The organism is Methylobacterium soli (assembly GCF_008806385.1).
Classification (GTDB): domain Bacteria; phylum Pseudomonadota; class Alphaproteobacteria; order Rhizobiales; family Beijerinckiaceae; genus Methylobacterium; species Methylobacterium soli.
Genome location: NZ_VZZK01000028.1, coordinates 1 through 55,942, shown reverse-complemented (window position 1 = coordinate 55,942; position 55,942 = coordinate 1). Strand labels below are relative to the sequence as shown.

Genomic DNA, 55,942 nt, shown 5'->3' with positions numbered 1-55,942 from the left:
TTGCCGAGCCTCACCCGAAAGCCGTCATTCCGGGGCGCCGCCGGTGAGCCCGGAACCCGGACCCGCAGGCCGGGATCCAGCCGATGCCGTCCATGCGTCGGGGGTCCAGGCTCCGCCGCGCAAGCCCCGGAACGATCCCCATCACACGCCGAGGATAGCACCATGGCCGACACCTACGACGTCCTCATCATCGGCGCCGGGCCCGGCGGCTACGTCACGGCGATCCGGGCGGCGCAGCTCGGGTTCAGGACCGCGGTGATCGATCGCGAGCATCTCGGCGGCATCTGCCTGAACTGGGGCTGCATCCCCACCAAGGCCCTGCTGCGCTCGGCCGAGATCTACCACTACATGCAGCACGCCTCCGATTACGGGCTCTCGGTCGAGAAGGTCGGGTTCGACACGGCCGCCATCGTCAAGCGCTCGCGGGGCGTCTCGGGCCGGCTCAACGGCGGCGTCGGCATGCTGCTCAAGAAGAACAAGGTCGACGTGATCTGGGGCGAGGCCGCGATCGATTCCGCCGCCAAGGGCAACCAGCCGGGCCAGGTCACCGTCAAGGAGACGAAGCGCGCCGAGGCCCCGAAGGGCGCCAAGGGGGCGGGCACCTACAGCGCCCGGCACATCATCGTGGCGACCGGGGCGCGCCCCCGGGCGATCCCCGGCATCGAGCCGGACAAGCGCCAGATCTGGACCTATTACGAGGCCATGGTGCCGGAGGCGATGCCCAAGAGCCTCCTGGTGATGGGCTCGGGCGCGATCGGCATCGAGTTCGCCTCGTTCTACCGCACCATGGGCGCCGAGGTGACGGTGGTGGAGCTGCTGCCCCAGATCCTGCCGGTGGAGGATGCCGAGATCGCCGCCCTCGCCCGCAAGCGCTTCGAGAAGCAGGGGATCAAGATCCTCACCGGCGCCAAGGTGACCAAGGTCGAGAAGGCCGCCGACAGCGTCACCGCCACGATCGAGGGCTCGGACGGAAAATCCCAGCAGATCACGGCGGAGAAGCTGATCTCGGCGGTCGGCGTCGTCGGCAACATCGAGAATCTCGGGCTCGAGGCGCTCGGGGTGACGATCGACCGGGGCGTCGTCGTCACCGACGGGCTCGGGCGCACCAACGTGCCGGGCCTCTACGCCATCGGGGACGTCGCCGGCCCGCCCATGCTCGCCCACAAGGCCGAGCATGAGGGGGTGATCTGCGTCGAGACCATCAAGGGCCTGCACACGCACCCGATGGACAAGGGCAAGATCCCGGGCTGCACCTATTGCCAGCCCCAGATCGCCAGCGTCGGCCTCACCGAGGCCAAGGCCAAGGAGCAGGGCTTCTCCGTGAAGGTCGGCCGCTTCCCCTTCGCGGGCAACGGCAAGGCCATCGCGCTCGGCGAGCCGGACGGGCTGATCAAGACGGTGTTCGACGCCAAGACCGGCCAGCTGCTGGGCGCCCACATGGTCGGGGCCGAGGTGACCGAGCTGATCCAGGGCTACGTCGTCGCCATGACGCTGGAGACCACCGAGGAGGAGCTGATGCACACGGTCTTCCCGCACCCGACGCTCTCCGAGATGATGCACGAGAGCGTGCTCGACGCGTATGGCAAGGTGATCCACTCCTGATCACGCGGCACGGGCGCCGGAGCCTTTCCGGGCGCCCGGCCTTCGCATCGGGAAGCGAGGCCGCGTTCCCGCCACACTGGGATGCGTCACTCCCCGGGTTCCCTCCAGGAGCCCTTCATGAGCGTTCTGACCGCCGTTGCGCTGTCCGTGATCATCGTATCGATCCTTCTCGCGCAAGGCCGACCGGGGCATGTCCTGGGCTTCTTCTGCCTCGTGGGGCTGGCCGGCATGGTCGCCGTGTCCGGCCTGGTCGGCCTTCTGCGGCCGAGCCGCCGGCCGGCCTCGATCCGCAACCGCTAGGACGCGCGACCCGGATCGGCGCCGTCGCGGGCCTTCAAGCCCGCGGGATGCCGCGGCGCTCAGGCGGCGCGGCGCGGGCCCGTATTGTGGCTCCGAACGGCGCGGGGCGGGCTCTCGCTGGTCCGTCGCTTCGCCGCGCCGTCCCGGTGCTGGACGGGCGCGGCCGCCCCGGACGGCAGGATGAGGCTGGAGCCGCCGACCAGCGTTCCCCCTCGGTCGAAGAGGAGCGTCGGGCAAGGCAGGAAGGGCACACGCGTCCCGTCAGGCCGCTGAAGCACCGCCTGGACGCCCGGAACGGCTCTGCGCTCCCGCAAGGCGATCGCCATGGGGCATCGGTCGTGGGGCAGGGGGGCGCCGCCCGGCTCGTACAGGCGCCACGATCCGCACCACCGGGCCTGGCCCAGGACAGGCCGGTAACCCCAGAATTCAGCGGCGGCTTCGTTGTAATAGGTCAGCCAGCCGTCCGTATCGGTGGTGTAGAGGGGCGATCTGAGCATGCAAAACAGCTCTTCGCGCGAAGGCTCATCATTCCAGCCCGTGTCCGGAGGGTCGGACACGTATGCAAATCGGTCCAAATCCACGGCGTTCATCCAGCAGAACGTGATTTGACGGTTATCTACAGTCTTCGCTGCGCCGGGTCGTTAACATCCGATGTACGAAGCGCGCATTCGGCCTTGAGCCAGCCATCGCGCTGGCCCCCGATCTCTGGTTCCGAGCCGGCGTTACCCGTCGGGCCCGAGCGTGGCCGCGACAGCACAGCGGGGCGCCGTCGCGCCCGCGTCCTCGCGGCGTCGGAGATCGCGGCGCGGGGGGCAGGATCGCGGGTTTGGCAGCTAAACGCTTGAGAGGGCAGGCGATTTCGACTCGGGCCGAAGTCTCGCGAGGGGCGGCGCAAGCGTTTGCCGATACTGTGTCGTACCTTAACGTACCGAGTGGAACATTGATTTGGCACAGGCCGTTCCGCATAACATAAGTTGAGTATACGATTCGCTGAGCGCAGCCGCTCGATCCCCTCGCAGAACAAGCCGAGACTGGAAGGTCATCTGCATGGCCCGCTACTTCTTTGATTTCCACGATGCCCAGTTCTCGACCCGTGACCATGACGGCACGGAATGTGCCGACCGGGAAGCGGTCTCGTCGGAAGCATTGCGGGCCCTGTGCGAGATCGCGGCCGATCACCCTGAGCGTTACGCGGGAACGAAGCTGCGCGTCGCCGTGCGCGATGCCACCGACCGCCCCGTCCTGACCGCGTCGATCAACCTGATGACGGCGTGGCATGTCGACGAGGCGCGAATCGGCGAGGCGCGGTCGGAGGCCGCCTAGATCGAGGGCGCGGGGATCCGGCGCGTCGCCTCCGTCACGGGTTTTGGGGTGATCCGGGGTCGGGAGAACGGGTCTCCTCTCAATGAAATTCGGTGCTGCGTCGCGGAATGAGGCTTTGCCGAGATGCCTCGCTGCGCGTCCAGCATTGAGTTCGACGACCCCATTCCGCGCCCGTTCCGTACGGCGCGGCGCGGCTCGCCGCGACATCGCCCGCCGGGTCGCATCGCGGAGATTTTTTCGGCAAACAGGCGGTTGCGCTCCGGCTGTTTTACCGGCTGATGTCGGGCTCCCGTGCGGATGAGGAGCGGCGCACCATCATGAGGCTCACCACCCTGAACGTGGTCGTGGCCCTGCTCCTCGGATCGTCGGGGGCCGTGGCGGCGGAGGGCGAGCGGACGTTTCTGCTCTGCGCCGGGGTCTCGCAGAGCGATCGCGCCGATGCCTTCTCCTTCACGGTGACGCTCGACGTCCCGAACGCGATGGTGCTCAGCATCGGCTCCGGCGAGGGAGCCGTCACCGAGGCGTTCACCGACGCCGAGATCGTCGGCAGGCAGGATGTCGGCGGCGGCGTCACCAACCGGCTGACGATCGACCGGGCCGCCCGCACCTTCCGTCTCGTGATCCACCGCAGCCAGGCGCCGACCGAGGCGGACGATGCGTTCGAGGGGACCTGCTCGCCGACGAGCCGCGCGTTCTGAGGGGCTCAGAACAGGCCCAGCAACAGGCCGCCGAGGGCGAGCAGGGTCACCCCGCTGGTGATGATCGCGCCCTGAGCGTCGTTGACGATCGGCTCGTGGATCAGCGTCTTCAGGCTCATGGCGGCCTCCTGTCGGGAGAGCGAGTCTGCTCCGTCCGGCGCGCCGCCTCTCCATCAAAAGCCAATCGACCCTGCCGTCCCGCGGGCCCGAGAGGCGGTTCGCGCCGCGCCATCGACCTCGCGGGCAGATCGTGCGAGCCTCAGCCGTCGTAGAGGCCGTCGCGAGCCATGATCGTGTTGCCCGAGGACACCACCCTCGAGGTCGTGGACGACCTCATCGCCGAGGCCGAGGAGCGCCGGACCGAGCAGGTCGCGCTGATCGAGCACCTGACCCGGCAGGGCCAGGCCACCGCCGAATCCGAGCGCGTGCTCGCCGAGATCGAGCGCGTCCTCGCGGCCCTGCAATGCCGGCGGTCTTACCTCCGCGCCATGCAGGTGAGGCCCTGAGCCGGGGCCGGCACTGTACGGCAGGCGACATTGCGGTGATTGGGGCGGGACTCCGGCGTAGGCTGCCACGGAGCCGTTCATGTCGCGGGTGCATCCCTGGCTGACGAGGTAGGCGCGGGCCATGACCCCGATCATTCCTTCGACGCGCAAGCCCCCAGCCCCGCCAAACGATCACGCCGATTGCGAGCGCGAGCCGATCCACCTGCCCGGCTCGATCCAGCCGCACGGGGCGCTCCTGGTCCTCGATCCGGCGCGGTTGACCGTGCTCGGCGCCGCGGGCGACGCGCCGGGCCTTCTCGGATACCCGGCGGCGTCGCTCCTCGGCCACTCGCTGACCGCCCTGTTCGGGCCGAGGCGCGTGAAGGTCCTGAAGGCGCTGCGCGACCAGGGCGATCTCGCCACGCCCGTGCACGCGCTCGATCCCGATCTCCGCCTCGGCCCGGTGCCGGCGGATGCCAGCCTCCATCGCGCGCGCATCCTCGGCGCTCCGTCCGGCCGGTCCCGGTCCGGGCGGGACGGGCTGGTGCTCGAGTTCGAGGCCGCCGACCCGCCGGGGGCCGCCGCGCGCGACCCGCTCGCCACCGTCCAGGAGATGCTGGCGGCGGTGCAGGCGGCCCCGGATCTCACCGCCTTCTGTCAGGCCGGCGCCGAGGCCCTTCGCCGCCTGTCCGGCTACGACCGGGTGATGATCTACCGCTTCCTGCCCGACGGCGCCGGCCGGGTCCTGGCCGAGAGCCACCGCGCGCGCCTGGAGCCCTATCTCGGCCTCCACTATCCGGCCTCCGACATTCCGCAGCAGGCTCGCGCGCTCTACCTGCGGAACTGGCTGCGCGTCATCGCGGACGTGGATGACGCGCCGGCCCCCCTCCTCGCCGGAGCGGGGCGGGGCAGGCCGCCCGGAACGCTGGACATGAGCCAGTGCATCCTGCGGGCGGTGGCCCCCATCCACCTCCAGTACCTGCGCAACATGGGGGTCGCCGCCACGATGACGATCTCCATCATCGTCGGCGGCCAGCTCTGGGGCCTGATCGCCTGCCATCACACGACGCCCAAGCGCATTCCCCGGCCCCTGCGCGCCATCTGCGAGCTGTTCGGGCACATGTTCTCGTTCCAGGTCGATGCGCGCGAGCAGGCGGCCGCCTACGAGCACCGCCACATGCTGCGCCGCGCGCGCGAGACGCTGGTGCCGCGCCTCTCGGCGGAGGGGGACCTGTCGGAGGGGCTGGTTCGCCAATGGAGCGACCTGCTGGGCTATGTCGATGCCGAGGGCGCGGCCCTGCTCGTCGAGGACGAGTTCTCCGCAATCGGCCGCACGCCGGGCGAGGATCAGGTGCGCGCCATCGTCGCCTGGCTCGCGCGCACCGGCGCGGACGAAGCGGTGTTCGCGACGGCCTCCCTGTCGGCGCAATGGGAGCCGGCGCGCGCCTTCGGCGGCCATGCCAGCGGCGTGCTGGTCCTGACCCTCTCCCGCGATCCGAGCACCCACATCCTCTGGTTCCGGCCGGAATTGGTGGAGACCCTCCGCTGGGCCGGCAATCCCGCTCAAGCCCTCGAGCGGCGTCCCGACGGCGGCCTCTCGCCGCGCGCCTCCTTCCAGACCTACACCGAATCCGTGCGGCTCCACGCCAAGCCCTGGACCGAGGTGGAGATCGAGGCCGTGCGGCTGCTGCGGCTCTCGCTGCTGGAGGTCGCTCACGCGCGCTCGGGTCAGGTCGCCCGCGAGCGCGCCGCGGCGGCGAGCCGCCACGAGATGATGCTGGCCGAGCTGAACCACCGCGTGAAGAACACGCTGGCGACCGTGCAGGCGCTGGCGCGGCATTCCCGGAGCAGCGCGGTCACCCTCGATTCCTACGTGCACAGCTTCGAGCAGCGCATCCAGGCGATGGCGGCCTCGCACAACCTGCTCAGCGATGCCGCCTGGCGCGCGATCGACCTACACACCCTGATCATCGAGCAGCTGCTGCCCTATGCCAAGGTCGGCGACAACCTCCGGCTCGACGGCGATCGCATGACGGTCCTGCCCCGGATGGGCACGTCCTTCGGCATGGTGTTCCACGAACTGGCGACGAACGCGGCCAAGTACGGGGCGCTCTCCCTGCCGGGCGGGCATGTGGGGATCGCCTGGACGATCACCGGCGCCGCGCCCGCGCGCCTCCTGAGGCTGGTCTGGCGCGAGGAGGGCGGGCCCCAGGTCAGGCCGCCGGCACGGCGGGGCTTCGGCTCCTTCGTGACGCAGCGGGTCATCGCCTACGAGATGCACGGGCGCAGCGAGGTCACCTACGATCCGGCCGGGCTGCGCTTCTTCATGGAGGTGCCCGAGACCGCCCTGGTCCTCGGTCCGGGCCCCGCCGGCGCCGCGGGGACCTCGGGCGCGCCGCTCGCGGCCAGCCCGGACGTGCCCCGCATTCTCCTCGTGGAGGACGACGCGCTCATCGCCCACGTTCTGGAGCAGGCCGTGCGCGCCCTGGGCTGGACGCCGGTCGGGCCGGTGGGGCGGGTCGAGGCCGCCATGGTGCTGGCGCAGATCGAGGCGGGCCAGCTCCAGGGGGCGGTGCTCGACATCAACATCGACGAGGCGAAGGTCTGGCCCGTCGCGGAGCTGTTGCAGAACCAGGGCGTGCCGTTCCTTTTCGCGACCGCCTACGAGCGGAGCCGGAAGGTGCTGCCGGAGCGGTTTGCCGGCGTCTCGGTCCTGAGCAAGCCCTTCGTCGAGCAGCAATTGATGGACACGCTCCTGTGGCTGGTGGCCGGGCGGCGCACCGAGCGCAACGGGCACACGGCCTCCGAGGCCTAGAGCCCGCGCGTCACCCGCGCCGCGTCGGGCTCCACCGGAGGGAGGCGGCCAGGAGGGCTGCGGCCGCGCCGAAGCCGCAGCCGCCCATCTTCACCAGGAAATCGGCCGCCCGGCCGTGGCGCGTCGGCTGCAGCATCTGCAGGGCTTCGAGGCTGCCCGCCGCCGCCACCGTCAGGATGGCGACCTGCCAGCGCCGGTGCGGGTAGCCGACGGCGAACAGGAAGCCCAGGAGCGCGAAGGCGCCGAACCGCTCCAGCGAGACCGGCGCGCCGCTCACCGGGCGCAGGCCGATCGGACAGACCGTCACGACCAGGAGGGCGGCCAGCAACAGCCAGCCGAGGAGACGCGACGCTTTCGACAAGGCGGCCATGGGGACGATCTGTGGGAGACAAGCGGGAAGGGGACGCACAACCGCGCCGGCAGGACGCCACGCAACGGCCGGGCCACGCCCGGGATCCCGAAGTGGGACGGATCCCGACCGATACCGGGCCGGGCGCCTTCCAGCTAGCCGTCGTTAGGAGCCCCTGCGGCCTCCGGATCAGCCCGCCATCGCCCGGCAGCTTTCCGCGCAGGCCCGGCAGGCGGGCTTGTGCTCGGGCACGCCGATCAGCATCACGTGCGCGCAACTGCGGCAGATCTCCGGTCCTGGAGAGCAATTGCACCAAAATGTCATCTCAGATGCATGCATATGTATCGCAAACGGTGGCATTCGAAAATGGTCGGTTATAGTACAATGTGTGTTTGTTCTACATATGTTCGCATGCTAGAAAAAGCACGGCTCCCGGACTGCATCAGTTTTGCCACAGGGCTGCGGTCACGCATTCTGTACGGCCAAGTTATGGATGGACAACTTAACCGAGATTTGCACTTTTCGCTAACGCAGGCGGGGGAGTGCAAATGGCCCAGGTCGAGGACGTGCCGATGAGCCGGCAGGAGTTCTCGGTGGCCTATGATGGCCCGACCCGTGCTGACGACCACTCAATAGACGTTCGTAACCTCGCGCCGGCTCTAATGGCCTTCGGCAAGCTTCTGCGCGAGGCCAACACCGAGTTCAATGGCAAGAAATCAACGACAAAAGTCTTGGTTGTTTCAGATTTTGAGCATAAATGCTTCAATATTAACTTCAAACTTGTTGTAGGATTATACGAACAAGCCAAGCTTCTGCTTGGAATCGATCAGGTAAAGACCGCAAAGGAGGTCTTGGAATGTATTGGGCTTCTGAAAGGGCCGCTTGCAGGAGGCGGTGTAGTCGCGGCGGGTGGGATTAGTTTTATCAAGTACCTCCAGTGGAGAAAAGGCCGAGATGTCATTGAAGAAAAGACCGATACGTCTCGCAGTGGAACTGTAAAAGTTACAATCAAAGGTGATGGAAACAGCGTTTATTTAACGCCGGAGATTTATAATCTATCAAAAAACGCAAGAGCCCTGCGCGCAACTCAAGACGCCTTCTTGCCGCTTGGCCAAGATGGCTTCGACACCATGCGAGTCAGCAACGAGGCTGGTGCGATAGCAGAAGAGTTTACGCCCAAGGAAGTGACGGATATCGCAGCCTCATGCGCAAAAGGAATAGAGGAAAGCAAAGAGGTCAATGAGCCTGAGATTGAAGAAATTCCAGCTTGGCTAAGCGTGTAATCGCCTGTTTATGACCCCAAAGCGAACAGTTGGCGGTTTCGACTTGGTAAAGACAGGGCATATGTTGACATAACCGAAACTAGCATAGCTCAAGACGCCTTAGACCGCGGCGGCGCTTTGTCGGAGGATGCCTATCAGGTCGTCTTAGAGGTCACTACAACGTTTGATGCCCAGAACAAGCCTAAAGAGCCGACATATAAAATCAAAAAGGTTATTAGGTTTGTGCCGGCCCCAACCACGCGCCAGACAGATCTATTCAATCCTGATGGTATTTGATCCAATTGCAGTTAAAATCTGTATCATAAAAACCGCAGTGAATTTACCCCGCGCAAGCTTGTTGCGGATATTTGGCTCGGTCTCCTTCACGCCAAAAGCAGCGAGCTTATCGACCAACTGTGCATAGGTAATGCCTTTCCGCTTCAGCTCGGCTTTGAGAATGCCCTTTACTCGGGCATCCCAAGCCTCATCAATGCCGTCACTCATCCGCATCCTGTCCTTTTTCAGGATTGGTGGCGTCTAGAGACTCTTCCAAGTTCCGCCGATCTCCCTCAATCACCTCACTGGCAAGTTTGGTGTGTCATTTGCCGCCGAACTACGCGTTTAGGCCGGCAAGGATTTCCTGAACACTCGATCCGCATGCCATGAAAGGCTTCTTCTATAGCTTCCGCCATAATAAGCGATGGCATACGCCTTGGTCTAGCGTGCATTCTGGCGCATTTGCTCCATAAGGCTGCACATCTTCGCGCAGGCCATCATCAGCCGAAAATGCTCCGGCGCGACATGCGGGCCGCCGGCCGGCAGGCCATGCTGCGAGGCCATGCGGAGACAGGTCCGATAACAGCGCAGGCATTCTTGGATGCAGGCCTGCATCGCGTCCGACGTCGCATCCATGGGGGCTCCGGTCTCGTGACGGCGCCTGCGGACAACCGGCCGCGGGCGCCCCGGGTTCAGCCCCGTCCCGTCAGAGCGCGAGGCCGAGCTGCTGCGGCGCGTCCGCCGGGCCGTGGTGCAGGGCCGAGAGCGAGACGCCGATGAGCCGCACGCTTCGGCGCAGCGGGAAGACGTCGCGCAGGATCGCGAGGCTGATCCGCTCCAGGGCGTCGCGGTCGGCGACCGGTTCGGGCAGGGAGCGGGCCCGGGTGATCTGCTCGAAATTCGAGAACTTGACCTTGAGGGTCACGGTGCGCCCGCGCATCTCCTTGGCGAGGCAGGCCGCCCAGACCTTGTCGAGGATCGGGCCGAGGCGCTCGGCCAGGGTCTCGTAGGCCGTGGCGTCGTCCGCGAAGGTGTTTTCCGCCCCGATCGACTTGCGGATGCGGTGGGCCCGCACCGGGCGCTCGTCGATGCCCCGCGCCACCGCGTGGTAATAGGCCCCGGCGCTGCCGAACTGCGCGACGAGGGCCTCGCGGGAGCGGGCCTTGAGATCGCGGCCGGTGAGGATGCCGAGGCCCTTCATCTTCGCCTCCGTCACGGGCCCGACCCCGTGGAAGCGCCCGATCTCCAGCGCCTCCACGAAGGCCGGGCCCATGGCGGGGGTGATCACGAACAGGGCGTCGGGCTTGCGGTAATCGGAGGCGACCTTGGCCAGGAACTTGTTGTAGGAGACCCCCGCCGAGGCCACGAGCCCGGTCCGCTCCCGGATCGTCGCCCGGATCGCCCGCGCCACCGCGGTCGCGGTCGGCAGGCCCTGCCGGTTCTCGGTCACGTCGAGATAGGCCTCGTCGAGGGCCACCGGCTCGATCAGTGCGGTGTGCTCGGCAAACACCGCCCGGATCTCCTCCGAGATCGCCCGGTAGACGTCGAAGCGGGGCTTCACGAAGACGAGGTCGGGGCAGAGCCGGCGCGCCGTCACCGCCGGCATGGCCGAGCGCACCCCGAAGGCCCGCGCCTCGTAGCTCGCCGCCGCCACCACGCCCCGCTCGCGCGCGCCGCCGACCGCGAGCGGCCGGCCGCGCAACCCTTGGTCGTCGCGCTGCTCGACAGAGGCGTAGAACGCGTCCATGTCGATATGGATCACCTTCCGGAGGCGGTCGGCGGGGGGCGGATCCGGCGGATCACCCGGATTCATGCGGGGCTCGCGGCTGGCACTCGGGATTTCGGACGGATCGTTCATGAATTGTTCCGACCATGCGCCTTGCCGGGCGCGGGTCAAGGCCGCCGGACCGATCGTCCACCGCCGTCGCGCTTTCCCGCGCGCCGGGACTCGCGCGGCCCGCCGGCCTCCCCCATAAGCCCCTGATGCGCCAGCGCTCCAAGGACGGGATTCCCACGTGAACGTCACCCAGCTCACCCATCACGACCTCGACGGCTACGGCGCCTCGACCATCGTCGGCACCGCCCTCGACGTCGCCCGGATCGTCCACATCCCCCGCTATTCCGACGTCGGCCCCATCGTCGAAGCCGAACTCAAGCGCCTCGACAAGGCGTCCGAGCCCGAACTCCTGATCATGACCGATCTCGGTCTCGAGGCGGTCGCGGTGAAGTTCATCCGGAGCTTCGCCGCCCTGAACCGCCGCCGGCCGGAGGGCGCCCGCCACCGCCTCATCGTCCTCGACCACCACGCCTCCTCGATCGACCAGCTGCGCGATCAGGGCCTGGAGCCGATCCCCGATGCCGAGATCCCGACCCTGAAGCGCTTCGATCTCGGGGATCCGGATCTCGCGGTCCTGATCGACGAGGGGCGCTGCGCCACCCGCATGGCCTACGAGCACCGGGCGCTCTACGCCACCCGCGCGATCCCGGCGGATCTGGAGCGGGAGCTGCAGACCCTCGTCGAGGCCGTCGATGCCCTCGACCTCTGGAAGAAGGAGCGGCCCAGTTTCGCAGGCGGCCTCGCCCTCGACGAGGTCTTCTGGGACAATGTCGGCACCCTCGTTCCGGTGGGCCATCCCTGGCACGACCGCTTCATCGCGGCGCTGCTGCGGGGCGTCGCGGCGCTCCTTCGCGAAGGGGCGACGCCGGCCGGCGTCGAGGCTCAGGTCGGCGCCATCCGGCTCCGGATCGTCGACGCGTTCATGGCGGATGATCCCGCGGACGATCCGGCCCTGACGACCCGCATGCGGATCGCCCGGGCACTCGCCCGCTCGGACGAGCTGTTCCACAGGCTCTCGGACGGAACGCTCCTGTCCTTCGGTCTCGATTCCGGCACCTTCCAGCGGGTGTCGGACCTGATCATGCTGGGCGGGCGGGCGCGCCGCGTCGTCAACGTCCAGCGCGTCGGCACACTCTCCTTCCGGTCGAACGACGAGACGGCGCTTGAGGGCGCCCGCCGGTTCCGCGGCGGCGGCCACAAGGATGCGGCGGGCGGAAAGCTGCCAGGCGGAGCCGCCTTCTCGTTGGCCGATGCCGTCGCGCAGGTGGAGGCGATCCTGAACCCGCCGCCGCCGGATCCCGCCGCCAGCCCCTTTGGAGCTCTGAAGAACTGGAAGGGCTGATCCGCCCGGATCGCGAGGGCCGCCGGGCCCTGCGCCGCGTCTTGACGCGCGCTCGGCCGTTCTTCAGCACGAGCGTATTCCGGGAACGGGCACCCGGATGATCCGCCTTGGGATCATCCGCAGGCCGAGGAGACAACGCGTCATGAAGGTCACGGTCGAGATCGATTGTACGCCGGTGGAGGCGCGGCAGTTCTTCGGGCTGCCGGATGTCCAGCCGATGCAGGGCGCCGTGATGGCGGAGGTCGAGCGGCGGATGCTCGCCGAGATGGACCGGTTCTCGCCGGAGACCCTGATGAAGAGCTGGCTGTCGTTCACGCCTCAGAGCGCGGAGCAGGCATCGGAACTCTTCATGAACTTGTTCAACCGGAGTTTCGGCGGCGGCAAGCCGCAGACGAAGTGACGGGTCGAACCCTCCGCATGGCACGCCGAGCAGCAGGCGGTCGCCTGATCAGAACGAGGCTCCGGGACCATCGCCGCCGCGCGCTCCGCGTCGCGAAACCCGCCTCGGTCCTCAACTCGGCTGCTTGTTTTTCGCAGCCTCCCTGTGACAGGCCGCGCGTTGAGGCTTAGATCGTCCAGGTCCGCTCCTCATTTGCCGGAAGACCGAAGCGTGGCCGAGCCCGTTCCGAACGATTGGGCCTCCGTATTCCTGAGGCTCGTGGTCTCGCTGTTCCTGGGCCTGCCCCTTGGGGGCGTGTTGTTTGCCATGACGGGCCTCGGGCTTGCCCTCTCTGCGGGGGATCCCATCCTACAACAGCCGATGGCCCTCGCCCTGCGCACCGGCTTGGCGATGCTCGCCTTCACGGTGCTCGGCGGTTTCGCTTGGGCGCCGGAGACCGGGTATCACAGCCTGCACGGCTGGTACGCGGCCGGGGTGCTGCTCGCCTTCGTGTTCCTGAGCAAGCCCTGGCGCAGCCGCCTCACCGGGCCGCAGGCCGGCTGAGGCACGGACCGCACCCCCGTCGCGCGAGGCCTCATCCGGTGATCTTGGCCAGGATCGCCTCGCGTTCCCGGCGGCTCCCTGCGAGCTGCGCGCGGGCCGCCTCCAGCACCGCGGCGGAGGCCTGATCCGGCCGGCCGGAGCCGAAGGGGGGAGCCGGGGCGTATTCGAGGGTCAGTTCCACCGTCTCGGCCGCGATCGGCCCGACGAGTTCCGCCGCGAGGACGAGGGCGAAATCGATCCCCGCCGTCACCCCGCCGCCGGTGACGAGGTTGCCGTCCCGGACCACCCGCGCATCCACGGGAATCGCCCCGAAGGCGGCCAGGAGATCGTGGGCCGCCCAGTGCGTGGTCGCGCGGCGCCCCCGCAAAAGCCCCGCCGCCCCGAGAACCAGGGCCCCGGTGCAGACGGAGGTGACGAAGCGCGCGCTCGAGGCTTGCTCACGCAGGAAGGCGAGGGCGCCCGGATCGGTCAGGAGAGCATTCACCCCGATCCCGCCGGGCACGCAGATCACGTCGAGGGCCGGGCATTGCTCGTAGGTGACCGTCGGCGCCAGCATGAGCCCGGTCGAGGCGCGCACGGGAGCGAGGTGCTCGGCCACGAGGTGCAGGCGCGTGCCGGGCAGCGAGGCGAAGACTTCGTAAGGGCCCGTGAGATCGAGCTGTTGGACATTCGGGAAGAGGAGGAAGCCGATCTCGAGCGTCATGGGTGCCGCCTTCCGTGGATGGACCGATGACTTCTAACGGCGCGCCATTCGGCCGAAAATGTCATAAACCCCTCACTTTCCGCCACAAGCGCTCACAGGATCGAGATCCAGGCCTCTCCGGGCAGCCCGCGGCCTGCATTGGCTCGGCGTGATGGGGGCTCTCCGCGGCATGCCCTCGCTGAGGATTGAGCGTGCCCTTGCAACGGCTCCTGTCCGCAACACATGGTCCGGCAGAGTTCAGGGGAGACGGCCATGACGCGGGGGCACGAGAGGCCCGGAAGCCGGACCCGCCGGACGGGGGCACGGGTGCTGGCTTTCGCGGCCCTCGCATTGGCGCTTGCCGCGCCGGGGGCCGGGTCGGCGCGGGCCGAGGAAATGGCGTTCGACCCGGCGCAATGGCCGTTCACGGCCATCGGCAAGCTCAACGTGGTCACGGGGCCGGGGAGCCGCCAATTCTGCACCGCGACCCTGATCGGGCCGCGGCTCGCGCTCACGGCCGCCCATTGCCTCTGGGACAAGGCCCGTGGGCGCTGGGTCGAGCCGGGCTCGGTCCATTTCGTGGCGGGCTACGCGCAGGGGGCGTATCTCGCCCACGCGATCGGCAATGCCGTGCACAAGCCGGCGGATTACGCCTACGCCTACGGCACGAGCCGTCCGAACATGTCGGGCGACTGGGCCCTGATCGAGCTCGCGAGCCCGATTCCGATCAAGCCCCTCGAACTGGAGCATCTTGCCGCCCCGGACGACCCGCGCAAGCTGCGGCTCGATATCCGTCGGGCCGGCTATCGCCGAACCATGTCCCAGACCATGAGCGCGCAGGACAAGTGCGCCGCCCGCCTCGCGCCAGATCCAGCCCCGCTCCTGATCCACGATTGCCGCGCCATTCCGGGTGAATCCGGATCGGCCCTGCTGCAGGTCGAGGACGGTAGCCCGAAGGTCATCGGCGTCCTCGTCGCCGGTCCGCGTCCCGGTGCGCCGCCTGGGCCGTCCTTCGCCGTCCCGACGCGTGCCTTCCTGGCCGCCGCCGAGGAGATCCTGAAGCGGCAAGGCGCGCGAGACGACGCGGGGCGCGAGGCCGGCAAGGCCGGGGATCCGCAGACGGCACTGCCCTGAGGCCGGCCCTCACTCGCTCGCGAGCGAGGCGGGGGCCGCGCGCGCAGTCGGCCTGGGCCGGGTGCAGATCAGCACGAAGGAGAGCACGAAGTCGACGCCCCTTGTGGTCACCGTGCGCAGCATGACGCCGGTGCGGCGATTGAGGCGCAGGCTCTCGTCGGGGCGGGTGCAGGCGACGACGCCCGCGCGCCGTCCCTCGCGCTGGCAGGTGAAGCGGGCGACCGCGCTGTTCGCGTCGTTGATCAGGACGAGGCTCGTGCCCTCCGCGTCGAGGGTGATCGAGACGCCCTTGCCCTCCACCGCATCCACCGCCTCCGGACCTCCATCCTTCAGCACCGTGGTCGCCCCCTTGGTGATGCAGCGGAACATCTCCGCCCCGGCCCGGGCGGGGGCCAATCCGAGGAGCGGCGCTGCCGGCAGGAGGGCCGCGATCAGAATGGCCCTGTGACGCACGCGACCCCATCGCGATTCGTGAAACCCGCGGGCGCGGGCGAAGACCGGGCGGGTAGACACCATCACCGCGAGGCTCACAAGAACAGGACGGCAACACCTCGCCGCCGACCCCGCGCCTCCGATCCGGAGAAGGGCCGCGGCGTCAACCGGTTAGGGCGGCCGAAGCATCTCTCCTCGTGACACCGCCACCGGCGCCGTTCCAGTCTTGTCCCTCGATGTCAGGCTATAGCGAATTTGCCATCAAGCTTGGCTTGAGGCATCAAGGGCATCAACGACGCGAAGCGCGGGATTGAGAGGGGCTGCATGCGGGGCTTTAAGGGCACCAACACGATCGCTGTTCTGGGCCTGATCATGGCCCTGCCGAGCCTTGGCGCCTGTGGCCTTCCTCCGAATACTGATCTGACCACCGGATCGATTGGCCGCCACAAGCCGCTCGCGGCCGCCACGACCGCCGATCGGGAATGCCTCGCCCGCGCCATGTACTTCGAATCGAAGCGCGCGGACCAGGACGGCCTGCTCGCCGTCGGCACCGTGGTGATGAATCGCCTCGAAGCGGCGGCCTATCCGGACCGGATCTGCGACGTCGTCGGCCAGCCTCGCCAATTCGCCACCGGCGTCCTGACGAAGCCCATGCGGACGCAGGACCTGCCCCGGATCGAGCAGGTGGCCGATGCGGTCATCTCCGGCGAGCGTCACCCGAAGGTCGGCGGCGCGATGTTCTTCCACACCGCCGGCCGCCGCTACCCCTACGGCAACATGCATTACGTGGCGCTCGCGGGCGGCAATGCCTTCTACGAGAAGCGCGGGCGCGGGGCGGTTCCGCTGCCGGCATCGGAGCCGACTCCCTCCGCCATGAGCGTCGCGGCCGCACCCGAAGTCACGGCCGCGCAGACGATCCTCAACGAGCCCGCTCGCAACATCTGCCAGGTCGCGTCCCTGACGTCGTCCCATCGCGGCTGAGATCCCGGCGCACGGCATCGCCCGACGGCAGCCGTTCCGATCGAGCGATTGCGCGCATCACCCAATCTCAAGGCCGTCCCGATGACCGGGGCGGCCTTGCCGCGCCTGGCGGCTCATTCGCCGGCGGAGCCGCTCCGCTCGGGATCGACCGCGTGACGCTGGCTGTAGCGCCGGGCCGCCTGAGCCATGCCGATCAACTCACGCGCCGTGAGGCCACGACACGGCACCGGATTCGCGTCTGGATGGTCGGCGACCGGCGCGCGGGCGCAGCCGCTCACGGCAATGCGCAGATCCCGCCCCCGCATCACCTGCCGCAGCCGAACCGCCTTCCGCAAAGCCGTGACCATCTTCGCTCCCGTGCCGCATCACATCGCAAATCGCTCGGCGTCAGGGTTAACCAAGCTTGGCCGTGATGAACATTCTTGAAGAGGATGCGCGCTGCCCTAGCGGCCCCCGGGCCTGGTCGGCGAAAGCCTCGCCCGGGAGCGGATGCACCCGCGATGGGCGCCCCAGGTTGTCGGCGCAGGCACGAGAAGGCCCGTGCGTGCCGGTGGGGCGCGCACGGGCCTCGTCGGGCAGGGCGGGCGCCGCGAGGGGCGCCCGACAGATCAGGACTTCTTCTTCGAGTACTCGAAGGCCGGCGCGTTCTTGAGCTCGTCCTTTGAGGTGTTCACCAGCGCGCGCAGCTTGTCGTCCTTCTTGGAGAGCGTGATGCTCGCGGGGCTCACGGCGACGTAGCGCTCGCCGATGCCCAGGAAGCCGCCGACGCCGATGATCACGGCGTGGATGGTCTTGCCGTCGAGAATCACGAAATCCTCGATCTCGCCCACCGACTCGTTGTTGTTGTTCGAGACGTTGAGACCGATCAGCTTCGAGGTCAGCGTGTCGGCGGGCTGGGTCGTGATGAACTGAACCTTGGTGGTGGCCGAATCGGCCATCTTCATGCCGCTCTCGCTGACCGTGGCGGCCGACGAGGAGTTCGGGGTCGGGGACGCGGTCGCGGAGGGCGCGGCGGGAGGGGTTCCGGCGGGCTTGGCGCCGTCCTGCGCCAAGGCGAGGCTCGGGATGCCGGCGACGAGCGCGACGGCGAGAAGCGAACGAAGGGTCACGGGCTGTCTCTCTGAGATGTTGGGAAGCGCCGGACATCCGGCGCCCGATTGCCGCTTGTAACGGCAGCGGACTGCGCAGAGTTCCGTCTTGGCTGCCTATGCCTTAGGCAGAACCGGAGCGATCCGAGGCACGGCAGAAGACAGGGGGAGGGGGCTCGGATTGTCAGGACCCGAGATGCCCGAGCCTGGACTCGCGACGGGGCTTCCGGCCATCCTTCCGAAGCGGCCCGCGATGCGGCCGCGCCAGAAGGAGCAGGGCATGGACGGTCAGGTCTACGGTGCGCTCGGACAGCCCGGGGTCGGCCTGCTCATGGCGATCGTCATCGGGGCGCTCGCGGGTTGGCTCGCGGAGAAGTTCACTTCCTCCGACATGGGGCTTTTCTCCAACATCGTCATGGGCATTCTCGGCGGCCTGCTCGGCAATTTCCTGGCCGCCAAGCTCGACATCCCGGTCTTCGGCTTCTGGCGCAACCTCGTCTCGGCCACGGTCGGGGCCGTCATCATCATCACGGTCTACCGGGCGATCCGGGGCCGCAGCATGCGGTACTGAACGGGGCCTGCGCACGGCCGAGACCGGGGCTCCCGGTGACTGAAGGCCGGCACTGTGTCGCGACGCGCCGTCACGCCGGTTTGCGGCGGGCGGGCGGAGGGCTTAAGTCAGGCTCCTGATGTGGTCCGCCCCGCGCGGGCGCTTTCCCGCGGTGTGGCATGGCCGTCGTCCTCGACATCCTGAAGAACGATCCCCGGCCGGCCTTTCCGGCCCGCCAGCGCCATCCCGAGAAGGCGCATCGGCCCGATCAGCCGGTCCAGGCGAAGAAGCCTGATTGGATCCGCGTGAAGGCGCCGGGCTCGCCGGCCTGGGCCGAGACCCGGGCGATCGTGCGCGAGCATGGCCTGGTCACGGTCTGCGAGGAGGCGGGCTGCCCCAATATCGGCGAGTGCTGGGAGAAGCGGCACGCCACCTTCATGATCATGGGCGACACCTGCACGCGGGCCTGCGCCTTCTGCAACGTGCGCACCGGCCTGCCGCTGGCCCTCGATGCGGATGAGCCCGAGAAGATCGCCGATTCGGTGGCCAAGCTCGGCCTGCACCACGTTGTCATCACCTCCGTCGACCGTGACGACCTCGCGGATGGAGGCGCGCAGCATTTTGCCCGCACCATCGCGGCGATCCGCCGGGCGAGCCCCGGCACCACCATCGAGATCCTGACCCCGGATTTCCTGCGCAAGGACGGCGCCCTCGAGGTCGTGGTCGCGGCCAAGCCCGACGTCTTCAACCACAACCTCGAGACGGTGCCGGGCAACTACCTCACGGTGCGGCCGGGCGCCCGCTACTTCCACTCGGTCCGCCTGCTCCAGCGGGTGAAGGAACTCGACCCGACGATCTTCACCAAGTCCGGCATCATGGTGGGGCTCGGTGAGGAGCGGAACGAGGTCGTGCAGCTCATGGACGACCTGCGCTCGGCCGATGTCGATTTCCTCACCATCGGCCAGTACTTGCAGCCGACGAAGAAGCACCACGAGGTGGTGCGCTTCATCCCGCCCGACGAGTTCAAGGGCTACGAGACCACCGCCTACGCGAAGGGCTTCCTGCTCGTCTCGGCGACGCCGCTGACCCGCTCCTCGCACCATGCGGGCGAGGATTTCGCCCGGCTGAAGGCCGCGCGCCTCGCCCGCCTCAACCCCGCCCACGCCTGAGACCGAAGCGCCGATGCCCTCATTCCGGATCACCCGCGCGGTGCGTCACAGCCCCGAGCAGATGTACGACCTCGTGGCCGATGTGGAGCGCTACCCCGAGTTCCTGCCGCTCTGCGAATCCCTGCGCGTGCTGCGCCGCCAGGACGGCCCGGGGGAGGGCACGCAGGTGCTCGTCGCCGAGATGGGCGTCGGCTACAAGGCGATCCGCGAGCGTTTCACGACGCGCGTCAGCCTCGACCGGCCGGGTTTGCGGATCACGGCGGAATACATCGACGGACCCTTCCGCCATCTCGAGAACCGCTGGGCCTTCAAGCCCGGCCCGAACGGCGGCTGCCACGTCGAGTTCTTCATCACCTACGAGTTCAAGAGCTTCGCCCTCGGGCTCCTGATGGGGAAGATGTTCGACCGGGCCTTCCGCAAGTTCACGGACGCGTTCGAGAGCCGCGCCGACCGGGTCTACGGCGCCGCCGCCTGAGGGGCTTCGGCCACCCGGACGTGCTCGGGCCGGACGCCGAGGCCGACGAGCCGCGCCGGCAGGCGCTGAAGATAGGGGAAGCGGTCGAGGAGGCGCAGGGCGACGGGCGGCTTCAGAGGCGCCGTCGTGCCGGAATCGAGCACGCGGGCGATGACCCGATTCTGCAGCAGGCGCTGCAGCGCCTGCGTCCGGCGTGTCGGCGGCATGCGGCGGGCCTGAAGCCGAGCCAGGTCGGCCTCCACGAGCCGGCCCTCCCGCAGGGGCGCCGCCAGGAGGTTCGCGGCCGCCACCGCATCCTGGATCGCCAGATTGATGCCAACGCCCCCGAGGGGCGACATCGCGTGGGCCGCATCGCCGATGCAGAGCAGGCCCGGGGCGTGCCAGCGCTTCAACCGGTCGACCCGGACGGTCAGGAGTTTCACCCGCTCCCAATCGTCGATCTCCGCGACCCGCTCGCGCAGGAAAGGCGCGAGCTCCGCCACAGCCTCACGGAAGGCCGGCAGGCCGCGGGCGCGGAGCGCCGCATCGCCACCCTTCGGCACCACGAAGGCGCATTGCCAGTAATCGCCCCGGTCGAGGGTGACGAGGATGTGGCCGCGCCCGAAGCGGCCGCCGGTGGCGTCGACGTCGCCCGGATGCCGGGACAGGCGGAACCAGAGCACGTCCATCGGAGCCCCGTAGCTCTCGCGCTCGAAGCCGGCGCGCTCGCGCACCACGGACTGGCGCCCATCCGCCCCGATCACGAGATCGGCGCTGACTTCGAGGAGGCCGCCCGGCGTGCGCGCGCGGACTCCCGTGACCTGCGGCCCGGCCTCGATCAGCTCCGTCGCCTCGGTCTCCATGAGGAGGCGGAAGCCCGGATAGCGCCGCCCCTGCGCCGCCAGGAAATCGAGGAAGTCCCATTGCGGCATCAGCGCGATGAAGCGGTTCTGCGTCCGCAGGTGCCGGAAATCCGCGATCCGGAATCCGCGCGAGCCCACGAACGCGGTCAGGGTCGCGACCTTCCGGTGGGGCAGGGCGAGGAAGGCCCGGCGCAGGCCGAGTTCGTCCATCACGTCGAGAGTCGAGGGATGGATCGTGTCGCCGCGGAAGTCGCGCAGGAAATCCGCGTGCTTTTCCAGGACTGCCACCGTCAGGCCGGCGCGGGCGAGGAGGAATCCCGTCATCATCCCGGCCGGTCCGCCGCCGACGATGCAGGCCTGCACGGAGAGCCTATCCATGGTCCGCCCTCCCGGGTTCGGAGCGACATCCTACACCCGCATGGCGCTGCTTGGGCAGCCTTCGGCGACCGCGTACGAAGCGGACCATCGCGCGCAGTCCCGAGCATGGCGCGAGCGCGCGCTACGCGTTCGGAAGTGCGCCTTCGAGGAGGCCGAGCGCGTCCGCAACCGCCCGGGTGCGGATCTCGGCCCGCCCGAGGTCGCCATAGCGGCGCTCCAGGTGCCGGACCGGCGCGCCGATCACTGCAAGGCCGAAATGCACGAGGCCGACGGGTTTCTGGCCGCTTCCCCCGCCTGGGCCCGCGATGCCCGTGATGGCGACCGCGACGTCGCAGCGCGAGGCCAGCAGCGCACCCTGCGCCATGGCGCGGGCGACGGGCTCGCTGACGGCGCCCTGCGCCACGATGAGCTCCGCCGGGACCCCGATCGCCTCGCTCTTGGCCTCGTTCGAGTAGGTGACGAAGCCCCGTTCCAGGACGGATGACGAGCCCGGCACCGCGGTGATCAGGCCGGCCACGAGGCCGCCGGTGCAGGATTCGGCGGTGGCGATCCGGAGCCCCGCCGCCGCATAGGCCGCCACCAGAGCCTCGGCGCGGGCAAGGAGGGCCGGATCGGCGATCATGGCTACGGGTCAGCCCTGACGCATGGCCGTCTCGGCCTGCGCATCGAGGAGCGTGGCGCTCTCCTCCTCGGGCAGCCGCACGGTGGCGGCGGCCTGGGCGGCAAGCCCCTCGGCCCGCCCGACGAAGCCGAGCTTCTCGGTGGTCGTCGCTTTGATGGAAACGGACGAGAGCGGCACCCCGGCGATCTCGGCGATGCGCGCCCGGATCGCCTCGCGGTGGGCGCCGATCCGCGGAGCCTCGGCCAGCACCGTGATGTCGAGATGGTCGATGCGGCCGCCGCGCGCGCGCACCAGCGAGACCGCATGGGCCAGGAACTGGTCCGAGGCGGCCCCACGCCATTTCTCGTCGCTTGGCGGGAAGTGGGTGCCGATATCGCCGTCCGCGATGGCCCCGAGGAGCGCGTCCGTGAGGGCGTGCAGCGCCACGTCGCCATCCGAATGCGCCAGCACGCCGCGATCGGCCGGGATTCGAATGCCGCCGAGCCAGACATGATCGCCTTCCGTGAAGGCGTGCACGTCGAAGCCGGTGCCGAGGCGGGTCACGTACTGGGTCATGGCGGAATTCCTGGAAGCGGCCCCCGCGAAGGCACGGTCGGCCTCGATGAGATCCGCGGGCTGGGTAATCTTGCGGTTGCGCAGGTCGCCCTCGAACGTCACCACCGGCAGCCCGGCCCACTCGGCCAGCGCCCCGTCATCGGTGAAGCCGTGAAGGGAGGCTTCCGCCGCGGCGCGGTGCGCGTCGCGCAGGGCCGAGAAGGCGAAGGATTGCGGTGTCTGGACGGCGCGCAGGGCCTCGCGGGGAGGGGTCTCGCGCACGCGCCCGATCCCGGGGGCCGCCTCCTCCACGATCTTGATCGTGTCGCTGACGGCGATCCCCGGCACGGCGGCGCGGTGGTCGCGTCCGGCCGCGATGGCGCGGTCGATCAGGCCGAAATCCACGAAGGGCCGCGCCGCATCGTGCACGAGGACGAGATCGGGGGCGCCCGCACGATCGAGGGCTTCGAGCCCGGCGCGGACGGATTGCTGGCGGGTCGCGCCGCCCTCGACCGGTTCGGCGAGCTTTGCCCGCAGATGGGGATCGAGATCCTCGAGGCATTCGCGGTAGAAGGCGGCCGCATTCGGCGCGATCACTGGCTGTATGCAGCCGATGCTGCGATGCGCCGCGAGCGCGGCGAGTGTCCGGGTGAGGACGGCCTGGCCGCCGACGCGACGGTACTGCTTGGGCATGCCGCCGCCGATGCGGATGCCGCGACCCGCCGCGACGACCACCGCGGCAACGCTGAACGCGGTGCTGGACATGAGGCTTCCCGAACCCGTGCGCCTCCTGGACTGCCCATGGGGGAGGCGGATGCCGTTTTTACGCCGGGCATTGATGCGACGGCGGGGACATCCGGCCGAGCCGTCGCGGCACGCCGCGCCGGACCGACCGGGATCGCCCGTCGTTTAAGCGGGGCACGACCCGAAATCAAATCGCCCGAACCGCTTGCGTCTGCCCCGGTTTTGTCTATTCGTTGTGCAGAATGTCGAATGATCATTATTTGAGCGTTATGCGCTCGGGGGCTGCAGGGGGCACCGCGGAGGTTGCAGCCCCGCCGGTGCTGCTCGCTCCCCTGTCGGGGGTCACGGACCTTCATATGCGTCGGATCGCCCGGCGTCTCGGTGCCAGCGCGGTCATCTCCGAGATGGTGGCGGCGGCCGAATTCGCCCGTGGCGCGAGCGAGGCGCGCCTGCGCGCCGAAGGAAGCGGAATTCATCCACACGTTGTGCAGCTCGCGGGCTGTGCCCCCGAACCCATGGCCGAGGCTGCGCGCCTGTGCGCGGCGGCCGGTGCCGACGTGATCGACATCAACATGGGCTGCCCGGCCAAGACGGTGACGGGCGGCGAGGCGGGCTCGGCGTTGATGCGCGATCTCGATCACGCCGCCCGGATCCTGGCAGCCGTGCGGGACGCCGTCTCGGTTCCCGTGACCCTCAAGATGCGGCTCGGCTGGGATCACGCCAGCCTGAATGCGCCGGATCTCGCGCGGCGCGCCGAGACCCTCGGGTTCTCGGCCGTGACGGTGCATGGCCGCACCCGGCAGCAATTCTACAAGGGTAGCGCCGATTGGCGGGCGATTCGGGCCGTGGTCGCGTCCGTGGCGATTCCGGTGATCGCCAACGGCGACGTCACGGATCTCGCCGCGGCGCGGGCGTGCCTCGCTGCCTCGGGGGCGGCCGGCGTGATGGTCGGGCGCGCGGCGGTCGGCCGACCCTGGCTCGTCGGAGAGATCGCCGAGGCGCTGGCCGGGCGCGACCCGCGGGTTCTGAGCGGCGCGGAGAAGGCCAACATCGCCTCGGAGCACTACGAAGGCCTCCTCGGCCTCTACGGCATGCGGATGGGCGTGCGTCACGCCCGCAAGCATCTGGCGGCCTACGTGGACGGGGCGGGGCCTGGTGCGCTGCCTGCCGCCGACCGCACCCGGCTTCTCACCACGGGCGATCCCGGGGTGGCGCTCGCCCTTCTGCGGCGCGCCTTCCTCGAACCCGCCTGCAGCACCGTGGACGGCTCCGCGGTATCGATCGGGGAGGCCGCATGAGCGGAGACGGGAGCGAGAGCCGGGAGCCCAACGGCCGGGATCCCAATGGCCGGAGCAAGGGCGCACCGACATCCGAGTCCGTGATCAACGCGCTGCCCCTGCCGGTGCTCACCATCGGGGCGGATGAGCGCATCCTTCAATGCAATCACGCCGCCGAGAGCTTCTTCGATCACTCGGCGCGCCTGATGCAGCGTCGGCGCCTGCGCGACATCATCCCGTTTTCCTCCCCGATCATCGCGCTCGTGGCCGAGGTCCGGCGCCGGCGCGCCAGCGTCAGCGAGTACAGGGTGGAGCTGGTGCAGCCCCGCTCCGGGCAGGAGCGCAGCGTCGACGTCTTCGCCACGCCCCTCGGGGATGAGGGCGACGCGGTGGTGCTGATGCTTCAGGAGCGCACCATCGCCGACAAGATGAATCGCCAGCTCACCCATCGGGGTGCGGCGCGCTCGATGATCGCCCTCGGCGCCATGCTGGCTCACGAGATCAAGAACCCGCTCGCGGGGATCCGCGGCGCGGCCCAGCTTCTGGAGCAGTCGGGGGCCGAGGAGGATCGCTTGCTGACCCGGCTGATCTGCGACGAATCCGACCGGATCGTGCGCATCGTCGAGCGCATGGAATTGTTCGGCGACGAGCGGCCGGTGGAGCGGGGGCCCGTGAACGTCCACGGCGTGCTCGACCAGGTGAAGCGCTCGGCCCAATCGGGCTTTGCCCGTCACATCCGCTTCGTGGAAAATTACGATCCCTCCTTGCCGCCGGTCCTCGGCAACCGCGACCAGCTGATTCAGGTGATCCTCAATCTCGTGAAGAATGCCGCGGAGGCGATCGGCGCCGACACCGTCGATGGCGAGATCACCCTGTCGACGGCCTTCCGCACCGGGCTTCGCCTGCAGATCCCCGGCTCGCGCGAGCGCGTCAGCCTGCCGATCGAGGTGGCGGTGCGCGACAACGGCCCGGGGGTCACCGCCGAGCTCCTGCCCGACCTGTTCGACCCCTTCGTGACCACCAAGAGTCAGGGTTCCGGCCTCGGTCTTGCATTGGTCGCCAAGATCGTCGGCGACCACGGGGGTATCGTCGAATGCGATCCCGTGCCCCGGCGCACCACCTTCCGCCTTCTCCTCCCCATGTCGAGCGCCCGGGATGGGCGCGAATCGGTCGTGGAGGCCGAGTAAGAGTCATGCCCAACGGCCATATCATCGTCGCGGACGACGACGCAGCGATCCGCACCGTCCTCAACCAGGCCCTCTCGCGAGCGGGCTACGAAGTCCGCTCCACGGGCAATTGCTCGACGCTCTGGCGCTGGGTCGCACAGGGGGAGGGCGACCTCGTCATCACCGACGTGGTCATGCCCGACGAGAACGTGTTCGACCTCCTCCCCCGCATCAAGCGGGTGAGGCCCGAACTGCCGATCATCGTGATGAGCGCGCAGAACACCTTCATGACGGCGATCCGCGCCTCGGAGCGGGGCGCCTACGAGTACCTGCCGAAGCCCTTCGACCTGAAGGAGCTGATCGCGATCGTCGGGCGCGCCCTCTCGCGTCCCCGCGGCACGGCCCCGGCCGGTGCCGGCCCCGAGAACGAGGACATCCCGCTGGTCGGCCGCTCGCCCGCCATGCAGGAGATATACCGGGCGCTGGCACGCCTGATGCCGACGGACCTCACCGTCATGATCACGGGGGAATCCGGGACCGGCAAGGAGCTGGTGGCGCGCGCGCTCCACGATTACGGGCGCCGCCGCACCGGACCGTTCGTGCCGGTCAACATGGCGGCGATTCCGCGCGACCTGATCGAGTCCGAACTCTTCGGTCACGAGAAGGGCGCCTTCACGGGGGCGCTCTCGCGCTCGGCGGGTCGCTTCGAGCAGGCGGAGGGCGGGACCCTCTTCCTCGACGAGATCGGCGACATGCCGATGGAGGCCCAGACCCGGCTGCTCCGCGTGCTGCAGCAGGGCGAGTACACCACCGTCGGCGGTCGCGTGCCGATCAAGACCAATGTCCGCATCATCGCGGCCACCAACAAGGACCTGCGCGTCTCGATCCAGCAAGGGATCTTCCGCGAGGATCTGTTCTTCCGGCTGAACGTGGTGCCCCTGCGCCTGCCGGCTCTGCGCGAGCGGTCCGAGGACGTGCCGGACCTCGTGCGGCACTTCTTCGTCCTGGTCGAGCGCGAGGGCCTGACCCGCAAGACCCTCGATGGCGACGCGATGGAGCGGCTCAAGCGCTATCGCTGGCCCGGGAACGTGCGCGAACTCGAGAACCTCGTGCGGCGCCTTGCTGCCCTCTATCCGCAGGAGACCATCACCGGCCCCGTCATCGAGGCCGAGCTCGATACCCTGCCGCTCGCACAATCCGCCTCTGCATCGGGGATGAACGGGGCCAGAAAGGGAGGCGGGGAGAACGAGACCTTGTCGGGCGCCGTCGAGCGGCACCTCTCGGAGTACTTCTCGGGCTACCGTGACACCCTGCCGCCGCCCGGCCTCTATCACCGCATCCTGCGGGAGATTGAGGGACCCTTGATCGGGGCGGCGCTGGCGGCCACCCGCGGCAATCAGATCCGCGCCGCCGAACTTCTCGGCGTGAACCGGAACACCCTGCGCAAGAAGGTACGCGACCTCGACCTCCAGGTGTTCCGCACGGCGCGCTGAACGCGCCCGCCGTCAATGCTGGCGCAGGTCCTGCCCGCCGCGCAGGTGCCGCGCCAGCTCGAAGCCGATCTCGATCATCAGGCCATCGACGAGCTTGGCCAAGGCCGGCCGATTGAGACCCTCGACGAGCCCCCGCATCGCGATCGCGTGTTCGGCCATGCGGTTCACCAAGCGCTCGGCCTGCTGCAGGTTCGCGGCGCGGTTCTCCGTGAGGTCGATGGCGATGCCGCAGCCGCGGATCGCCCTGCCCGACGCGTCCTGCTCGATCCGGCCGCGCATGAGCAGGTTTCGCACGCCATGGCGCGCATGCAGGGTTCGAAACTCCGCCTCGAACGGGCCCCCGGACTCGCCCGCGACGTGAAGGTGATTCTCGATCCTGGCCCGGTCGTCGGGATGCATGCGCTCCAGGAAGATCGCCACCGGCACGCCTTCGGCCGCCCGCTCCGGATCGATCCCGAGAATCCGCGCGAAGGGCGCCGTGAGGGTGATGTGCCCCTCCCAGAGATCGTGCATCCACGATCCCACGAAGCCGGAGGCTTCCAGGGCCGCCGCGAGGTCGGAAGGCGCGCAAGGCAGGACATCGGCCATGGAAATCCTTCAACGGCGCCGAAGGAGCCCTGCCCTCGGGCCAGTGGATCGCCGCGAGGATAAACCTGAGGTTTCCTTTGCGCTCGCGTTGCGGGTCGAGCTGCAGCAGATCTAAGCCATGGAGGGCGTTATGAAAAGGGCAATACTGAAATGAACCCTGAAGTTGACAACCTAAGATAATATTTTCGTTTGAGCATAAAAGTAGCATTTGCTCTCGGGAACATCTGCCAAGATTCTCTCCCCGCCGGCGTCCTGTGATCCGAGGATGCGTTGATCCCGGGCGTCTTTAACCTCCCGTTAACCATGATCAGCGACATCACGGATCCGCGCATCCTTGGGTCGGAGGACGACGGCACGGCCGTTCTCCCCGCGACCTCAGGCCGTGCGGCGCCGCCGGTCCGATCGGCCGTGCCCTAACCCTAAGTTGTCAGTGCCCTCGTCGCAGTCGCGGGGAGCGCGAGCCAAGGAAGGCCGGGATGAAAGCCATCACGTTCGTCACGCAGAAGGGAGGCAGCGGCAAGAGCACGCTCTGCATCTCGCTCGCGGTCGCGGCCCAGGAAGCCGGGCACTCCGTCTGCATCCTCGAGATGGACCGGCAGGCGACGATCAGCGACTGGCTCGATCATCGGACCGCCGAGGGGCCGGAAGTGGCGCAGATCGATGCGACGCAGATCGACGCCGTGATGGTGCAGCTGCGCGAGTCGGCCTACGACTACGTCTTCATCGACACGCCCGGCGTCGATTCCACCGGCACGCTCTCGGCGATCCGCGCCGCCGATCTCTGCATCATTCCCTGCCGCCCGACCCCCGCGGATCTGCGCGCCTTCAAGCCGACGCTGGCCGCCGTCTACCGGCTCGAGAAGAAGTTCGCCTTCGTGCTGAACCAGACGCCGCCGCGCTCCTACCGCATCCGGGATGCCGCCGACGGACTCGCCGTCCTGGGCATCCTGCCCGACGTCAACATCGTGGCGCGCACCGATCATCAGGACGCCATCGGCGTCGGCCAGGGCGTGACCGAGTTCAACCCGAAGGGCCAGGCGGCGACCGAGGTGCGTCGACTCTGGAGCTGGATCGAGCGACGGATGCAGGGGGCCAAGCATGTCAAAGCCGCCTAAGCTCAATCTGGCCTCGATCGTCGCTGCGGCGGCGCCGACGCCGAAGCCCGTGCCGGCCAAGCCCGTCCTGGTGCAGGGGCCGCCGACCGCCGAGATCGTCCAGCTCGACGTCGCTCCGGCGCCTGCGCGTCGGCCGAGCGCCACCCTGAAGGAGCGCGCCCGCCAGATGTCGGTCTATCTCGAGCCGCCGGTCTACGATCAGCTGCGCGACCTCGCCTATGCGGAGCGCACCAAGATGCACGCCATCATGCTCGAGGCCCTCGACCTTCTGTTCAAGCAGCGCGGCGCGCGCTCGATCGAGCAGCTGAAGGAGACGATCGCCCGCTGAGGCCGAGGGCGCGTGTGCCGGATGGCGAGAAGGTCATCTCGGCAAAGACTTGTCGGCGATCTTTGATGCGCTTTCCTGGGTGATGGCCTCTCGGGACGAGAGGCCATCCCGATCCTGCGCGCCGCTATCGAGCGGATGCGTGGCCCCGCACGATTTTTCTCAATCATTTCCGGATATTCGGGCAGCGGGTTCATTCTGTGCGCGAACGGATCTCTCGATATTTGGGTGTTGAGAACACCCTGCCGGCACCGGCCATTCAGCTTTCCTTTACGGCGTCCCGACAATTCTCCGTGTCTCCGGGCGGGCGGCTTCGCGGCCACTCTCCCGGCAGGGCGTCTCCGGCCGTGCTCACCGCGCCGGATGCGGCCGGTGGCGTATGCGGTGAGCCCGAGTGGTTGGTATGGCGCGTTCGACGAAGGCCGGGATGGCGCAACTGCGCGCACGCCCGCTCCGACGCATTCTCGCGGTCTCGGCCATCGCGCTGGCGACCGCCAATTGCAGCACCAACCCGCAGAAATTCGCCGCCACCTCGTCCGGCAACGGCGTCGATCCGAAATACGGGGTCAAGGCCAGCCCGCGCCTCTACAACGAGGGCGACGTGATTCCGAAGGGCGGCGGACGCCGCTTCTCGGGCAAGCCCTACGTGGTGGCGGGCCGCACCTACGTGCCCCGGGAGGATGCCCGGGGCTACGTGCGGGAGGGGCTCGCGTCCTGGTACGGAAGCGCCTTCCACGGTCGCCAGACGGCCAATGGTGAGGTCTTCGACCGCCACTCCATCGCGGCCGCGCACCCGACCCTGCCGCTGCCGAGCTACGCCCGGGTCACCAACGTGGCGAACGGGCACTCGATGATCGTTCGGGTCAACGATCGCGGCCCCTATCACGCCGACCGCGTGATGGATGTGTCGGAGGCGGTGGCCGAGGCCCTCGAGTTTCATCGGCGGGGCACCACCCGGGTGCGCGTCGAGTATGTCGGCAAGGCCTCGGTCGCCGGCAGCGACGATCGCAAGCTGATGGCGACCCTGCGCACCGACGGACAGCCGGCCGCCGTGGGCGGACGCTCCCCGGTCATGCTCGCGGATCTCGGCCAAGACGCTGCCGAGACCACCGAGCCCCTGGCCCGCACGCGGGCTCCGCTCGCCTTCAAGCCGCGGGAGGAGGCACCCGAGGAGGCGCCGGTGATCCGGCAGCCGCGGCCTGCCCCGGTGCTCCTGGCGAGCGCCGCCGTCGCGGTGCCGCCCGCGTTGCAGCCGAATGCCCCGCGCTCCACCCCGTTCCGCCCCGAGACGACATCCGCGCAAGGGCACGCATTCGCGGCGGCCAAGGGCCACCGGCCCCTCGCGACCGCCCCGACGACCCAGGTCGCCGGCCTCAATCCGGGGCGCGCCACCCCGACGAAGCTCGCGATTCCCGCGGCCGCCGGCAAATCCGGGCCGATGCCCGCGGCGCCCGTCCACCTCGCGTCACGGGGCTCGCCCGCCCCGGCCAAGCCGGGCTTCGCTTCTGGTCCGAAGCCGCCGGAGCCCGTGCGTGTCGCGGTCGGGCGTGCCGCGCCGGCCGCGATCCCGGTTTCCGCCAAGCTGGCGATGGCGAAGCTCGCTGCGGCTCCGAATGCCGCCCCGCCCGGCAAGACCACGGGCCCGGCCTCCGCGCCGGCCAAGCCCCAACGGCCCCGTTCGCGGCTGGCGGAGATCTACTGAGCGCGGCCCCGGATCGCGCCGGCCCGGATCTCGGAAACGGTAATCAGCTCCCAGCTCACATGGCGCCCGCGGCGAACTTGCGTTCGATTTGGCGGGCAAACCGCTGTAGGGTCTCGCTTTGCGGGGCATAGGGAACGGACGCCGGCGCGGCGATCCGAAGGCGAGGGTATCGATGCGTGTGAGATCCATCCGGGCGATCCTCGCGGCCCTGTCCTGTCTCGGCCTCCTCGCCCTTCCGACGGCCCGGCCCGCGCTCGCGCAGAATTTCCAGACCGCAGCCCCGCACGCGATCCTGATCGATGCGGATTCGGGCTCGGTGCTGTTCGAGAAGGCGGCCGACGAGCCGTTCTCGCCGGCCAGCATGGCCAAGCTGGTGACCACCGAGATCGTCTTCGACGCCCTGAAATCCGGCCGTCTCACCATGGACACCGAGTTCACGGTGACGGAGGACGCGTGGCGCCGGGGGGGGGCCGGAGGCGGCGGCTCCTCGATGTTCGCCCAAGTCAACAGCCGCATCAAGATGTCGGACCTGCTGCGCGGCCTCATCGTGCAGTCCGGCAATGACGCGGCCATCACGATCGCGGAGAACATGGCAGGCTCGGAAGAGGCCTTCGCCGGTATGATGAACGCCAAGGCCAAGGAACTCGGCCTGACGAAGTCGGTCTTCCGCAATGCCACGGGCTATTCCGCGCCGGACCAGAAGGTGACTGCCCGCGATCTCGCCAAGCTCGCGATGCACCTCATCGACACCTACCCGGACCTCTACAAAATCTTCGCCGAGCGTGAGTTCACCTGGAACAAGATCAAGCAGCAGAACCGCAATCCGCTGCTCGCCCTCGATATCGGGGCGGATGGCCTCAAGACCGGCTATCTCGAGGAATCCGGCTACGGGCTGACCGGATCGGCCGTGCAGAGCGGACAGCGCCTCATCATGGTGGTGAGCGGCCTCAAGACCGCCCGCGACCGCGCCGCGGAATCCCGCAAGCTGATGGAATGGGGTTTTCGCGCGTTCGAGCCGCGTCAGGTCTTCACCGCCGGCGAGACCGTCGCGGAGGCCTCGGTCTTCGGCGGCGAGAAGGGCAGCGTCCCCCTCGTCGCCAGGAAGCCGGTGCGCCTCCTGCTGCCGCGCGGCTCGGGCGAGCGGATCTCGGCGCGCGCCGTCTACCAGGGACCGCTCACCGCACCGGTGGAGCAGGGCCGCGAGATCGGCCGCCTGCGCATCATGCGCGGCGACGCCGTGGCCCTCGACCAGCCGCTCTACGCGGGCGAGACCGTGGCGGCGGGCACGATCCCGCAGCGGGCGCTCGACGCCGCCCTCGAGGTCGGCACCGGCCTGTTCCGGCGCGCCTTCAGCAAGGCCAGCAACCCCTCGTGAAGGCGGTCCCGCCAGCCGGCGTCTTCATCACGTTCGAGGGCGGGGAGGGGGCCGGCAAGTCGACCCAGGTCGGCCGCTTGGCCCGCTACCTGCGCGAGCGGAGCGGCCGCGAGGTCGTGACCACCCGGGAGCCCGGCGGCTCGACGCGGGCGGAGGAAATCCGCGAGGCCCTGCTGGCCGGCATCGCCAAGCCCTACGGAGCCTTCGCGGAGGCGCTGCTGTTCACCGCGGCCCGGATCGACCATCTCGATCGCCTGATCCGGCCGGCGCTGCGGCGCGGCGAGATCGTGCTCTGCGACCGCTTCGCGGATTCGACCCGCGCGTATCAGGGCGCGGCGGGCGGGCTCGATGCCAGCATCGTCCGGGCGCTGGAGCGCATCGCCGTGGGCGACACCCGGCCCGACCTCACCCTGATCCTCGATCTCCCTCCCGAGGCGGGCCTTGCCCGCGCGCGCGCGCGGGCCGACGACGCTGCGCCCGACCGCTTCGAGGCCGAGGCCCTCGCGTTCCACGCCCGCCTGCGCGCCGGTTTCCACGCCATCGCGGCCTCGGAGCCCGATCGCTGCATCATGATCGATGCGGCCCGCGAGGCCGACGCGGTCGAGGCCGAGATCCGTGCCGCCGTGGCGGCCCGCCTGCCCGGCCTGTTCCCCGCCGCCGTCACGGAGAGCCACCACGATGCCGCTTGAGCGGGCGCCCGACGATGTCGAGCCGGGAGACCTCGCCGAGGTGCCGCGCCCGCGCGAGGCGACGCGGCTCGTCGGGCACCGGGCGGCCGAGGCGGCCTTTGCCGCCGCGATCGGCTCCGGACGCCTGCACCATGCCTGGCTGCTCGGGGGCCCGCAGGGCATCGGGAAGGCGACCCTCGCCTACCGGGTGGCGCGCTGGCTCCTGGCTCATCCTGACCGTCAGCAGACGCCGGATGATCTCCACGTCGCCCCGGACCATCCGGCGGCCCGGAAGGTCGCGGCGCTCTCGCACCCGAACCTCGTCGCGTTGCGGCGCCACCGGGTGCCCGGGGCCAAGACCCTGCCCACCAAGATTCCGGTCGATGCAGCCCGCAAGGCCCTCGACCTGTTCGGTGCGACGGCCGGCAATGCGGGCTACCGCATCTGCATCGTCGACAGCGCCGAGGACCTGAATCCGAACAGCGCCAACGCGCTCCTCAAGATGCTGGAGGAACCGCCGCCGCGATCGCTCTTCCTCATCGTCAGCCACGCGCCGGGCCGCCTCCTGCCCACGATCCGTTCGCGCTGCCGCGCCCTGACGTTGAGGCCCCTCGACGAGGCGGAGGTTGCCGCCGTGATCGCGGGCTTCCCCGCTCCCTTCCAGGTGCCGGACGGAGCCTCGCTCGCGCGCGCCGCGGCTCTCGCGGAAGGCTCCGTGGCACGGGCCGTGGCGATGCTCGATCCCGCCACCGCAACCGTCGTGACCGAGGTCGAGACGCTGCTCGCGCGCCTCGATCACCCGGATTGGCGCCGCATCCTGACGCTCGCGGACAAGCTCGCGGCCCGCGAGGCCGATGCCTTGTTCGAGACGAGCCTCGAGACGGTGTTCCGCTTCGTCTCGACCGAGCTCGACCGACGCCGGGCCGAACCGCCCGCTCGCCTTGCGGCCCTGGTCGAGGTGTGTGACAAGATCGCCCGCGCCGCCCGGGAGGCCGCGACCTACAATCTCGACCGCCGGCCCCTCGTCCTGTCCCTGTTCGGGGACCTTGCAGGCGCCGTGCGGACCGCCTAGCCGCCGCGTCCCTCCGCGCGGAATGGGCGACAGGGCTTTGAAGGGCGCGTCGTCTCGCGGGAGCCCGAACCGGCCGGCTCAGGAATGCTCCGGAGCCTGCGAAATCCTTTGATCCCGTGATCCTGCCAGGTTGGGATCGCCGGGGCCCATGAACCGCGTATCCGGGGAATCTCTGACGTGACGGCCCAAAACCCGGCAAAGGGCAGATTCAGCCTCACCACCGCGATTTCCTACCCGAACGGCGCGCCCCATATCGGGCATGCCTACGAGGTGATCGCGACCGATGCCATCGCCCGGTACAAGCGCCTCGACGGCTACGACGTGCTCTTCACGACGGGCACGGACGAGCACGGCCTCAAGATCCAGCAGACGGCGGCGCGCCTCGAGACCACCCCGAGGGCGCTGGTCGATGAGATGTCCCAGAAGTTCCGCCTCATGGCAGAGGCGCTGAACTGCAGCCACGACCGCTTCATCCGCACCACCGAGCCTGACCACTACGCCGCCGCACAGGCGATCTGGCAGCGGATGCAGGACAACGGAGACATCTACCTGTCGAAATATATCGGCTGGTACTCGGTGCGCGACGAGGCCTGGTACGGCGAGGACGAGACCGAGATCGGGCCGGACGGGACGCGCCGCGCGAAGGCGACGCAGACCCCGGTCGAGTGGACCGAGGAGGAGAACTACCTGTTCCGCCTCTCGGCCTACGGCGAGAAGCTGCTCGCGCTCTACGAGGCCGAGCCCGACTTCATCGGTCCCGAGACGCGACGTAACGAGGTCGCGAGCTTCGTCCGCCAGGGCCTCAAGGACCTCTCGGTCAGCCGCACCACCTTCGATTGGGGCGTGCCGGTGCCGGATGCCCCCGGCCACGTGATGTATGTCTGGGTCGACGCGCTGACGAATTACCTGACCGTCTGCGGGTTCCCCAACGAGAGCGACCCACGCTGGCGCCATTGGCCGATCGACCTCCACGTCATCGGCAAGGACATCGTCCGCTTCCACGCGGTCTACTGGCCGGCCTTCCTGATGTCGGCGGGGTTGCCGCTCCCCAAACGCGTCTTCGGCCACGGCTTCCTGCTCTCGAAGGGCGAGAAGATGTCAAAGTCGCTCGGCAATGTCGTCGACCCGATGGACCTGATCACGACCTACGGCGTCGATCAGCTCCGCTACTTCGTGCTGCGCGAGGTGCCCTTCGGGGGCGACGGCAATTACAGCCACGAGGCGATCATCGGGCGCATCAACGCGGATCTGGCCAACGATCTCGGGAATCTCGCCCAGCGCTCCCTCTCGATGATCGCCAAGAATTGCGACGGCGCCGTGCCGGTGCCCGGTCCCCTCACGGAGGCCGACCGGGCCCTGCTCTCCGCCGCCGACGCGCTGCCCGGACAGGCGCGGGCGGCCCTGGAGGCTCTGGCGCTGCACACGGTGCTCGCCGAGATCTGGGCGGTCGTGGGCAGCGCCAACCGCTACTTCGCGGGCGAGGAGCCCTGGCGCTTGCGCAAGACCGATCCTGAGCGGATGAACACCGTCCTGTACGTCACGATCGAGACCCTGCGGGCTGTCGGCATCCTGGTTCAGCCCGTCGTCCCGACGGCCGGCGCGGCGCTTCTCGACCTGCTCGCCGTCTCGCCGGAGGCGCGGACGCTCGGTCACGTGGGCGAGGCGCATCGCCTCGTGCCCGGCACCGCCCTCCCGGCTCCCGCGCCGATCTTCCCCCGCTTCGTCGAGCCGGAGGCGGCGTGACGATCGCGCAGCCTTTCCCCTGGCGGGGAGAGAGGCTGCCGGGGGTAGCCCGCGCGTGATCGCCGCGCCACATCCCGCATCACCCTTGCCGCGCGTTCGCACCCGAAGCGGTGCGGACGATCCCGCACCTGCCCCGTAGATCCCCATGCTGATCGACAGCCACTGCCATCTCGACTTCCCGGATTTCTCCGCCGACCTCCCGGGCGTGATCGCGCGCGCCAGGGAGGCGGGCGTGACCCGGATGCTCACGATCGCGACGCGCATCGCCAAGACGGAGACCTACCGGGCGATCGCGGAGGCGCATCCCGAGGTCTGGTACACCGTGGGAACTCATCCGCACGGGGCCGCCGAGGAGCCGGAGGTCCCGGCCGAGACCATCGCCGCCCTGACCGACCATCCCCGCTGCATCGGCATCGGCGAGGCAGGCCTCGATTACCACTACGAGGACGCGGCGCCGGAGGCAGTTCAGGAGCGGGTGCTGCGCGCCCATATCGCGGCGGCTCGCGCGACCGAATTGCCCCTGGTGATCCATGCCCGCGATGCCGACGCTCACATGGAGGCGGTGCTCACCGACGAGATGAGGCGCGGTTCATTCCGGGCCGTGCTGCATTGTTTCTCGTCGGGCCGGCGCCTGGCCGAGGTCGGCGTCGACCTCGGGCTCTCGATCTCGTTCTCCGGCATCGTCACCTTCCGGCGCTCGCATGAATTGCGCGAGATCGCGCGCGCAGTGCCCCAGGACCGGATCCTGGTCGAGACCGACGCGCCGTTCCTCGCCCCCGAGCCGCATCGCGGGCGCACCAACGAGCCGGCCTACACCGCCGATACGGCGCGCTCCCTCGCCGGCACGCTCGGATTGTCCTTTCCGGACTTCGCCGCCCTGACGAGTGCGAACTTCCATCGCCTGTTCTCGAAGGCGGGCCCGGAGCCCTTGCGGGGAATGGGAGCATGACAGGACGGGCGGCACTCCTGTACCAACCGGACGGGAGGTCCGGATGGCGACGCTGACGCTGCGTATCCTCGGTTGCGGCTCATCCGGCGGCGTGCCGCGGGTCGCCTATGGCTGGGGGGCCTGCGACCCCGATGAGCCGCGCAACCGCCGGCGCCGATGCTCGATCCTCGCCGAGCGGCAGGACGGGGCAGGAACGACGATGCTCCTCGTCGACACCTCGCCGGATCTGCGCGAGCAGCTCATCGATGCCGGGATCAGCCGCCTCGATGCCGTGCTGTTCACCCATGCCCATGCCGACCACACCCACGGCATCGACGATGTCCGTCCCTTGGTCATCCACATGCGGCGGCGCATCCCGGTCTATGCCGACGCGACGACCCGGGCCCTCCTGGAAGCCCGCTTCGGGTATTGTTTCGCCACCCCGCCGGGCAGCGCCTACCCGCCGGTCCTCGATATGAACGACCTCGTCGAGGGCGAGGCGGTCTCGATCGAGGGACCGGGCGGGGCGCTGACGGCAGAGCCCTTCGGCATGGAGCACGGCAACGAGGCTGCTCTGGGCTTCCGCTTCGGGTCTGCCGCCTATGCCCCCGATGTCAGCCTGATGCCGGACGCCAGCAAAGCCCGCCTGCGGGGCCTCGATCTCCTGATCATCGACGCCCTGCGCGAGACCCCGCACCCGACCCATTACTCGGTCTCGGATGCCCTCGCGCTGATCGAGGAGGTCGCGCCACGGCGTGCCATCCTGACGAACCTCCACACCGATCTCGATTACGCGACGCTCGCCAGAAAGCTGCCGCCGCACGTGAGCCCGGCCTATGACGGGCTGAGCGTGACGACGGACCTCTGAGCGGCGCGACGAGGCTCAGGCCTGACGCCGTCCAGCGCTGGCGCCGAGGGTTTCGCGCGCGTTGCAGGTAAGGCTCGTGGGCGGGCCGCAGCGGCTGCCGGGGCGATCTTGTCCCCTCTCAGGACTAAGGAGCAGTGGATCGTCCCGCCTCCCGCAAGGCATTTTCGATTGCGCGCGATACAAGCCTGTTCAAGCGCGCGACGGTGGGGTACGAGCCGCCGAGACCGGGCCGGGACGCTATTGATCCTAAATCGTGACGATGTCTCGGTCGTCGATTTGCGGTTGTAGATTCTGCCTTTCTGACCCGATTCGTATTAATTTCGCCACACTGTTGTGGCCTTGCATCAGGCATGCCGTTTCTGCGACGTTCCAGGAAATCGGGCGGCTCCTTGGAGGACGCCGGCGTCGCCGACGCCCCCTCCGCCGAGCCCCAGGGCGGGTCTGACCCGTTCGCGGCGGAGAGTTCCGTTGCCGAGGCGATGAAACCGGGCCCACGCGGACCCGGCTGGATCGGTGCCGCCGTGGTCGCCACGGCGCTGATCTCGGCAATCGCCACCTTCCTGATCCTAGCCGGGGTGATCCGTGTGACGCCGACGCCGACGATCGGCGTGACACTCCTTGCGATCAACGTCTTCCTCGTCCTCAGCCTCGTGGTGGTGATCGCCTGGGAGGCGCGGGTCTTCCTGCATGCTCGCCGGGCCAATGCGGCGGTGGCGCGGCTTCACACCCGCATCGTCGGCCTGTTCAGCCTGATCGCGATCCTGCCCACCATCCTGCTCGCCGTGGTGGCCTCGGTGACGATCGACCGCGGCCTCTCCCTCGGCTTCACGGACCGGGTGCGCGACGTGGTGCTGAAATCCGTGGAGGTGGCGGACGCCTACCAGGAGAACCAATGCCAGAGCCTCGCCCGCGAGATCCGGATCCTCAACGACGACCTGACCCGCGCCCGACCGAATTTCGACGTCAACCGTGAGTGGTTCGAGAACTTTCTCACCACCCGCGCGACGAATCTCGGCCTGCCGGTCGCCCAGATCATGCGGGGGCCGACCGACGTGGTGGCCCGCGCCAAGATCGACATCCTGAAGCAGACGCGGCTGCCGTCGGCGGCGGCCTTCGAGGACGCGGCGAAATCGAACGATCCGATCTGCCTGCTGCCGACGGAAGGACGCATCTTCGCCGCCCTCCTGCGCATGCCGGCCTATGACGACGCGGTGCTCCTGGTTCAGCGGGAGGTCAGCCAGCTCGCCATCGACTTCCCGGGCGTCTCGCGGGCGGCGGCGGCCGAGTACCTCACCTACGATTCCCTGAAGCGCTCGATCCAGGTCACCTTCGCGTCGGTCTTCGTCCTGATCGCGCTGATCGCGCTCCTGTCGGCGGTCTGGTTCGGGCTCAACTTCGCCAATCGCTTCGTCGCGCCGATCCGGCGTCTCATCAACGCGGCCGACCAGGTCGCCTCGGGCAATTTCTACGCGCAGGTGCCGGCCCGGAAGGCCGACGGCGACCTCGCCCATCTCGGCGAGAGCTTCAACAAGATGACCCAGGAGCTGCGCCGCCAGCATGCCGGGCTGACCGCCGCGAGCGACCTGATCGACCGGCGCCGCCGCTTCACCGAGGCCGTGCTGTCGGGCGTCTCGCCGGGCGTCATCGGCGTCGATGCGGGCGGCCTCGTCACCATTGCCAATCCCGGCGCCGAGCGCATGCTCGGGCTCGCGGGCGAGGATCTCATCGGCATGCCGCTGACGCAGGTCGTGCCCGAGCTTGCGCCCCTCTTCCCCGAGGCCGAGGGCCGCCAGCGGGCGCTGCAGCAGCAGATCCAGCTCACCCGCGACGGGCGCGAGCGCACCGTGACGGTGCGGGTGACGAGCGAGCAGGCGCAGGGCGCGGCCCGGGGCTTCGTGGTGACCCTCGACGACATCACCGACCTCGTCTCGGCCCAGCGCACCTCGGCCTGGGCGGACGTGGCCCGCCGCATCGCCCACGAGATCAAGAACCCGCTGACGCCGATTCAGCTCTCGGCCGAGCGCATCCGGCGCAAGTACGGCAAGGTCATCACCACCGATCGTGAGGTGTTCGACCAGTGCACCGCGACGATCGTGCGCCAGGTCGACGAGATCAAGCGCATGGTGGACGAGTTCTCGTCCTTCGCCCGGATGCCCAAGCCCGCCATCGCCGAGCACGACCTGACCGAGATCGCCAAGCAGAACCTGTTCATGATCCGGGTGGCGCATCCCGACCTCGATTTCGCCTTCTCGGCCAGGGGCGTGGAGGGGGCCGAGCGGGTCACCGCCGCCTTCGACATCCGTCTCCTGTCTCAGGTCCTGACGAACATCCTCAAGAACGCCGTCGAGGCGGTCGCGGCGGTGCCGGAGGCGGAGCTCGGCAAGGGACGGGTCGAGCTGGCTCTGAGCGTCGAGGAGGCCTTCGCGGTGATCGAGGTGACCGACAACGGCAAGGGATTTCCGGCCGAAGGGCGCCAGCGCCTGCTCGAGCCCTATATGACGACCCGCGAGGGCGGCACCGGGCTCGGCCTCGCCATCGTCAGCAAGGTGCTGGAGGAGCATGGCGGCGGGATCGAGTTGAACGACAACCCGGCGGGGCGCGGCGGGCGCGTGCGGATGCGGGTGCCGCGCGTCCTGGCCGCCGACGCGCAGGCGGACCAGGGCTTGAGCCCGAGCTTGGGCGAGCGCCAGGGCAACCATGAAAAGCCTGGCGACCACGAGAAGCCTGGCGAACACGAAGAGAAGGGCACCGCGCGGACGGGCCCCCAGATCGCGGAGATGCTGCAATGAGCGCCGATATCCTGATCGTCGACGACGAGGCCGACATCCGCGACCTCGTGGCCGGCATCCTCGACGACGAGGGCCACCGCACCCGCACGGCGGGCAGCTCCGACGATGCGCTCGCGGCCATCGAGGCGCGGCGCCCCCACCTCGTCTTCCTCGACATCTGGCTGCAGGGCTCGCGCCTCGACGGGTTGCAGGTGCTCGACCTCGTCAAGGCGGGCCATCCCGACCTGCCCGTGGTGATGATCTCGGGCCACGGCAACATCGAGACCGCGGTCTCGGCGATCAAGGCGGGCGCCTACGACTTCATCGAGAAGCCGTTCAAGGCGGATCGCCTGATCCTGGTGGCCGAGCGGGCCCTGGAGGCCTCGCGCCTCAAGCGCGAGGTCAAGGACCTCAAGGCGCGCTCGGGCCAGGCGAGCCGGCTCGTCGGCGGCTCGGTCGCCGTCAACCAGCTGCGCCAGACGGTGGAGCGCGTGGCCCCCACCAATGCCCGCGTGATGATCTCGGGGGCACCGGGCTCCGGCAAGGAGCTCTCCGCGCGCACGCTCCACGCCTCCTCGGGCCGGGCCAACGGCCCCTTCGTGGTCATCAACGCGGCCACGATCACCCCGGAGACCATGGAGGCCGAGCTCTTCGGCGTCGAGGCGGGGGAGGGGCGGGTCCGCCGCGTCGGCGCGCTGGAGGAGGCCCATGGCGGTTCCCTCTACATCGATGAGGTCGCGGACATGCCGCGCGAGACCCAGAATCGCATCCTGCGGGTCCTGGTCGATCAGAACTTCCAGCGGGTCGGGGGCACCACCCGCGTCCACGTGGACGTGCGGATCATCTCGTCCTCCTCGCGCGATCTCGCCGAGGAGATCGCGGGCGGGCGCTTCCGCGAGGACCTGTTCCACCGTCTCTCGGTGGTGCCGATCCGCGTGCCCTCGCTCTCCGAGCGGCGCGAGGACGTGCCGGAGCTGATCTCGTTCTTCATGGATCAGATCTCGGCCGCGACCGGCCTGCCGCGCCGGCGCATCGCCGAGGATGCGATGGCGGTGCTGCAATCGCATGACTGGCCCGGAAACGTCAGGCAGCTGCGCAACAACGTCGAGCGGCTGATGATCCTCACCCACACCGATCCGGAGCAGGAGGTCACCTCCGAGATGCTGCCCTCCGAGATCGGGGCGCTGGTGCCCACCACTCCGAACGGAGCGGGCGGCGAGAAGCTGATGAGCTTGGCGCTGCGCGAAGCCCGGGAGATCTTCGAGCGGGAATACCTCGTCGCGCAGATCGCGCGCTTCTCCGGCAACATCTCGCGCACGGCCGAGTTCATCGGCATGGAGCGCTCGGCCCTGCACCGCAAATTGAAGTCCCTCGGCATCGGCCCGTGATTCGCCTGGATGGGCCGGAGTAATCTTGGCGGGACGGGTCGCCCCCCTTGCATCGGAACGCGAATTGAACCTGTAATATGTCCGGCCGAGGTTCCGGGCTCTCCGTCCCGGAGCGAGCGGCGGCGCGGGGTGATCCAGAACCGAGCAATCGGATGTCGCCTCTCCGGGGCGGGCGCCAGGGCAACATAAGGATAAGAAGAAATGGCGGGCGAGCGCGCACAAAACCTGCAGGACACGTTCCTCAACCATGTCCGCAAGAACAAGATTCCGCTGACGATCTTCCTCGTCAACGGTGTCAAGCTTCAGGGTGTCGTGACCTGGTTCGACAATTTCTGCGTGCTGCTGCGCCGCGATGGCCACTCGCAGCTCGTCTACAAGCACGCGATCTCCACCATCATGCCGGGCCACCCCGTCCAGCTCTTCGAGCCGGACGAGACGGCGCCCGACAAGGCCTGAGCGCGCCCCGCGCCGTCCTGCGGGATTTCCGCAACCGACAGGGGCCTGCGCCCTTGTCTGTTGCCGACGAAGACCCATTGTCCTGAGGATTCAGGACACGGGCACCAAAAATTCATGAGTGAGACCCTTCCCTCGGGCGAAGCCCGGCTTCAGGCGATGGCCGCCCCCGAGGGCGAGATCGCCTCCGCGACCCGGACCCTCGTGGTCGGCCCCTATCTGACCCGCGCCGCCGCCGCCCAGGCAGCGGGTGCGGCCGAGCGTCAGGCGCCGCGCTCGAATGCGGCGCGCCTCGACGAGGCGGTCGGGCTTGCCGCCGCGATCGACCTCGACGTGGTCCAGGCCATGCCTCTGACACTCCCCAGGATCCGCCCCTCGACCTTTCTCGGCAAAGGGCGCGTCGAGGAACTCGCCGGCCTGATCAAGGCCGACGCGATCGGCCTCGTGGTGATGGATTGCGCCCTCTCGCCGGTGCAGCAGCGCAACCTCGAGAAGGCCTGGGGCGCCAAGGTGATCGACCGGACCGGTCTGATCCTCGAGATCTTCGGCCGGCGCGCCTCGACCCGCGAGGGACGTCTCCAGGTCGAGCACGCCCATCTCGCCTACCAGAAGAGCCGTCTCGTCCGGTCCTGGACCCACCTGGAGCGTCAGCGCGGCGGCTTCGGCTTCCTCGGCGGCCCCGGCGAGACCCAGATCGAGGCCGACCGGCGGATGATCCAGGAACGGATGACGCGCATCGAGCGCGACCTCGGCTCGGTGACCCGCACCCGCGGCCTGCACCGGCAGAGCCGGGCGCGGGTGCCGTACCCGATCGTCGCGCTCGTGGGCTACACCAATGCCGGCAAGTCGACCCTGTTCAACGTCCTCACCAAGGCCGAGGTGATGGCCCAGGACATGCTGTTCGCCACCCTCGACCCGACCGCGCGCGCCACCAAGCTGCCGCATGGCGAGACCGTGATCCTGTCCGACACGGTGGGCTTCATCTCCGAACTGCCGACGCCCCTGATCGCCGCCTTCCGGGCGACGCTCGAGGACGTCATCGAGGCCGACATCCTGCTGCACGTGCGCGACGTCTCCCACGGCGACACCGAGGCCCAGGCCGAGGATGTCGGGCAGGTGCTCGACGAACTCGGCATCGAGACGAATGCCGACCGGATCATCGAGGTCTGGAACAAGACCGACCTGCTCGATGAGGGCGAGCGCACGCGCCTCCTCAATCTCAGCGCCAAGGGCGGCGAGGCCGGCCGCAACGACCGGGACAGCGCCGCGCCGGTCCTGGTCTCGGCCCTGACGGGGGAGGGGCTCTCCGCCCTGGTCAGCCGGATCGAGGCCCGCATCGCGCGCAGCCGCTCGACCTTCGCGGTCATCCTGCCGCCGGAGGACGGGGCGCAACTGCACTGGCTCTACGAGAATGCCGAGGTGCTCGACCGACGCATGGAGGAGGGCGGCACGTTGCATCTCGCGATCCGGATCGCGCCCGAGAAGGAGCCGCGCTTCCTGAACCGGTTCGGCGCGGCTCGCCGCCTGAGCCGCATCGGGTGAAGGGGCGCCAGCTTATCGGGAAGCGAGCGGGCGTGGCGGCGTCAGGCGGCGAGACGGCGGCTCTTCGCCTGCTTCAAGCGACCTCCGGCGGCCGCATGTTCGCTCTGCAGATCGTCATCGTCCTCGTCCTGTTCATGACGGCCCAGGTCTATGACGGCTCGCTCCATGCGCTGAGCCACTGGTTCATCCTCGCGAGCTACGCGGCCGGTGCCGTCGCGGTCGCCTTGGCGGATGGCGAGACCGGACGCCGAACGGAGGCCCTCGCCTGGGGCGAGACCGGGCTGAATGCCGGACTGGCGGTCTACGTCATCATCGAGCACATGCTGGCGGGGGCAGGGGCCGTCGACGACGCCTCGGACGCGGTGAGCCAGCTTCCGGCCTTCCTGCTGCTGCTGCAGACGGGCCTGCGCATGCGGGTTCCCCACACCGTGCTGTTCTCGGGCGTCGTGACCCTGACCTGGGGCAGCGCGATCCTGATCGGTCTCCTCCACCCGGAGGGGTTCCTCGGGCCGCAGATCACGCTGTCCGATCAGGTTCCGGGCCTCCTCACCTTCGCGGCCGCGAGCCTCGTGGTGATCGACGGAGCGCGCCGGCTGCGCAGCGCCGTCGCGGCGGCCCTGAGACTGGAGCATGAGCGGACCCTGCTCGCCCGCTTCGTCCCCGGCAGCGTCGCCGTGGACCTCGCCCGCGAGGGGGGCATCGGCACCGTGCGCCACCGCCATGCCTGCCTGATGGCCCTCGATATCCGCGGCTTCTCCGCCCTCACCCGTGAGCGGCCGCAGGAGGAGGTGGTGCGCGCGCTCCTCGACGTGCGGGCCCTCACCCATGCGGCGGTGACCGGCCATGGCGGCATCGTCGACAAGTATGTGGGCGACGGGGTCCTGGCGCAGTTCGTGGTCGGCACTCCGGCCGCGCAGGCGCGGGCCGCCCTCGCCTGCGCCCGCACGATGCTCGCCGGATTGATGGCCGCCGCCAGGGTCTCGCGCAGCCGGCCCGAACCGCCCACCACCTCGACCCGCGTGCCGGAGGCCCTCTGGCGGGCGGCCCAATCCTTGATCATCTCCAGGCAGGTATGGTCGACGTGACGGAGCCGGTCGACCCCGAGGCGCACCGTCTCTCCCTTGGAGGCCTCCTCCAACGCCTCGTTGAGCTGAGGCAATTGCAGGAAGGTGGCTGAGCCCGCCAAGTGAAGCTCCGGCACGCCGGCGATGGGCGCGCCGCCGCGCTCGATCCGAAGCGGACCTTTGCGGAGGGCGGGAAGGGCCTGAACCAGGCTGAGGCCGAGGCCGACCAGCACGCCGGTCAGGAGATCGGTCGCCACCACCATCACGAGGGTCACGAGCCAGATCGCCGCCGTCACGAGGCCGTAGCGCGCCAGGAGATGCAGCGCATGGGCGGGGCTTGCCAGGCGCCAGCCCGTCACCACGAGGATGCCGGCGAGGGCGGCCGTCGGCACGACCGCGAGGATCCAGGGCAGCACCAGCAGGAAGGCCAGGATCCAGGCGCCGTGCATCACCGACGAGGCCCGCGTCATGGCGCCCGCCTGCACGTTGGCGGAGGAGCGCACGATGACGCCTGTCATGGGCAGACCGCCCACGAGGCCGCACAGGACGTTGCCGACGCCCTGCGCCCCGAGCTCGCGGTTGTACCGCGTGCGCGGGCCGTCATGCATCCGGTCGACGGCGGCGGCTGAGAGCAGGCTCTCAGCGCTGGCGATGACGGCGAGGGTCACCGCCATCACGATCATGGTCGGCTCACTCAGCCGCGCCCATTCCGCCGCGCCCGGCAGCGACAGGCTCGACAGGATCGCCTCCGGCACCTCGACGCGCTTGACGCCGAGGCTGGCGGTGACCGCCAGGATCGTGCCCGCCAGGACCCCCATGAGGGCGCCGGGCACGAGGCGCAGGCGTGCCGGCCGAAACCGCTCCCACCCGATCATCGCCGCGATGGTGACGAGGCCGACGGCGAGCGCCCCGGGCCGGTCACCCTCGCCGGACACGAAATCGAAGAAGGCGGCCGGGATCGCCACGAGGTTGTCGAGCCCGCCCGCCTGTGGCGCGCCGTCGGCCAGCACGTGGATCTGCGCCAGGACGATCAGGACCCCGATGCCCGCGAGCATCCCGTGCACGACCGCTGGCGAGATCGCCCGGAACCAGCCGCCGACCCGCATCGCCCCGGCGGCGAGCTGGACGATGCCCGCGAGCACGAGGACGGGCCCGAGCATGCCGAGTCCGTGCGTCCGCACGAACTCGAACACGATGACGGCAAGGCCCGCGGCTGGACCGCTCACCTGGAGCGGCGCGCCCGCGAGCAGGCCCACCACGATCCCGCCGATGATGCCCGTGATCAGGCCACGCTCGGGCGGCACGCCCGACGCGATGGCGATGCCCATGCAGAGGGGCAGGGCGACGAGGAAGACCACGAAGGAGGCCGGCAGGTCCCGCGCGAGGGAGGCGGGCAGGAATCTCGGCAGGGAGACGCTCGGGACGCGCCGCATGCTCGCGCTCATTCCGCTGCATGCGGGAGCGAACCCGCGATCTCGGGCGCGGCGACCCGCACGGCCGGTGCCTGCGCGACCGGGAATTCGTCGTCAGCCTCCGTGAAGGGCACGAAGCGACCCTTCGCGCCGCAATAGGCCAGGAGGTCTCCGGTCTCGAGTTCGAAGAACCAGCCGTGCAGCCGCAACTGGCCCTTGGCGAGGCCCGCCGCCACGCTCGGATGCGTGCGCAGGTGATTGAGCTGCACCACGACATTCTCGAGGGCGAGCGCCCGGTGACGGTCCTTCGGGTCCATGCCCTCCGGGTAGGCCTCGCAGACGATCTGGCTCGCCGCGTGGCTGTGGCGCAGCCAGGCCGCGACGTTGGGCATGATCTTCAATGCCTCGGGGTGCATCAATCCCTTCATCGCACCGCAATCCGAGTGGCCGCAGATCACGATGTCCCGGACCCCGAGGGCGATGACCGCGTACTCGATGGCCGAGGAGACGCCGCCGTTCTGCTGCGAGAAGGGCGGGACGATGTTGCCGGCGTTGCGGCAGACGAACAGCTCGCCCGGACCGGTCTGGGTGATGTGCTCGGGCGAGACGCGGGAATCCGCGCAGGCGATGATCAGCGCCTTCGGTTGCTGCCCGTCCCGGACAAGGCGCCGATACATGTCCTGTTGGCCCGGAAAGACGTTTCCGCGAAAATTCGAGATGCCCTGGATGATGTTGTCCACGTCGTTCCTCTTGTGATGACGAAGGTCTGCGCGGGCCTGCGGGGTCGTGGGCCGGACAGACGCGTCCGGCCGTCGGGACAGCAGGTCCTGGGCGGTTGACCCCGCAACGATGATGGCGATGGGCTGGCTCGCACCCGAACCGGCCGGGGGCCTGCGGAAACGAGACGGTTGCAGGCGCGCGGTCCCGAATGTTCAGCCGTTCGACCTGGGATGAGAAGGTCAGCGGCCGCGTGGGGGGAGGGTGCCGTTGGCCCAGCGCGGCGCGATGGGGTCGCGCTGCGGAGTGCGGGCGCCGGCATTCTCCGACGTCATCGACTGGCCGAGGATCTGGCCGGTGCCGCGGCGCTGCGAATCGATCGATCGCGGGTCGTGGTAGGGGTCGCTGACAGACGGGCTCATGAACCCGCCGCCGGCTGCCTGACGATCCCCGCCGCTCCCACCCGCCTGCGCGGCGACCGGCAGTCCGACCGCGACGGCCAAGGAGGTGGCGACAACGAAGCGCTCCATCGTTTCTTCCTCTCGTTGACATCATTTTTTGTCGCAGAGGTCCGCTCTGCGTCCAGGAGACGGAAGATAGATGAGCGATCTAGTGAGTTATGTGCGCTACGTTACGAGTATAAAACGGATATTTTAATCCGATATATATTATCTTTCTGTGCCGCGTCGCACGGAGGTGTGAGCTGACACATTCTCGATGCGGATTATATCCATTGTCGATCATGCCTTTTCTTCGTGCAATCACTGACCCGACGCAGGGACAGACGCGCGATGCTGCAGGAAGGGACCGACGCGCCCGCGCAGCGGATCGAGCGGCCTGAGGCCGGGGATCGTCCAGCGCCATCACGCGAGGGAAGCCTCCGCTCGGTGCGACGGGGCTGCGCATGATCGCTCCGGGCTTGCTTGGCTCGACGTGTTTCAAGTCGCTCTGCCGCGACATCGCGGAGGGCTCGCCGAGCTTTCGGCATGGGCGAGATCTCGCATCCGGCTCCGTCAACGCGGCGATGCTTTGACCACGCCGCGAGACGGGCAGGAGCCGCCTTCTCCTATTGGAATGCCCGGGGCAGGATCGCACGCGCCGCGATTACGGATAGGCTGGACACCGAAATCGTTCAGGACCGGGTAGATTCGGCATTCGTTTCCGGGCAAAACCGGCAAGGACCTCGACAAAGAAATGTTCTGGTGCAGTGAAGGGGAGGGGAGGCGGCTTTGGTTCAGCGGCGGCGGCGCCCCACCCTTCTGGTTCTCCTCATCTTGTCGGCCGTCGTCCTCGGCGTCTTCGCCTTCACGGAGGCGGGCGCCCCGTATCGCGCCGGGATGCAGGCCCGCACGACGTCCCTGCTCTCGGCTTGGCGCGAGCGCGTGGCTCCCGCGCCGGCCGAGCGCCCTCACCTGCCGGCGACCCGGACGGCGATCGAGGACGGGCGCACGGTGGTCCGCCTGACGCCCGAGGAGCGGGCGCGCCTCGGGCTTGAGACCGCGCGCGTGACAGCGAAGAGACACCGGGAGGAACTGCAGGCCTATGGCAGTGTCCTCGACCTTGCCCGGGTGACCGAGCTCACGAACTCCTACGCGAGCGCGAAGGCCCAGCTCCAGACCGCGCAGGCGCGCGCCGAGGTCTCGCGCAGCGCGTCCCTGCGCGCGAAGAACCTCGGCCAATACGCCACCACAGTGCAGGTGGAGACGACGGAAGGCACCTATCAGACCGACCAGGCGGCCCTGATGGCGGCGGATTCCCAGATCCGCACCCTCGCGGCCACGGCGCAGCAGGAATGGGGGCCGGTGATCGGCAGGGCGATCGTCGAGCGCTCGCCCGTCATCACCCGCCTGATCGAGCGCACGGATTTCCTGATGCAGGTGACGTTGCCGCCGGGCGAGGCGCTCAAGGGTGCGCCCGGCCTCGCCTTCGCGGAGGTGCCGCCCCAGTCGAGCCGTGTCGCCCTGCGCTTCGTCTCGGCAGCAACCCGCACCGATCCGCGCATCCAGGGTCAGAGCTTCTTCTACATCGTGGCCGGGGATAGCGGCCTGATGCCCGGCATGAGTACCCTGGCCTTCCTGCCCGCCGACCGCATCGTGATCGGCACCCTGGTTCCGGAGGATGCGGTCGTGCACTGGCAGGGCGGGACCTGGGTCTATCGCGGCCTGTCCGAGAACGCCTTCGTGCGCCATCCGCTCAAGGCGAGCACGCCGATCTCCGACGACGCCTACGTCGTCGAGGATCTGACCGGCGAGACCGAGATCGTGCTGAAGGGCGCGCAGGCGCTCCTGTCCGAGGAGATGAAGAGCCTGCTCCAGGTCTCCGGCGGCGCGGACGACGACTGACGTGAGAATGCCCCCGTCCGGGCCGCAGGCGGCCCTCGTCGCCTTCGCGGTGCGCTTCCGCGGCGTCGTGCTGGCCCTGGCCTTCGCGGTGCTCGCCTTCGGCCTCATGACGCTGGGCGATGCCAAGTACGACGTCTTCCCCGAATTCGCGCCACCCTCGGTGGTGATTCAGACCGAGGCGCCGGGCCTTAATCCGGAGCAGGTCGAGGTGCTGGTGACGCAGCCGATCGAGGTCGCGGTGAACGGCTTGCCGGGCATCGAGTCGCTGCGCTCCTCCTCGATCCAGGGGCTGTCGGTCATCACGGCGGTGTTTACCACCGGCAACGACATCTACCGCGTGCGCCAGCTCGTCACCGAGCGCCTGACGGCCCTTGCCGGGCGGCTGCCCCAGGGCGTGATGCCGCCCGCCATGACGGCGTTGACCTCCTCAACCAGCACGGTGCTGCTCGTCGGCCTGACATCGGAGAAGCGGTCGAGCCTGGAGCTGCGCACCCTCGCCGACTGGACCGTGCGGCTGCGCCTCCTCGCGGTCCCGGGGATCGCCCAGGTCTCGGTCTACGGCGGGGGGGTGCGCTCGCTGCAGGTGCAGGTGCGTCCGAGCGACCTGATCCGGTTCCGGGTCGGGCTCAACGACGTGCTCGCGGCGGCCCGCAAGGCCACCGGCGTCCGGGGGGCGGGCTTCGTCGACACGCCCAACCAGCGCATCGTGCTCCAGACCGAGGGGCAGGCGCTGACACCGGCGGAGATCGCCCGCACGGTCCTCGTCAACGAGGGCGGGGCGAGCGTGGTGCTGGGCGATGTGGCCAATGTCGTGGCGGCGCCCGAGCCGCCGATCAGTGCCGCCCTGGTCGACGGCAAGCCCGGGGTCCTCCTGATGGTCGGCGCCCAGTACGGCGCCAACACGCGCGAGGTCACCGCCCGCGTCGAGGCAGCCCTCGAGGATCTGCGCCCCGCCCTGGAGCGCGAGGGGGTGACCCTGCGGCCTGACCTGTTCCGGCCCGCGAACTTCATCCGGGTCGCCAACGACAACGTCCTGCAGGCCCTGGCGCTCGGCGGCCTCCTCGTCATCGTGGTGCTGTTCGCCTTCCTGTACGATTGGCGCACCTGCGTGATCAGCGCCGTCGCCATTCCGCTCTCGCTGATCGCGGCCGTCCTGGCGCTCCAGGCGCTCGGCGAGAGCCTCAACACCATGACGCTCGGCGGCCTCGCCATCGCCATCGGCGAGGTGGTGGACGACGCGGTAATCGGCGTCGAGAACGTGGTGCGGCGCCTGCGCGAGAACCGCCGCCTGAGCCAACCGCGGGCGGAGGGGAGGGTGGTGCTCGACGCGATCCTCGAGGTGCGCACGGCTGTGGCCTACGCGACCTTCGCGGTCCTTCTGGTGTTCCTCCCGGTCCTTGCCCTGTCGGGCGTCGCCGGCCGCCTGTTCGGCCCCTTGAGCCTCGCCTACATCCTGGCCGTGATTGCCTCCCTCGGGGTGGCGCTCACCGTCACGCCCGCGCTCGCCATGCTGCTGCTGACTCGGCAGCGGCAGGTCGAGAGCCGCGACCCGCCGGTGATGCGTTGGTCGCAGGGCATCTATGGGCGGCTCCTGACCCGTATCAATCGCTACCCGCGCATCGTCATCGCGAGCGGCGTGGTGCTGACGCTGTCGGGGGCGGCCCTTGCCCCCCTCTTCGGCGGGACCTTCCTGCCCGATCTCAAGGAAGGACACCTGATCCTCCATATGGCGGGGGCACCCGGCACCTCGCTGCAGGAATCGGAGCGCCTCGGCACCCTGATCACGGCCGAGTTGCTGCGCATCCAGGGGATCCGTTCGGTGGCCTCGCAGATCGGGCGGGCGGAGGCCGGCCAGGACACGGCCGGTCCGCATTACAGCGAGATCCACATCGACCTCGAACCCGGCCTGGACGGTGCCGGCCAGAAGACCGTGGAAACACAGATCCGTGCCCTGATGGCGGGGTTCCCCGGCGCCGCGTTCTCGCTGAAGACCTTCCTCACCGAGCGCATCGAGGAGACGGTCTCTGGCTTCACCGCCCCTGTGGTCATCAACCTGATCGGCAATGATCTCGACCGGATCGAGGCTGCCGCCCGCGCGGTCGCCAAGGAACTCGCGGAGGTGCGGGGTGCGAGCGACATCCAGCAGGCATCGCCCGTGGGCCTTCCGCAGATCAATGTGGGGCTCCGTCCCAACGATCTGCGCCATTGGGGCCTCGACGCCATCGAGGTGCTGGAATCCGTCCGGACCGCCTACCAGGGCGACATCGTCGGCCAATCCTACGAGGGGAACGCCGTCTTCAACGTCATCGTCATCCTCGATTCGGGTGTGCGGGCGCGCCTGACGGCGGTCGGCGACCTGCCCCTGCGCACGCCGAGCGGGACCTATATCCGCCTCTCTCAGGTCGCCGACATCTACGAGACCTCGGGGCGCTATCAGGTCCAGCACCAGGGTGCCCAGCGCGTCCAGGCGGTGACCGCCAATGTGGTTGGCCGGGACATCGATTCCTTCGTGACCGCCGCCAAGCGCAAGATCGCTCGCGAGGTCCGCCTGCCGGAGGGGGTCTACGTCTCCTTCTCGGGCTCCGCGGAGGCGCAGGGGCGGGCCCGGCGCGACCTCCTCACCTACTCGGCGCTGGCCGGGCTCGGAATCGTGCTGCTGCTCGCCGTGGTGACGGGCTCCCTGCGCAATCTCCTTCTGGTGCTCGTGAACCTGCCCTTCGCCTTCGTCGGCGGGGTGTTCGCGGTCTTCGCCACCGGGGCCGTCCTGTCGCTCGGCTCCATCGTCGGCTTCGTGACCCTGTTCGGCATCAGCCTGCGCAACACCATCATGATGATCTCGCATTACGAGCATCTCGTGAGTGTCGAGGGACGTTCCTGGGATACGGACTGCGCCATCGAGGGCGCCGCCGACCGCCTCGTGCCGATCCTGATGACCTCCCTGGTCACCGGTCTCGGCCTGCTGCCCTTGGCGCTCGGCGCCGGTGAGCCCGGCCGCGAGATCGAGGGACCGATGGCCATCGTGATCCTCGGCGGTCTCGTGACCTCCACGATTCTCAATCTGCTGATCCTGCCGACCCTCGCGCTCCGATTCGGCCGATTCCAGCTGGCGGAGGGCAGGGGAGCGGGCGATGGGCCCGCCCCGCCTCCCGGGTGGAGCCGGGCGGGCGAGGGGGCCCGGATCGGCGACTGAGCGGCCTTCTGCGGAGGCCGATCCCGCCCTACCCCTACGGCGTCGGCTGGCGTACGGATCGGCAATGGGGGACCCATGCGACTCGCGATTTTGACCCTGAACCTTCTCCTGTTCGGCTCGGGCCTGGCCGGAAGCGCCGAGAGCACGGCACCCGCCGCGATCCCCGAACCGGCGCCGCCCGTGTTTCCGATGGCGCGCGTTGTGCCGAAGGGCGAAGCCCGCACGATCGGGTTCTTCGCGTCGCTCTTTCCCGATTGCACCACGCAGGGGCCGACCGTGGCCCGGCTGCTCGCCGCGCCCAGGCACGGCAAGGTCGACTTCGCCCAGACCGAATCCTTTCCCCGCTACGCGGCCGGCTCGCCGCTCGCGGTCTGCAACGCCAAGCGGGTGCCGGGGCTGAAGATGATCTACGAGGCGGAGGAGGGGTTCGAGGGAACCGACACCTACCGGATCTTCATCATCAATCCGGACGGCACGGGGTTCGAATCCGAGATCCGGGTCTCGGTGCGCTGAAGGCCGCGAGCCGACGGGGAGCAGCCCCGTCGGGCCCTGCCATTCTAATTCGCATAAGATATATTATGGAACCTGATCGGCCTGAAGTCCCAGGTTCGGCGTCCCCAGGATCGATGGCTCTCGTCCCGGCACTCAGGCCTCGTCCCGGCGCGGAACGCCGCTGGCGCGAACATTCGTCCTGGGCGAGGGGGCTTCATTGCCCTCCCCTGGGGTTGTAATGGGTCGGATCGGGGCAGAATGTCGGAGGAGGTGTCAGGCATGCCTTGCCCCTTGCGCATCTCTTGCCCCTCCCCGGCTTGGCCGGCGCGCTGAGCGCCGACAGGAGATCAGGGTCCGGACCGCGATGCCCGATGCAAGCCTGACGGAGGCGAGCCTGCAGGCGTTTCTCACTGCCTTCTACGCGAGAGTGCGCCAGGACGACCTGATCGGCCCGGTCTTTGCCCGTGCCATCCCGGATTCCGAATGGCCGCGCCATCTCGCGGTGATCCAGGATTTCTGGTCCTCGGTGCTGCTGAAATCCGGCCGCTACAAGGGCAATCCCTTCGGCAAGCACCAGGCCGTCGGGACGCTTCAGCCCGCGCATTTCGCGCGCTGGCTCGATCTCTTCGAGGATACGGCCAGCGCCGCCTTCACGCCTCCCATCGCAGACATGGTGGTCGACCGCGCGCATCGCATCGGGGACAGCCTCAAGGCCGGCCTGTTCTTCCGGCCGGACGCGCCAGCCGCCTGAGAGGCGGAGCGGGTGAGGGGGCCCCAACCCCCCTGCCCCGTCTCAGGCCGCGCGATCGTCCAGGCGGTGGAGATCCGAGAAGGCGCGGCCATCCGTGAACCGGTACTCGATGGTCTCGGTGAGGCGCCCCTGGCTGCGGATCCGGATTGCCGCCGGCCGAATGAGATCGTCCTGCCGGTCCAGCGCCTCGGAGACGGTCATCGGTGCGTCGCGCCCGCCGCCGAACCCACGCCAGCACTGCACCGCCTTCTCGCGCGGATAGCCGCTCTGCTCCAGGCAGAGCCGGAGTTCGTGGTGCCGGTCATCGGCGAGGCGCAGATCGATCTCGAGGCAATCCGGCAGGCCGGCCTGTTTCCGCCGCCGAAAGCTCCAGGCCCGGATCCGTATCCAGGCCAGAGCTTGCTCGGAGAGGATCGGAAGCTCGTCATCGGCCGCCGCCTCGTGCTTCACCTCCGCCTCCCCGTCGCCCGGCTCGACCCAGCAGGCCTCGCAGGTGCTGGCATTGAGGGCGATCAGGGCGCCACAGCCGGGGCAGGGCTTGGCGCGCACCTCCCCTTCCCTGCCCTTCACCGCCGCGGCGGTCCGGGCCGTCACGATGTCGATGGGTCCGTGCATGCGCACGAGGCCGGCATAATCGAGGATCAGCGCGTCCGATTTTCCGGGCGCCCGCCGAAGCGCACGGCCAACCTGCTGCACGTATAGGCCGGTGCTCTGCGTCGGGCGAAGCAGGGCGATGAGATCGACCGCCGGCACGTTGAAGCCCGTCGCCAGCACGCCGACGGAGGTCAGGCAGCGGATCTGCCCCGCCCGAAAGGATCGGATGATCCGGTCGCGCTCGCGTTTGCCGGTCTCGCCGGAAATCGTCTCACAGGAAAACCCGTGCCGGCGGATGGCGTCGCGCACTGCGGCCGCATGGGCAAGGCCGGCGCAGAAGGCGAGCCAAGTGCGGCGGTTCTCGCCGTAGCTCACCATCTCCTCCACGGCGGCCCGGGTGATCCATTCCTGGTTCACCGCCGCTTCGAGGGCACTCGGGATGTAATCTCCGCCGCGTTTCCCGACGCCGCTGACGTCGAGGGCCGTCAGGGTCGCCTTGGATACGAGGGGCGAGAGATAGGCCTGCTGGATCAGGTCGCCGACATTCGCCTCGTAGACGATACGCTCGAAGACCCGTCCGGCTCCCTCGTCGAGGCGGCCGGAATCGAGGCGATAGGGCGTCGCCGTGAGGCCCACGACGCGCAGATCCGGTTTGAGAGACCGCAGGGCCGCGAGAAAGCGGCCGTAGCGCGTCTCCGCCGAGCGCGGGATCAGATGCGCCTCGTCGACGATGACGAGATCGCAGGCACCGATCTCGCCCACCCGGTGCGAGACGGACTGGATGCCGCAGAACAGGATCTGCGCCTCGGCCTCGTGCCGGCCCAAGCCTGCCGAGTAGAGCCCGGTGGGTGCCTCCGGCCAGTAAGCCAGGAGTTCCTGATGGTTCTGGGCGATCAACTCGCGTGTATGGGTCACGATGGCGATGCGCTGCGCCGGATCGCCGGCCAGGGTCTCACGGACGAGCGCCGCGATCACGAGGGCCTTGCCGGCCCCCGTCGGCAACACGATCAGGTCGTTGCGCCCTCCCCTCTTCCAAGAGGCCTCGAGCGCGTCGAGGCTCGCGCGCTGGTAGGGACGAAGCTGCAGCATGGTCCGGCTCTAGCGCGGAACGGTCGAGTTCGTCCGTGGCCGAATGGCCGCGCAGGCGCGATTCAGCGTCGATCCGGTGCGCGCAGGAGGTAGGTGTCCATGATCCAGCCGTGGTGGGCACGGGCCTCGGCGCGCAGGCGCCGGATCTCGCCGGCCACCGCGCCGAGGCGGCCGGCCAGGATGATCTCGTTGGCCGTGCCGAGATAGGCGCCCCAATAGATGGTCAGATCCGGATCGAGATGCTCGAAGCGTGGATCGCCATCGAGCATCACCACGGTGCTCTCGGCATCCGGCTTCAGGCCGTCGGCGATCGCGCGGCCGGTCGTGATGTGGATCGGACCTCCGATCCGGTTCAGGGCAATGCGATGGCTCGCGGCGAGCGCCTGCACGCTGCTGATGCCCGGGATGACATCGTAATCGAGGGGAAGGTGACCGCGCGCGACGATGCGGTCGATGATGCGCAGCGTGCTATCGTAGAGCGCCGGGTCGCCCCAGACCAGGATGGCGCCGCAGGCACCCGCCGCGAGTTCGCGCAGAATGAGTGTCTCGTAGAGAACGGCGCGCGCCGTGTGCCAAGCCTCGACCGCGGCCGCATAATCGCCTGGATTGCGATCGCGCTCGGGGTCCTGAGCCACGACGAAGCGGAAGGGGCGCGTGATGAAGCGCTCGCAGATCTCGCGGCGCAGGCGCAGGAGTTCGGCCTTTGCCTCACCCTTGTCGAGGATGAACACCACCTCGACGCTCTCCAGCGCCCCGACGGCCTGCAAGGTGAGATGCTCGGGATTGCCGGTACCGATGCCGATCAGACGAAGTTTGCGCATGCCCTGGGCTTTAGCCCCAACGCGCAAACCCCGCCAGGCTTTCGCCTGGCGGGGTTCTGTGTCGGTGTGTTGGTGTTGGTTGCGGGGACAGGATTTGAACCTGTGACCTTCAGGTTATGAGCCTGACGAGCTACCG

General features: G+C 69.1%; 52 protein-coding genes and 2 pseudogenes. 35 read left to right on the top strand and 19 right to left on the bottom strand.

Going from position 1 to position 55,942, the window contains the following annotated elements; translation table 11 throughout:
• The first annotated feature begins 162 nt into the window (after nt 1–162).
• The gene (gene lpdA, locus F6X53_RS22425) at nt 163–1,602 is read left to right on the top strand and encodes a dihydrolipoyl dehydrogenase (RefSeq protein WP_151002581.1); all 1,440 of its coding nucleotides are present in this window, start codon (nt 163–165) and stop codon (nt 1,600–1,602) included.
• A gap of 117 nt (nt 1,603–1,719) precedes the next feature.
• A complete protein-coding gene (locus F6X53_RS22420) occupies nt 1,720–1,902 on the top strand; it encodes a hypothetical protein (protein ID WP_151002580.1) in 183 nt (60 codons plus the stop codon).
• 59 nt (nt 1,903–1,961) lie between these two features.
• Here the strand turns inward: F6X53_RS22420 and F6X53_RS22415 are convergent, their stop codons facing one another.
• Entirely contained in the window at nt 1,962–2,399 is a 438-nt protein-coding gene (locus F6X53_RS22415) for a hypothetical protein (RefSeq protein WP_151002579.1), read from the bottom strand.
• 550 nt (nt 2,400–2,949) lie between these two features.
• On the opposite strand from F6X53_RS22415, the gene F6X53_RS22410 reads away from it, so the two are divergent.
• The 4 genes from F6X53_RS22410 (at nt 2,950) to F6X53_RS22395 (ending at nt 7,223) form a co-directional block, all read left to right on the top strand.
• Nucleotides 2,950–3,225 (top strand): DUF6894 family protein, encoded by a 276-nt coding sequence (locus F6X53_RS22410; RefSeq protein WP_151002578.1) that lies wholly within the window; start codon nt 2,950–2,952, stop codon nt 3,223–3,225.
• A 317-nt stretch (nt 3,226–3,542) separates the two neighbouring features.
• Entirely contained in the window at nt 3,543–3,923 is a 381-nt protein-coding gene (locus F6X53_RS22405) for a hypothetical protein (RefSeq protein WP_151002577.1), read from the top strand.
• A 287-nt stretch (nt 3,924–4,210) separates the two neighbouring features.
• Nucleotides 4,211–4,429 (top strand): hypothetical protein, encoded by a 219-nt coding sequence (locus tag F6X53_RS22400; protein WP_151002576.1) that lies wholly within the window; start codon nt 4,211–4,213, stop codon nt 4,427–4,429.
• A gap of 121 nt (nt 4,430–4,550) precedes the next feature.
• Complete coding sequence (locus tag F6X53_RS22395) at nt 4,551–7,223, top strand: HWE histidine kinase domain-containing protein (RefSeq protein ID WP_151002575.1); 2,673 nt, start codon at nt 4,551–4,553, stop codon at nt 7,221–7,223.
• 10 nt (nt 7,224–7,233) lie between these two features.
• Here the strand turns inward: F6X53_RS22395 and F6X53_RS22390 are convergent, their stop codons facing one another.
• Complete coding sequence (locus tag F6X53_RS22390) at nt 7,234–7,593, bottom strand: VanZ family protein (protein WP_151002574.1); 360 nt, start codon at nt 7,591–7,593, stop codon at nt 7,234–7,236.
• Nucleotides 7,594–8,120: 527 nt separating this feature from the next.
• On the opposite strand from F6X53_RS22390, the gene F6X53_RS22385 reads away from it, so the two are divergent.
• Nucleotides 8,121–8,855, top strand: coding sequence for an LAPAL motif-containing putative phage structural protein (locus F6X53_RS22385; protein WP_151002573.1), 735 nt, complete (start codon nt 8,121–8,123; stop codon nt 8,853–8,855).
• Nucleotides 8,856–9,107: 252 nt separating this feature from the next.
• On the opposite strand, the gene F6X53_RS22380 is transcribed toward F6X53_RS22385, so the two are convergent.
• From F6X53_RS22380 to dinB, 3 genes and pseudogenes are all read right to left on the bottom strand, one after another.
• Nucleotides 9,108–9,338, bottom strand: a complete 231-nt coding sequence (locus F6X53_RS22380; protein ID WP_151002572.1) for a DUF6471 domain-containing protein — start codon at nt 9,336–9,338, stop codon at nt 9,108–9,110.
• A gap of 249 nt (nt 9,339–9,587) precedes the next feature.
• Nucleotides 9,588–9,746: pseudogene (locus F6X53_RS22375) on the bottom strand (four-helix bundle copper-binding protein); the annotation flags it as partial.
• A 70-nt stretch (nt 9,747–9,816) separates the two neighbouring features.
• On the bottom strand, nt 9,817–10,923 hold the full coding sequence (gene dinB / locus F6X53_RS22370; protein ID WP_151002622.1) for a DNA polymerase IV: 1,107 nt from the start codon (nt 10,921–10,923) through the stop codon (nt 9,817–9,819).
• Nucleotides 10,924–11,125: 202 nt separating this feature from the next.
• Here dinB and F6X53_RS22365 point away from each other — a divergent pair, with 202 nt between their 5' ends.
• The 3 genes from F6X53_RS22365 to F6X53_RS22355 all read left to right on the top strand — a co-directional run bounded on the left by F6X53_RS22365 (nt 11,126) and on the right by F6X53_RS22355 (nt 13,232).
• On the top strand, nt 11,126–12,289 hold the full coding sequence (locus F6X53_RS22365; protein WP_151002571.1) for a dimethylmenaquinone methyltransferase: 1,164 nt from the start codon (nt 11,126–11,128) through the stop codon (nt 12,287–12,289).
• A gap of 142 nt (nt 12,290–12,431) precedes the next feature.
• Nucleotides 12,432–12,689: a DUF6489 family protein gene (locus tag F6X53_RS22360; RefSeq protein ID WP_151002570.1), complete on the top strand. Its 258-nt coding sequence runs from the start codon at nt 12,432–12,434 to the stop codon at nt 12,687–12,689.
• 210 nt (nt 12,690–12,899) lie between these two features.
• Nucleotides 12,900–13,232, top strand: a complete 333-nt coding sequence (locus F6X53_RS22355) for a hypothetical protein (RefSeq protein ID WP_151002569.1) — start codon at nt 12,900–12,902, stop codon at nt 13,230–13,232.
• Nucleotides 13,233–13,263: 31 nt separating this feature from the next.
• Here the strand turns inward: F6X53_RS22355 and F6X53_RS22350 are convergent, their stop codons facing one another.
• Nucleotides 13,264–13,935, bottom strand: a complete 672-nt coding sequence (locus tag F6X53_RS22350; RefSeq protein WP_151002568.1) for a DJ-1/PfpI family protein — start codon at nt 13,933–13,935, stop codon at nt 13,264–13,266.
• A 252-nt stretch (nt 13,936–14,187) separates the two neighbouring features.
• On the opposite strand from F6X53_RS22350, the gene F6X53_RS22345 reads away from it, so the two are divergent.
• A complete protein-coding gene (locus F6X53_RS22345; protein WP_191970942.1) occupies nt 14,188–15,048 on the top strand; it encodes a trypsin-like serine peptidase in 861 nt (286 codons plus the stop codon).
• Between the two features lie 9 nt (nt 15,049–15,057).
• On the opposite strand, the gene F6X53_RS22340 is transcribed toward F6X53_RS22345, so the two are convergent.
• On the bottom strand, nt 15,058–15,501 hold the full coding sequence (locus tag F6X53_RS22340) for a hypothetical protein (protein WP_151002566.1): 444 nt from the start codon (nt 15,499–15,501) through the stop codon (nt 15,058–15,060).
• A gap of 351 nt (nt 15,502–15,852) precedes the next feature.
• Here F6X53_RS22340 and F6X53_RS22335 point away from each other — a divergent pair, with 351 nt between their 5' ends.
• On the top strand, nt 15,853–16,461 hold the full coding sequence (locus F6X53_RS22335; protein ID WP_238298852.1) for a cell wall hydrolase: 609 nt from the start codon (nt 15,853–15,855) through the stop codon (nt 16,459–16,461).
• 113 nt (nt 16,462–16,574) lie between these two features.
• On the opposite strand, the gene F6X53_RS22330 is transcribed toward F6X53_RS22335, so the two are convergent.
• Both F6X53_RS22330 and F6X53_RS22325 read right to left on the bottom strand, forming a co-directional pair.
• A complete protein-coding gene (locus tag F6X53_RS22330; protein ID WP_151002564.1) occupies nt 16,575–16,808 on the bottom strand; it encodes a hypothetical protein in 234 nt (77 codons plus the stop codon).
• A 261-nt stretch (nt 16,809–17,069) separates the two neighbouring features.
• Nucleotides 17,070–17,570: a PRC-barrel domain-containing protein gene (locus tag F6X53_RS22325; RefSeq protein ID WP_151002563.1), complete on the bottom strand. Its 501-nt coding sequence runs from the start codon at nt 17,568–17,570 to the stop codon at nt 17,070–17,072.
• A gap of 175 nt (nt 17,571–17,745) precedes the next feature.
• Here F6X53_RS22325 and F6X53_RS22320 point away from each other — a divergent pair, with 175 nt between their 5' ends.
• The 3 genes from F6X53_RS22320 to F6X53_RS22310 all read left to right on the top strand — a co-directional run bounded on the left by F6X53_RS22320 (nt 17,746) and on the right by F6X53_RS22310 (nt 19,743).
• Nucleotides 17,746–18,120, top strand: coding sequence for a GlsB/YeaQ/YmgE family stress response membrane protein (locus F6X53_RS22320; protein ID WP_373875893.1), 375 nt, complete (start codon nt 17,746–17,748; stop codon nt 18,118–18,120).
• 158 nt (nt 18,121–18,278) lie between these two features.
• A complete protein-coding gene (lipA, locus tag F6X53_RS22315; RefSeq protein WP_151002562.1) occupies nt 18,279–19,268 on the top strand; it encodes a lipoyl synthase in 990 nt (329 codons plus the stop codon).
• Nucleotides 19,269–19,281: 13 nt separating this feature from the next.
• Nucleotides 19,282–19,743, top strand: a complete 462-nt coding sequence (locus F6X53_RS22310) for a type II toxin-antitoxin system RatA family toxin (RefSeq protein ID WP_151002561.1) — start codon at nt 19,282–19,284, stop codon at nt 19,741–19,743.
• Here F6X53_RS22310 and F6X53_RS22305 read toward each other — a convergent pair.
• The 3 genes from F6X53_RS22305 to F6X53_RS22295 all read right to left on the bottom strand — a co-directional run bounded on the left by F6X53_RS22305 (nt 19,725) and on the right by F6X53_RS22295 (nt 22,884).
• Entirely contained in the window at nt 19,725–20,963 is a 1,239-nt protein-coding gene (locus F6X53_RS22305) for an FAD-dependent oxidoreductase (RefSeq protein ID WP_151002560.1), read from the bottom strand. The genes F6X53_RS22310 and F6X53_RS22305 overlap by 19 nt on opposite strands.
• Before the next feature lie 121 nt (nt 20,964–21,084).
• Nucleotides 21,085–21,585: a CinA family protein gene (locus F6X53_RS22300; RefSeq protein WP_151002559.1), complete on the bottom strand. Its 501-nt coding sequence runs from the start codon at nt 21,583–21,585 to the stop codon at nt 21,085–21,087.
• Nucleotides 21,586–21,594: 9 nt separating this feature from the next.
• A complete protein-coding gene (locus tag F6X53_RS22295) occupies nt 21,595–22,884 on the bottom strand; it encodes a bifunctional 2-C-methyl-D-erythritol 4-phosphate cytidylyltransferase/2-C-methyl-D-erythritol 2,4-cyclodiphosphate synthase (RefSeq protein WP_151002558.1) in 1,290 nt (429 codons plus the stop codon).
• Between the two features lie 221 nt (nt 22,885–23,105).
• Between F6X53_RS22295 and dusB the strand changes: the two genes are divergently transcribed.
• The 3 genes from dusB to ntrC are packed head-to-tail and all read left to right on the top strand — an operon-like array spanning nt 23,106 to nt 26,799.
• Entirely contained in the window at nt 23,106–24,161 is a 1,056-nt protein-coding gene (gene dusB, locus F6X53_RS22290; RefSeq protein ID WP_151002557.1) for a tRNA dihydrouridine synthase DusB, read from the top strand.
• Nucleotides 24,158–25,327 (top strand): two-component system sensor histidine kinase NtrB, encoded by a 1,170-nt coding sequence (locus F6X53_RS22285; RefSeq protein WP_151002556.1) that lies wholly within the window; start codon nt 24,158–24,160, stop codon nt 25,325–25,327. The genes dusB and F6X53_RS22285 overlap by 4 nt, the downstream gene beginning before the upstream one ends.
• A gap of 5 nt (nt 25,328–25,332) precedes the next feature.
• Entirely contained in the window at nt 25,333–26,799 is a 1,467-nt protein-coding gene (ntrC, locus tag F6X53_RS22280; RefSeq protein WP_151002555.1) for a nitrogen regulation protein NR(I), read from the top strand.
• 12 nt (nt 26,800–26,811) lie between these two features.
• Here the strand turns inward: ntrC and F6X53_RS22275 are convergent, their stop codons facing one another.
• A complete protein-coding gene (locus F6X53_RS22275; RefSeq protein ID WP_151002554.1) occupies nt 26,812–27,387 on the bottom strand; it encodes a PAS domain-containing protein in 576 nt (191 codons plus the stop codon).
• A 476-nt stretch (nt 27,388–27,863) separates the two neighbouring features.
• Here F6X53_RS22275 and F6X53_RS22270 point away from each other — a divergent pair, with 476 nt between their 5' ends.
• From F6X53_RS22270 to hflX, 13 genes are all read left to right on the top strand, one after another.
• On the top strand, nt 27,864–28,502 hold the full coding sequence (locus F6X53_RS22270; RefSeq protein WP_151002553.1) for a ParA family protein: 639 nt from the start codon (nt 27,864–27,866) through the stop codon (nt 28,500–28,502).
• A complete protein-coding gene (locus tag F6X53_RS22265) occupies nt 28,486–28,830 on the top strand; it encodes a ribbon-helix-helix domain-containing protein (RefSeq protein ID WP_151002552.1) in 345 nt (114 codons plus the stop codon). The genes F6X53_RS22270 and F6X53_RS22265 overlap by 17 nt, the downstream gene beginning before the upstream one ends.
• Nucleotides 28,831–29,230: 400 nt before the next feature.
• Entirely contained in the window at nt 29,231–30,529 is a 1,299-nt protein-coding gene (locus F6X53_RS22260; RefSeq protein ID WP_151002551.1) for a septal ring lytic transglycosylase RlpA family protein, read from the top strand.
• A 172-nt stretch (nt 30,530–30,701) separates the two neighbouring features.
• On the top strand, nt 30,702–31,904 hold the full coding sequence (locus tag F6X53_RS22255) for a D-alanyl-D-alanine carboxypeptidase family protein (protein ID WP_151002550.1): 1,203 nt from the start codon (nt 30,702–30,704) through the stop codon (nt 31,902–31,904).
• Nucleotides 31,901–32,593 (top strand): dTMP kinase, encoded by a 693-nt coding sequence (gene tmk, locus F6X53_RS22250; protein ID WP_151002549.1) that lies wholly within the window; start codon nt 31,901–31,903, stop codon nt 32,591–32,593. The genes F6X53_RS22255 and tmk overlap by 4 nt, the downstream gene beginning before the upstream one ends.
• Complete coding sequence (locus F6X53_RS22245) at nt 32,583–33,644, top strand: DNA polymerase III subunit delta' (RefSeq protein WP_151002548.1); 1,062 nt, start codon at nt 32,583–32,585, stop codon at nt 33,642–33,644. The genes tmk and F6X53_RS22245 overlap by 11 nt, the downstream gene beginning before the upstream one ends.
• A 177-nt stretch (nt 33,645–33,821) precedes the next feature.
• Entirely contained in the window at nt 33,822–35,387 is a 1,566-nt protein-coding gene (metG, locus tag F6X53_RS22240; protein WP_151002547.1) for a methionine--tRNA ligase, read from the top strand.
• Between the two features lie 145 nt (nt 35,388–35,532).
• Nucleotides 35,533–36,336: a TatD family hydrolase gene (locus tag F6X53_RS22235; protein ID WP_151002546.1), complete on the top strand. Its 804-nt coding sequence runs from the start codon at nt 35,533–35,535 to the stop codon at nt 36,334–36,336.
• 43 nt (nt 36,337–36,379) lie between these two features.
• Complete coding sequence (locus tag F6X53_RS22230) at nt 36,380–37,183, top strand: MBL fold metallo-hydrolase (protein ID WP_151002545.1); 804 nt, start codon at nt 36,380–36,382, stop codon at nt 37,181–37,183.
• 350 nt (nt 37,184–37,533) lie between these two features.
• The gene (locus F6X53_RS22225) at nt 37,534–39,972 is read left to right on the top strand and encodes a sensor histidine kinase NtrY-like (RefSeq protein ID WP_373875926.1); all 2,439 of its coding nucleotides are present in this window, start codon (nt 37,534–37,536) and stop codon (nt 39,970–39,972) included.
• The gene (gene ntrX, locus F6X53_RS22220) at nt 39,969–41,339 is read left to right on the top strand and encodes a nitrogen assimilation response regulator NtrX (RefSeq protein ID WP_151002544.1); all 1,371 of its coding nucleotides are present in this window, start codon (nt 39,969–39,971) and stop codon (nt 41,337–41,339) included. Before F6X53_RS22225 ends, ntrX begins: the two co-directional genes overlap by 4 nt.
• A gap of 201 nt (nt 41,340–41,540) precedes the next feature.
• Entirely contained in the window at nt 41,541–41,795 is a 255-nt protein-coding gene (gene hfq, locus F6X53_RS22215) for an RNA chaperone Hfq (RefSeq protein ID WP_009866358.1), read from the top strand.
• Nucleotides 41,796–41,909: 114 nt separating this feature from the next.
• On the top strand, nt 41,910–43,334 hold the full coding sequence (hflX, locus tag F6X53_RS22210) for a GTPase HflX (protein WP_151002543.1): 1,425 nt from the start codon (nt 41,910–41,912) through the stop codon (nt 43,332–43,334).
• Between the two features lie 41 nt (nt 43,335–43,375).
• Here hflX and F6X53_RS22205 read toward each other — a convergent pair whose 3' ends face one another.
• The 4 genes and pseudogenes from F6X53_RS22205 to F6X53_RS22190 form a co-directional block, all read right to left on the bottom strand.
• Nucleotides 43,376–43,825 carry a hypothetical protein gene (locus F6X53_RS22205; RefSeq protein WP_151002542.1) on the bottom strand — a complete coding sequence of 150 codons (450 nt, stop codon included), beginning with the start codon at nt 43,823–43,825 and terminating at the stop codon, nt 43,376–43,378.
• Nucleotides 43,826–44,286: 461 nt separating this feature from the next.
• A pseudogene (locus F6X53_RS22200) lies at nt 44,287–45,831 on the bottom strand (SulP family inorganic anion transporter); the annotation flags it as partial.
• Nucleotides 45,832–45,839: 8 nt separating this feature from the next.
• On the bottom strand, nt 45,840–46,550 hold the full coding sequence (locus tag F6X53_RS22195; RefSeq protein ID WP_151002540.1) for a carbonic anhydrase: 711 nt from the start codon (nt 46,548–46,550) through the stop codon (nt 45,840–45,842).
• A gap of 219 nt (nt 46,551–46,769) precedes the next feature.
• Entirely contained in the window at nt 46,770–47,057 is a 288-nt protein-coding gene (locus F6X53_RS22190) for a hypothetical protein (protein ID WP_151002539.1), read from the bottom strand.
• A gap of 744 nt (nt 47,058–47,801) precedes the next feature.
• On the opposite strand from F6X53_RS22190, the gene F6X53_RS22185 reads away from it, so the two are divergent.
• The 4 genes from F6X53_RS22185 to F6X53_RS22170 all read left to right on the top strand — a co-directional run bounded on the left by F6X53_RS22185 (nt 47,802) and on the right by F6X53_RS22170 (nt 53,302).
• Entirely contained in the window at nt 47,802–48,869 is a 1,068-nt protein-coding gene (locus tag F6X53_RS22185; protein WP_373875977.1) for an efflux RND transporter periplasmic adaptor subunit, read from the top strand.
• Nucleotides 48,870–48,876: 7 nt separating this feature from the next.
• A complete protein-coding gene (locus F6X53_RS22180; RefSeq protein ID WP_191970945.1) occupies nt 48,877–52,059 on the top strand; it encodes an efflux RND transporter permease subunit in 3,183 nt (1,060 codons plus the stop codon).
• Between the two features lie 75 nt (nt 52,060–52,134).
• A complete protein-coding gene (locus tag F6X53_RS22175; RefSeq protein ID WP_151002537.1) occupies nt 52,135–52,572 on the top strand; it encodes a hypothetical protein in 438 nt (145 codons plus the stop codon).
• 343 nt (nt 52,573–52,915) lie between these two features.
• On the top strand, nt 52,916–53,302 hold the full coding sequence (locus F6X53_RS22170; protein WP_151002536.1) for a group III truncated hemoglobin: 387 nt from the start codon (nt 52,916–52,918) through the stop codon (nt 53,300–53,302).
• Between the two features lie 42 nt (nt 53,303–53,344).
• Here F6X53_RS22170 and F6X53_RS22165 read toward each other — a convergent pair whose 3' ends face one another.
• Both F6X53_RS22165 and cobF read right to left on the bottom strand, forming a co-directional pair.
• Nucleotides 53,345–54,985, bottom strand: coding sequence for a DEAD/DEAH box helicase (locus tag F6X53_RS22165; protein WP_151002535.1), 1,641 nt, complete (start codon nt 54,983–54,985; stop codon nt 53,345–53,347).
• Nucleotides 54,986–55,047: 62 nt separating this feature from the next.
• On the bottom strand, nt 55,048–55,806 hold the full coding sequence (cobF, locus tag F6X53_RS22160; protein ID WP_151002534.1) for a precorrin-6A synthase (deacetylating): 759 nt from the start codon (nt 55,804–55,806) through the stop codon (nt 55,048–55,050).
• Nucleotides 55,807–55,942 lie beyond the last annotated feature (136 nt).

What these genes read in the sequence shown, in the direction of transcription:
- lpdA (WP_151002581.1), top strand. Translation starts at nt 163, where the DNA reads ATGGCCGACACCTACGACGTCCTCATCATCGGCGCCGGGCCCGGCGGC.
- F6X53_RS22420 (WP_151002580.1), top strand. Translation starts at nt 1,720, where the DNA reads ATGAGCGTTCTGACCGCCGTTGCGCTGTCCGTGATCATCGTATCGATC.
- F6X53_RS22415 (WP_151002579.1), bottom strand. Translation starts at nt 2,399, where the DNA reads ATGCTCAGATCGCCCCTCTACACCACCGATACGGACGGCTGGCTGACC.
- F6X53_RS22410 (WP_151002578.1), top strand. Translation starts at nt 2,950, where the DNA reads ATGGCCCGCTACTTCTTTGATTTCCACGATGCCCAGTTCTCGACCCGT.
- F6X53_RS22405 (WP_151002577.1), top strand. Translation starts at nt 3,543, where the DNA reads ATGAGGCTCACCACCCTGAACGTGGTCGTGGCCCTGCTCCTCGGATCG.
- F6X53_RS22400 (WP_151002576.1), top strand. Translation starts at nt 4,211, where the DNA reads ATGATCGTGTTGCCCGAGGACACCACCCTCGAGGTCGTGGACGACCTC.
- F6X53_RS22395 (WP_151002575.1), top strand. Translation starts at nt 4,551, where the DNA reads ATGACCCCGATCATTCCTTCGACGCGCAAGCCCCCAGCCCCGCCAAAC.
- F6X53_RS22390 (WP_151002574.1), bottom strand. Translation starts at nt 7,593, where the DNA reads ATGGCCGCCTTGTCGAAAGCGTCGCGTCTCCTCGGCTGGCTGTTGCTG.
- F6X53_RS22385 (WP_151002573.1), top strand. Translation starts at nt 8,121, where the DNA reads ATGGCCCAGGTCGAGGACGTGCCGATGAGCCGGCAGGAGTTCTCGGTG.
- F6X53_RS22380 (WP_151002572.1), bottom strand. Translation starts at nt 9,338, where the DNA reads ATGAGTGACGGCATTGATGAGGCTTGGGATGCCCGAGTAAAGGGCATT.
- dinB (WP_151002622.1), bottom strand. Translation starts at nt 10,923, where the DNA reads ATGAATCCGGGTGATCCGCCGGATCCGCCCCCCGCCGACCGCCTCCGG.
- F6X53_RS22360 (WP_151002570.1), top strand. Translation starts at nt 12,432, where the DNA reads ATGAAGGTCACGGTCGAGATCGATTGTACGCCGGTGGAGGCGCGGCAG.
- F6X53_RS22350 (WP_151002568.1), bottom strand. Translation starts at nt 13,935, where the DNA reads ATGACGCTCGAGATCGGCTTCCTCCTCTTCCCGAATGTCCAACAGCTC.
- F6X53_RS22345 (WP_191970942.1), top strand. Translation starts at nt 14,188, where the DNA reads ATGACGCGGGGGCACGAGAGGCCCGGAAGCCGGACCCGCCGGACGGGG.
- F6X53_RS22335 (WP_238298852.1), top strand. Translation starts at nt 15,853, where the DNA reads ATGGCCCTGCCGAGCCTTGGCGCCTGTGGCCTTCCTCCGAATACTGAT.
- F6X53_RS22330 (WP_151002564.1), bottom strand. Translation starts at nt 16,808, where the DNA reads ATGGTCACGGCTTTGCGGAAGGCGGTTCGGCTGCGGCAGGTGATGCGG.
- F6X53_RS22320 (WP_373875893.1), top strand. Translation starts at nt 17,746, where the DNA reads ATGCCCGAGCCTGGACTCGCGACGGGGCTTCCGGCCATCCTTCCGAAG.
- lipA (WP_151002562.1), top strand. Translation starts at nt 18,279, where the DNA reads ATGGCCGTCGTCCTCGACATCCTGAAGAACGATCCCCGGCCGGCCTTT.
- F6X53_RS22310 (WP_151002561.1), top strand. Translation starts at nt 19,282, where the DNA reads ATGCCCTCATTCCGGATCACCCGCGCGGTGCGTCACAGCCCCGAGCAG.
- F6X53_RS22305 (WP_151002560.1), bottom strand. Translation starts at nt 20,963, where the DNA reads ATGGATAGGCTCTCCGTGCAGGCCTGCATCGTCGGCGGCGGACCGGCC.
- F6X53_RS22300 (WP_151002559.1), bottom strand. Translation starts at nt 21,585, where the DNA reads ATGATCGCCGATCCGGCCCTCCTTGCCCGCGCCGAGGCTCTGGTGGCG.
- F6X53_RS22295 (WP_151002558.1), bottom strand. Translation starts at nt 22,884, where the DNA reads ATGTCCAGCACCGCGTTCAGCGTTGCCGCGGTGGTCGTCGCGGCGGGT.
- dusB (WP_151002557.1), top strand. Translation starts at nt 23,106, where the DNA reads ATGTCGAATGATCATTATTTGAGCGTTATGCGCTCGGGGGCTGCAGGG.
- F6X53_RS22285 (WP_151002556.1), top strand. Translation starts at nt 24,158, where the DNA reads ATGAGCGGAGACGGGAGCGAGAGCCGGGAGCCCAACGGCCGGGATCCC.
- ntrC (WP_151002555.1), top strand. Translation starts at nt 25,333, where the DNA reads ATGCCCAACGGCCATATCATCGTCGCGGACGACGACGCAGCGATCCGC.
- F6X53_RS22275 (WP_151002554.1), bottom strand. Translation starts at nt 27,387, where the DNA reads ATGGCCGATGTCCTGCCTTGCGCGCCTTCCGACCTCGCGGCGGCCCTG.
- F6X53_RS22270 (WP_151002553.1), top strand. Translation starts at nt 27,864, where the DNA reads ATGAAAGCCATCACGTTCGTCACGCAGAAGGGAGGCAGCGGCAAGAGC.
- F6X53_RS22265 (WP_151002552.1), top strand. Translation starts at nt 28,486, where the DNA reads ATGTCAAAGCCGCCTAAGCTCAATCTGGCCTCGATCGTCGCTGCGGCG.
- F6X53_RS22260 (WP_151002551.1), top strand. Translation starts at nt 29,231, where the DNA reads ATGGCGCGTTCGACGAAGGCCGGGATGGCGCAACTGCGCGCACGCCCG.
- F6X53_RS22255 (WP_151002550.1), top strand. Translation starts at nt 30,702, where the DNA reads ATGCGTGTGAGATCCATCCGGGCGATCCTCGCGGCCCTGTCCTGTCTC.
- F6X53_RS22245 (WP_151002548.1), top strand. Translation starts at nt 32,583, where the DNA reads ATGCCGCTTGAGCGGGCGCCCGACGATGTCGAGCCGGGAGACCTCGCC.
- F6X53_RS22235 (WP_151002546.1), top strand. Translation starts at nt 35,533, where the DNA reads ATGCTGATCGACAGCCACTGCCATCTCGACTTCCCGGATTTCTCCGCC.
- F6X53_RS22230 (WP_151002545.1), top strand. Translation starts at nt 36,380, where the DNA reads ATGGCGACGCTGACGCTGCGTATCCTCGGTTGCGGCTCATCCGGCGGC.
- F6X53_RS22225 (WP_373875926.1), top strand. Translation starts at nt 37,534, where the DNA reads ATGCCGTTTCTGCGACGTTCCAGGAAATCGGGCGGCTCCTTGGAGGAC.
- ntrX (WP_151002544.1), top strand. Translation starts at nt 39,969, where the DNA reads ATGAGCGCCGATATCCTGATCGTCGACGACGAGGCCGACATCCGCGAC.
- hfq (WP_009866358.1), top strand. Translation starts at nt 41,541, where the DNA reads ATGGCGGGCGAGCGCGCACAAAACCTGCAGGACACGTTCCTCAACCAT.
- hflX (WP_151002543.1), top strand. Translation starts at nt 41,910, where the DNA reads ATGAGTGAGACCCTTCCCTCGGGCGAAGCCCGGCTTCAGGCGATGGCC.
- F6X53_RS22190 (WP_151002539.1), bottom strand. Translation starts at nt 47,057, where the DNA reads ATGGAGCGCTTCGTTGTCGCCACCTCCTTGGCCGTCGCGGTCGGACTG.
- F6X53_RS22180 (WP_191970945.1), top strand. Translation starts at nt 48,877, where the DNA reads ATGCCCCCGTCCGGGCCGCAGGCGGCCCTCGTCGCCTTCGCGGTGCGC.
- F6X53_RS22175 (WP_151002537.1), top strand. Translation starts at nt 52,135, where the DNA reads ATGCGACTCGCGATTTTGACCCTGAACCTTCTCCTGTTCGGCTCGGGC.
- F6X53_RS22170 (WP_151002536.1), top strand. Translation starts at nt 52,916, where the DNA reads ATGCCCGATGCAAGCCTGACGGAGGCGAGCCTGCAGGCGTTTCTCACT.
- F6X53_RS22165 (WP_151002535.1), bottom strand. Translation starts at nt 54,985, where the DNA reads ATGCTGCAGCTTCGTCCCTACCAGCGCGCGAGCCTCGACGCGCTCGAG.
- cobF (WP_151002534.1), bottom strand. Translation starts at nt 55,806, where the DNA reads ATGCGCAAACTTCGTCTGATCGGCATCGGTACCGGCAATCCCGAGCAT.